Consider the following 56,286-nt stretch of genomic DNA (forward strand, 5'->3'; position numbering starts at 1 on the left):
GATAATACTGCGCCACTGTTCAAGGCTACGTGTTTTTCTCATGGCTATCTCCTCATTGAAATTCGGAAATAGCTTAATCATTTTGACGAGTTACTGGCAGGTGCATTTTGCTAGACGCTTACGAATTACAGGCTTATAATTAAACTTCTAGTCAGCTTTAATATATTAGCCTTGTGGGCCAAAGCGTTCTTTTAAGTAGGTATCTAAAAAGTTTAGATACGCGTTGGAGGCACTGATACGGTTTTCTTTTTTGCTAAAACCATGACCTTCATCGTCAAATAATACATATTCGACCGGTACGCCATTGGCTTTCACTGCGGCAACTAACTCATCACTTTCTATCTGTAATACGCGCGGATCGTTGGCGCCTTGAATAACCATTAATGGTTTGGTGATATTCTTAGCATGGAATAGCGGTGAGATTGCACGATGACGCTCGCCGTCCGTTGCAGGGTCGCCCATTTCATCGTACAACGCTTTTTTAAAGCTTTCCCACCACGGTGGAATTGAGTTGAGCGTTCTTACCCAGTTGGTGACACCAAAAATATTAATGCCCACTTTGAATTCTTCAGGCTCAAAAGCAAGCGCTGCTGCGGTCATGAAGCCACCGTAGCTGCCACCTATGATACCGATTTTTTCTGCATCGACCCAATCTAAACTTTGTAAGTGTTTTTTACCGTAAACAATGTCTTGTAAGTCGTCGGTGCCGTGTTTTTTATCATCTAAATGAAAAAAGGTTTTACCATAGCCTGAACTGCCACGGTTATTAACCGCAAAAATAGCATAGCCATGATTGACTAAATGTTGTTGCATTGCACTGTAACCAGTGCGGCTTTGGCCACCTGGGCCACCGTGCACCCAAATTAGCGCTGGCACTTTATTATTGCTACTGGCTTGCTTGGGTTTATAAAGTACGCCGGGTATCTCTAAACCGTCAAAGCTTTTAAAGCGCACTATGGTACTTTCAACTAAATCATTTTGATCTATCTCTTTGCTTAAAGTATTACTTAATTGCTGTGCCTTATCACTACCCACTTGCCAGACAAACAGGTTACTTGGCGAGGTATCTGAATTTAAGTAAAACGCCATGCTTTTTTCATCTGCAGAAAAGTTAACACCACGTAAGTTACCTGCGGGTAACTGAGGCATCGCAATCTCTTTGTCTGACTGGGTATCAATCACCGTGACTTTAGTGCTGGCATCGGCATTGACACCGCTGACTTGATAACGCCCTGATTTAGAAAAATAAATGAAGCTGACATCCCAATTATATTTTAATACAGGGCTATGCTCCTCTGAGGCCAACTCATAACGCCACACTTGTGAAAACTCGCCTTTAGCATCCGTTGAGTAGTATAAGTATTTACTATCAACAGAGAAGGTTTCAGGCGTGTATTGAGCTGGTGTATTGTGTTTTGAAATTAGCTGTGGTTTGAGGGTCTTTTTATAGGTATCGAGAATAAATGTGTCGCTGTCTTTATTGGTGTTATTTTTAGATAGTGCGATATAGCGGCCATCGGGGCTGATTGCTCCGACATCTAAACCAAGCGTATTTTGATAAACAGGGGTGATTTTATAGGTTTTACTATCAACGCGGTATAAGTCCATAAATTTAGCATCGCGCTGGTTACTAGTAATAAAAAACTCGCTGCTATCTTCTGTAAATCCTGCAAAGCTTGCGCGGGTTTCATCGCCGGGGGTTAAATCTGTTATTGACCCGTCAAGTTCACGGACGTAGACGTGAAAGCGCTCATTGCCGCCAGAATCTTTGGTAAAGAGGACCCTTTCATCATTTGGGAAGTAACGGACAGGGTAGGTGCTATCCTGAAAATTGGTTAAGCGGGTTTTGTTGCCTGTTTTTGCATCTACTTCATACAAGCTGTAAATACCACTTTCATCAGAGCTTACCAGTACTTTATCGCCATTGGGTGAAAAGCTACTGCCCATAATTGCGGTGGTATCAAAGAAGGTTTTAGCATTATAGGTGCTAACTTGCTGAGTTTGCTGCGACTGTACTGTGGTGACGGCTGTTGTTGAGGTTGATTGGCTACAACCGCTCAAGGCAATACTGATTGCACAGGCGAGTGCGGCAAATTGCAATTTTTTGTTCATAGTACATTCCTTGGTTTATTGTTATCTAATCATATTTTTACCGGTTTTAGTGTTGCCCTAACCCTATTTTAACGCAAGTTTTTAGCTGATTTTAACTGCAACAAAGTGTTACAAAGCCTGTATCGTTAAAAATACAGCCTACGTTATAATACTCACTCATATAAAAGGCTCTCTCATATAAAAGGAAAGTGATGATTGAAGTTAGTGGTTTACACAAGCAATTTGCCCAAAACATCCTATATAAAGATTATCGCATCAGCTTTACAGCACCGAGGGTATGTATTGAAGCGCCGAACGGTCAAGGTAAAACCACGCTGCTAATGATGCTTGCTGGACTTGAGCAACCACAAAGTGGACAGATATTATTTGCAGGCAAGGTGTTGTCTGAGCCTTATAAACAGGTAGCAATTGCCAGTGATCGCATCGCGCTGCCTGAGTTTTTAACCGCGAAACAAATTATCAATTTAACGGTTAGCAGTTTAGGCTGCGATTGGCCGACAGCGCTTATCAGCGGCTTTAATTTTTCAGATTTTTTAGCGACTCGTTTTGATGCGTTGTCATCGGGTAATCAAAAAAAGTGCCAATTAATTTTAGCGTTAATGCGCGGTGCGCCGTATTTGTTACTAGATGAGCCCTGTGCGGCACTTGATCAAGCCAGCATTATATATTTACTTGGTTTACTAGATAATTATTTAGCAGATAAAGCGCATGGGCAAATCATTATCACTTGCCATGAGCCGGCGCCGTTTATCGAGCATGGCTTTGAGTGTGTCCTCTTATGAGCAAGCTAGGTATTAAGCTTGAGATTGCACAATATCGCTCATTTATGCAGTATCGTTATCAGGCCTATAAAATTGAGCTGGCACAACTACTACAGCAACTTAAAAACTTCGGCTTATTATTTTTAGTGGTACTTGGCTCAGCCATGCTTGGAATGATTTTGCTGTTATTTTTAGGTCTGGGCAAAATCATCGACAGCATAGATGCGCCGCAATATGGCGCTCAAATGGCGTGGCTGTATCTATTACTGCAAAGCGTGATGCTCAGTGCAATGAAATCAGCCATTCAAAATAGTCAGCAGCGGCTCTTTCAACGCACTATTGTAAGGTCAAACTGGCTTAAGTTAATGGATATAAAACTATTGGTTTTAAGCAATGGCTGGTTGCTAGCAAGTGCTGTAATTGCGCTGGATTTAAACTATTCACAGTGGCTACGAGCACCCCATTTTGTGCTGTTTATGTTACAGCAGTTTAGCCTCGGTGTACTGTGTTTGTACAAGCCAAGAGCATTAATATATGGCTTAGTATTTACTGCTATTTTAGTCTTGCTACCGATTAATATAGCGCCGTTAGCCTATCACTGTGGCTTTATTATATTATTTGCGCTGAGCATGTTGTTGCCAGCATTTTCGCTGAGCGACCGGTTATCGGTCAATGCATTATCTACTTTTTGGCTGAGCTTTTTTATGCAACATAGCAGGGTACTAGTATGGCGAGTGGCTTTATTGTTGTGTGTATTTATGGCAATCACTACTTTGCTCAATGAGCGTGCTGATTTAGAGGCTATATTTAGTGTGATAGCCGCCGCTTTTATGGTGTTGTTTACCAGCTCACTGCAATTTGATTGTGGCAAGCTACATGATAAGTACCAGCTATTTTTTCAAGCAAATAACCAATCGCGGCTGTTTTTTATCAGCCAATTTATGCCAAGTTGCTTGTTCTTTTTGATAACACTTAGCAGCTATCTGTTGTTTGTCGCTCAAATAGAGTGGCTATTACTGAGCCTGAGTGTTGGCTGGGGTACATTACAATTATATATAGCACAAAAAAAACCAGCGCATTATGCGCTGGTTTGGATGATCACAACAGGCGGGCTGTTGGCTGTGTTAACTTAATATGTTAAGCAGCATTCGCCTTTTTTGCCGTGTTATTACGTGCAGCTTTGCCTGCTAATAAATCTGCAGGGTCAAAGTCGTCAACGTTAATAACATCTAAACGTGCTTTTTCAACGCTTGCTAGCTGATCAGCCTCTGCTTGCGTTAAAATACCCGCTTCAAGTCCCATCTGAGCAACTTTATCAAGCTGGAAGAAAGGCAGTTTAACGCCTTTTTCACGACATACCTTATCAAATAAAGGTTCAACAGCTAGCACGTCTTTAAGCGTTTGCTCTTGACGACCAACTAAGTTAAGTGGTTCATTTGTTAAGTATACGTAGCTTGCTAAACGGTTACGTGTTTCGCTAGGTACTTGTAAAATTTGTGCTAATTTATGCTCAAGTTTATCAGTCGGTTTACGAACTGGACGACCGAACGGGAACAACATCAACTTAAGTGCTGCACGAAGCGGAGCTGATGGCATATTGTTAATTAAATCAGCAAGTGCACGTTGACAGTGGTAAAGGTGATCTTGACAGCTCCATTGTACAAGCGGTAAATCTTCTTTTTTACGGCCTTCATCGTTATAACGTTTCAGCGTTGCAGACACTAAATAAAGGTAACTAAGCAAATCACCTAAACGAGCGGAAATACGCTCTTTACGTTTTAGTGAGCCACCAAATACAGCCATGCTAATGTCAGACATCAATGCAAGTGACGCACTAAAGCGTGACGCAGTACGGTAAAACTCAGCTGTTTCGTCTTTAAATGGCGTAGTTGCAAAACGGGCTCCGGTAAAGCTCATCCACTTAGTACGTACAAGGTTAGACATAGTAAAGCCGATGTGGCCCATTAACGCTTTATCAAATACCGCTAGCGCTTCTTCACGATCTTCGATTGCGCAGGCACCCAATTCAGTCAGTACAAATGGATGGCAGCGAATGGCACCTTGACCGTAAATAATCATATTACGGGTCAAGATATTTGCACCTTCAACAGTGATGGCAATTGGTGCACCTTGATAGCCACGACCTAAATAGTTATTTGGCCCAAGCATAATACCTTTACCGCCGTGAACATCCATTGCATGGTTGGTTGAATCACGCATTTGCTCGGTTAAATGGTATTTAATGATTGCCGAAACAACCGATGGCTTTTCGCCTAAATCAACCGCACCAGTTGACATGCTAACAGCCGCATCTGAGCTGTACGCATAACCTGCTAGTTTTGCTAGTGACTCTTCAACACCTTCCATTTGGCCAATAGGTAAACGGAATTGACGACGAATACGGCTGTATGCACCACTTGCAAGTGCAATTGTTTTAATACCACCCGTTGAGTTTGACGGCAATGTAATAGCACGACCAACCGATAAACATTCAACCAGCATGCGCCAGCCTTGGCCGGCCATTTCTGGTCCACCAATAATGTAATCAAGCGGTACGAAAATGTCTTTACCACGAGTAGGACCATTCTGAAATGGTACATTTAGCGGGAAATGACGACGACCAATTTCAACACCTGGCATGTCTGTAGGAATAAGTGCACAAGTAATACCTGGCTCTTTAACATCGCTTAGTAGACCATCTGGGTCTTGTAGTTTAAACGCCAGACCTAATACTGTCGCAACAGGCGCTAGCGTAATATAACGTTTGTTCCATGTTAGGCTAAGACCAATGACTTCTTCGCCTTCCCACATACCTTTACATACCACACCATAATCTGGAATGGCGCTGGCATCAGAGCCTGCTTCTGGTGAAGTTAAGGCAAAGCATGGGATCTCTTGACCACTAGCAAGGCGAGGTAAGTAATGATCTTTTTGTTCTTTAGTACCATAGTGCTGTAACAATTCGCCCGGACCTAATGAATTAGGAACGCCTACAATTGATGAAAGCAGGGTAGATTTACTGGTTAACTTTTGCAGTACACACGATTGTGCAAAGGCAGAAAATTGCAGGCCGCCATATTCTTTTTTAATGATCATGGCAAAGAATTTATTATCTTTTAGGTATTGCCAAACATCTTGTGGTAAATCGGTTAACTCATGAGTTGCTTCCCAGTCGTCCAACATACTACATACCACCTCAACTGGACCATCGATAAAGGCTTGCTCTTCGATTGTCAATTTAGGCATTGGGTATTGGTGTAATTTGTTCCAATCAGGACGGCCGCAAAAAAGATCGGCTTCCCACCATGTTGTACCCGCATCAATGGCTGATTTTTCAGTTTCAGACATAGTTGGAGTAACTTTTTTAAACATGGCAAAAATAGGTTTAATAATATATTGCTGACGAATGCCAGTAACAGACAATGGCACTGCAATGATCAAGAAGATCAACCAGCTAATTGCGCCAAATGCACCTGCAAAGGTACCAATGACAAGTGTTGCGATGGAAACGCCAAGGGCAGTATTCCAGCTCGCTCTGTGGTAACTCGCGATGCTGAGCAGCACGATTAAACCAAGTGTAAATATGAGTGTCATGTATTCAATCCTTAATAGAGGTCAGACCACCTTTAGTTAGAGTAGCGCTAGAGTGAATAATTATCAAGTAGCTTAGTGAAAATATCAGTGACTGTTAATTTGTAATCTGTGCACATCAGCATACGGATAAATGTGTGATTCGTCAGTATGATTTATTTGAGAAAAAATTAAGCTGTTTTCTTGCTTGCCTTGCCCTTGCTTATGTTTAACAATGCCGCTAAGGCCTAAGTTACGGGTTTACGCTTTTTAAAAAGCAGTATTTTAAAAGTATAAAAATTTTTGAAAGGTTAATTTATTTTATGTGTGAGTTGCTTGGCATGTCGGCGAATGTGCCTACAGATATTTGTTTTAGTTTTTCAGGGCTGTTAGAGCGCGGTGGTAACACAGGTCCGCATAAAGATGGCTGGGGCATTACTTTTTATGAAGGGAAGGGGTGTCGTACTTTTAAAGATCCTGAGCCTAGCTGTCAGTCTGAAATTGCCAAGTTAGTAAAGGCCTATCCCATTAAAAGTGTCTCGGTGATTAGCCATATTCGCCAAGGTAATCGTGGCCGTGTCTGTCTTGAAAATACGCATCCTTTTACCCGTGAGTTGTGGGGCAGGGAGCTGACCTACGCGCATAATGGTCAGCTTTCGAATTATCATGATTTAAAACCTGAATATTATCGGCCAGTGGGTAATACCGACAGTGAATTGGCGTTTTGTTGGTTACTCGATCAAATTCGTGAAAAATACCCTAAACGTCCAGCTAATATGGCGTCAGTGTTTCGTTATGCGGCAAAGCTTGCACATACTTTACGTGAAAAAGGTGTGTTTAATATGTTGCTGACTGATGGTGTGTATGTGTTAGCGTATTGTACTAATAATTTGCATTGGATCACCCGCCGTGCGCCGTTCGGTAAGGCTACGTTAATTGATGCAGATATGGTGGTAGATTTTCAACAAGAAACTACGCCAAATGATGTCGTAACGGTGATCGCTACTCGGCCACTGACCAACGATGAGCGCTGGCAAAAAATGGAACCAGGTGAATTTGCGTTGTTTAAAATGGGTGAGTTAATTTAGCCGTCAGTTTTAACGTTTGAACTTAATTAATGTGGTTATAAGCTGAAAAGCCCAAGTTATGATCGTCACACTTGAGCCTTTCGTCTTGCAAGCAATTTATTCCGGTGTTATTTCGTTTTTAACTTCTTCAGGTAATGCAACTGGGCTGGTTACCGTGAACGACTTAAGTTGTACTTCAAATTGTTCTACGCCTTTTTCGCCTTTCCACATCCTAACTAGCATGTAATCCATTTCAGGGGCGAACCATGCAAGCGCTTGGCGTTTATCATTATCATATAAGCGTTTTACTTTGATCGCTTCGATATTACCGATTGGTAGGGAAATAGTCTCTTTACCAACGACCTCAAAGTTATACTCACGGCAGTTGCCTTTTTTATCAACTAACGGATACGAAAAGCTGGTTTTACCCATTTTTAATTCTTCGCGCACTTGTACTTGGTATGAAATTGAGTCTTGAAATTGCTCAGACCACTCACACTCAATGGGGTATTTACTTTCACTGCTGTTTACGAGTTTTTTAGTGTGGTCAAATTGCAGTGTATATTCTTTATCCGGGCCTGTGCCTGTGCGGATCATGCTATAACTTTCAGGCGTGATTTTTTTGTCGCTGAAAGTAAAATTTGATGTTTCTTTGCGTGAATCTGAGAATATCATCCACTCAATGTCACTGTGGTAGCTAACTTGGTAACTGTTATCTGCTAGTTTTTTTAATGTGCGGACGCCTTGACCATGGTTTTCGCCTTTGCGCAAAATATCATAGTTAGCTTCAAATTGAGTAAGTTCACCAGCAATTAAACTAGTAGGAAGTAATAAAGTGCCCGCACAGAATAGCAAGGCACTTAGTTTTTTATTCTGGGTAGTGCGCGCCGTGTGCAGGAAGTTGTTTTTTGTCAAGAACTGCATAATCTGCTTCCATAGTAAGTCGTTGTTCACTGAACCACTTGACCACCAAAGGGTAAATTATATGCTCTTGTGCATGCACGCGTTTTGCTAATGTGTCAGCAGTATCATCTGCCAGCACGGGTACTTTGGCTTGAAGAATGACAGGACCACCGTCTAATTCTTCAGTAACAAAGTGCACACTTACGCCATGAATGTCATCTTTTGCATCAATTGCTCTTTGGTGGGTATTCAGCCCCTGGTACTTAGGCAACAAAGAAGGATGAATGTTCAACATTTTTCCTTTAAATTTTTGCACTAAGTTAGGAGTAAGAATACGCATAAACCCAGCTAATACAACTAGATTTGGTGCAAAAGAATCAATAACGTTCATTAATTGCGCATCGTAGGCTTCGCGCGAGTCAAAATCTTTATGGCTGAGCACTGCTGTTGCAATGCCCGCTTGCTTTGCTCGCTCAAGGCCATAAGCGTCTGCTTTATTACTAATTACAGCCGCTATGTTTGCATTTATCTCGCCGTTATTACAGGCGTCAATGATGGCTTGTAAATTAGAGCCACTACCTGAAATTAAGACTACTAGACGAGCAGGGGCCATTAATCACGGCCGCCTAGGATTTCTACTTGCTCTTCGCCAGCTTTAGCATCATGGATCTCACCAAGGTGCCAAGCATTTTCGCCAAGCTCTTTTAAGATGCTTAAGCTTTGCTCAAGTTTGTCAGCTGGCACAACCAATACCATACCTACACCACAGTTAAATGTGCGGTACATTTCGTGGGTGGTGATGTTACCGTTTTCTTGTAACCAATTGAAAATACCAGGCCACTGCCAGCTATCACCTTTAACTACTGCTTTTGCAGACTCTGGTAATACGCGTGGGATATTTTCCCAAAAACCGCCGCCAGTAATATGCGAAAGAGCATGAACATCTACTTGCTTGAACAGCTCAAGTAATGGTTTAACGTAAATACGTGTTGGTTCAAGCAGAGTTTCGCCTAATGTTTTACCTTCAAATTCAGCACTTGTATCAGCATTTGATACTTCAAGTACTTTACGAATTAATGAGAAGCCATTTGAATGCGGGCCGCTTGATGCAAGCGCGATCAGTTGATCACCAGCAGCTACTTTTGTGCCATCGATGATATTTGCTTTTTCAACTACGCCAGTACAAAAACCAGCCATGTCGTAATCTTCGCCTTCGTACATACCTGGCATTTCAGCAGTTTCGCCACCAATTAATGCACAGCCAGAGATCTCACAGCCTTTACCAATGCCTGTTACTACGTCTGCGGCAGTATCAACATCAAGTTTGCCTGTTGCATAATAATCTAGGAAAAATAATGGCTCAGCACCTTGAACGATAAGGTCATTTACACACATAGCAACTAAATCGATACCTACAGTATCGTGTTTTTTAAGGTCGATAGCTAAGCGTAACTTAGTACCAACACCATCAGTGCCTGCAACAAGTACTGGTTGCTTATAACCAGCTGGGATTTCGCAAAGTGCGCCAAAGCCACCAATTCCGCCCATAACTTCAGGACGACGGGTTTTTTTAACTACGCCTTTAATACGCTCAACAAGTGCGTTACCGGCATCGATATCTACGCCCGCGTCTTTATAACTTAGAGACTGTTTTTGTTCGCTCACAGGATTTCCTCAAAAAAGTTGCATGGTTTTGCATGTGTATGCTTAGAAACGCGCGTATTTTACAACAATTGCAAGGGCGCGGCTAGTTCAAATATGAGTTTACTATTATTGACAAGGACACTTGTCCGTATAATGACACAATAGATTTAGGTAGCAGGTGCTAGGTAGTTCCAAGCACCTAAAACCTAGTTCCTTTAGTATTAAGCCTTTGCAGTCAAAATTGCACGCAACGGCGCTGGGTAACCTTCAATGGTTTTACTAGTATCGTTTGGATCTAAAAAGTCGATCAGGGACTCGTTTTCCATCCAATCTGATTTACGTTGTTCTTCAAGCGTTGTAATAGCGCAGTCTTTCACTTGCACATCTTTAAAACCAACACGTTCCATCCAGAGTTTTAGCGCTGCCGTGCTCGGAATAAACCACACGTTACGCATCTTCGCATAGCGGTCAGTGGGCACGAGTACTGTGTTTTCATCGCCTTCAATGACTAAGGTTTCAAGCACTAATTCACCACCTGGGCGAAGCTGCGCTTTTAATTGTGCTAAAAAGTCGATAGGGGAACGACGATGATAAAGCACACCCATCGAAAACACCGTATCAAAGGCTTTTAACTCAGGCAGGGCTTCAACACCTAGCGGTAATAAATGCACGTTTTCATCTGGGTTAAAGTGTTTGATGGCTTGAAACTGACATAAAAATAAATCAGACGGATCAATGCCAACCACAAACTCAGCGCCTTCACCGCGCATCCGCCATAAGTGATAGCCAGAGCCACAGCCGATGTCTAAAACCGTGCGGCCTTTTAGCGGCTCAATGTGCGGTAATAAACGGTCCCACTTCCAATCGCTGCGCCATTCAGTATCAATTTCAATACCGTGTAGGCTGAAAGGGCCTTTACGCCATGGCATCATTCGTTTTAATAAGTGTGTAACTTGTTTTTGTTCGCCGTCGGTCATTTCGCCAGGGGCACCAATTTCAACTTTGTCGATAATATTGACGTGTTTGGTCGCCACTTCAGGCAAGTTTTTTAACACTTTCTGCCATTTTGGTAAATCACCGTGACTGGCCTCTAATTGCCAGTGTTTTAATTGGCTAGGTAGCGTTTCCAGCCAGTGACTTAGCGGACTTTGTGCGATTGCGGCGTAAAATTGGTTAAACCATTGAGACATTGAATTACTCTTTATATTTGTTACTTGATTGCTACCAGTGAGCAAAAATTAAAACATTGATACCATACTTGGGTTTGGCTAAAGCCAATATCGGTAAGTCGAGAAAGGTGAGCATTTAAAGTATCTGGGCGCATTACATTCTCAATGGCGGTACGTTTTTGGCTAATTTCTAATTCAGAATAACCATTGTGGCGTTTAAAATCGTGGTGCAAGTCAATCAGCAAGTTATCGCATTGCTCGTTCTCGCCTTTGATTTTTTCGCTTAACAGCAATACACCACCGGGTTTTAAATTCGCGTATATTTTTTCAAGCACGGCTTGGCGCTGTGCGGGTGGAATAAACTGCAAAGTAAAGTTCATGGCGACCACTGACGCGTTTTCAATATTTAGCTCATTAATATCACCAAGCGTCACTGTAACAGGCACTTCTGAGCGAAAGCCGTGCAAATGTAATTTACAGCGCTCAACCATGGCTTGTGAATTATCAACGGCAATAATATGGCAATTATCAGTGCGGATATTACGGCGCATGCTTAATGTTACTGCGCCAAGGGAACAGCCCAAATCATAAAGGTTTGAATTGCTTTGCGCATATTCACCGGCCAATTTACCCATCGTACTAACAATGGTTGCATAACCCGGAACTGAGCGCTGGATCATATCTGGGAAAACTTCTACTACATGTTGGTCAAAGCTAAAGTCTTTAACCGCTTGCTCAGTGGCATAAATGCTGTCTTTTATGTTCACACAAACAGTCTCTTGAAAAATAATAGGGCTATTTTAGCATTTTATGCTGGATAGTCAGTGATAATTTCAGTAGCTTGGCTAGAATAATGAATAACAAGTAGAAAAAGAGAAGTTTATGAGCAAAAGTAAAGTGATCAGCACAGATGATATATTGGCAACCCTTTGTCATTCTGTAACGAGTGTATTGTCATCGGCAAGTGGTAATAGTATTAGCTACTCAGCAATGGTACAAAAAATAACCCGCACCTGTATGCGTCCTGATATCGGTTGTTTTGTGTTATTTGATGGCGGATTTACAGGACTGGTAATTACTAATTTCACCTCGCAAGCGGCGATGGAGATTTATCATGATTACATGCGTAATATGGGGATGCCTGAAGAAGAACTCGCTCACAGTCATTTATCGGACGACGTCTCAAATGTACTCGGTGAATTGATGAACCAAATCGTTGGTGATTTTACTTCAAAGGTACGCGAGCAGTTACATACTTCAATTACCCAAAATCAACCGAAGATGATGGCCATCAATAAGCAAGTACAGATTTCGGTCGATACTACGATGGATAGACCGCAAGCACGGCGCGTGACATTTACCACCAGTAAACAAAATATCTTTTATTTAGAATTAGCAATGGATAAAACTGAGTTTATCAAATTGCACGATTTTGATATTGCTGAAGCTATTGACCCAGATGACATCATTGAAAACGAAGCAAAGCATAAAGCAGAAAAACAAAAAGCTGCTGATGATGCTGCTAAAGCAAGTGATTTAGATGACGACTTTATGGCAGAACTTGGTTTATAAAGCTACCAAGCTTTAAGCTTTAAATAACACAATAAAAGCGCGAGTTTACCTTGCGCTTTTTGGTTTGTGGGGAGTTGGTTGCTTTAAGGGATTACTGATAAACCTCGTTGCAATATAAGAAGTAAGCAATGTTAGCGATAATGAGTTAAATGTAACTTTCTTATACCTTCAAGAATTAATGTGACGACCGCAAGCAAAATAGCTATGTACGTAAGCCAATCCTTTTGGTTGATAGTCTCGCCTAAAAGAATCGCCACTATTAATAGCAGCACAGGCTCAACATAAACGAGTAAACCAAAAAGGCTTAAATTTAAATAGGGGGCAGATAGGGATTGAAACGAAAGCGCTAGAGCACTAATCCCCCCAAGGCCTACTACTAAATAAAGCAATGTTAAATTTACGGTTAACTCCGTGACAACTTGTCCATTGGCAAAGATAAAATAACAGGCTATAGGAAGGCTCAAGAGCATATCAACCCATGTGCAACCAATGTTATTAGTGTTGGTTTTTTTTCGTAGCCAAAAATAAATAGGGTAACCTATGCATACAACCCAAACCGGCCACAAAAATGATTGAGAAACAATTAATAGATTTAAAATAGCTATGAGAGCAAATAAACATGCTACTTTTTGATGCGGGGTTAAACGCTCTTGAAAAGCAAGCCGTCCGATAATTACCATAGTAATTGGCATGATAAAGTAGCCTAATGAAACCGCTAAACCATATCCATTTACGGGTGCCCACATGAATAGCCATAATTGTACACCAACTAAAAAAGATGAAAGGAGCCGTGTTAGCCAAAAATACTTTTCATATCGCACCCTCGTATATATGCCCAGTACTAGTGGCCAGTAACCTTTTAGTAGAATAAAAACAGTTAAAAATGGCACCGTAAATAAAACTCGCCAACCATATGTTTCTTGACCTTGAAGTTCATTTAACAGTGAAGTGTAAGCAAACATTAGTGCAAAAAGTGCTGATGAAATTATATTTAAAGTAACTCCCAATGAAGTTTTAGTAGAGTTTTGCATAGTCGGTATATAGAAGAGATTAGGTGTGTATATTTTATTTCAATACCATTGATAAATGGGCTCTAAAAAAGTACTGTTTGCGAGAAAATTTATCACCTTGAGATATTATGAAACTAGATCGCTATGACTATGCGCTTTTAGAATTAGTCCAGAAAGATTGCCAAACTCCACTTCGAAAACTGGCTGAAGCGGTACATCTATCAACCGCCTCGGTGCAGCGCCGTATCCATAAACTCAGGGGAAGTGGTTATATTGTATCAAATGTGGCGATTTTAGACCCAGATAAGCTAAATCAAGTTATCACTATTTTAGTAGAAGTGGAGGTTAACAGGACACATATTTCTGAGCTTGAGCTACTAAAGCAACGTTTTTCAGGTCCTGAAGTGCAGCAATGCTATTATGTTACGGGTGCAGCTGATTTTGTACTGATATTAGTTGTGCCTAATATGCAGCGCTTTCAAGAGATTTGTGATAAGTTTTTTCATGAGAACGATAATATCAAATCATTTAGAACCACCGTTGTACTAGAACGCGTTAAATCGAGTTTAAATGTGCTTTAAATACACTTGTGGTGACAATCAATTATTTTATGATGGAATGATTAATATTTTTGAATAACTGACTCAAAATATTTTTGTTCAGATAGTGGATGAAAATCTGCAATTGCCTAGCGTATAACCCAAGTGGTTTATAAAACCACTTGGGTTATAGCAATTGAGTGTTTAGCGGATAATCATTTGCTCACGCTCAGGGCCTACAGACACCATACTTACAGGTACTCCCATCAGTGCTTCGATGCGTTCTACATAATGCTGCGCTGCAGCAGGCAGACTGTCGAAGGTACGACAACCGGTAATATCTTCATCCCACGCTGGCATGCTTTCATAGATTGGCGTTAAAGCCGCTGTTTGTGGCCAAATAGGGTTTTCGCTGTGATCGCCTGCATAACCAACGCAGATTTTTAAATCTTTCATGCCAGATAGGCAATCAATTTTGGTTAAAGCGATTTCAGTGGCTGCTTGTAATTCAACACCGTTACGGGTGGCAACTGCATCAAAATAACCCATATCACGTGGGCGGCCAGTCACTGCGCCATATTCGTTCGCGCTTTCACGAAAATTGTCTTGCTCTGCCATGGCGGTAACGAGTGTACCTGTACCAACAGATGAGCTAAATGATTTAGCCACAGCGATAACACGCTCAGGGCGCAAAGCTGGCAGCCCGCTGCCAATTCCTGCATAGGCAGCAGTCACGTTTGATGATGTAGTATACGGGTATTCGCCGTAAACTAAATCGCGGCCTGCGCCTAGTTGCGCTTCAAACAATAAGTTGGCATCTTGCTTTTGCAGTGCTTTTAAAGGCTCTGTTACATTACAAATAAATTCACGCCAAGGAGCGCTGACAGCTAATAACCACTCAGTCATTTGTTCAGCTGTTTGTGAAAAATCACAGCTTGGGTAAAGGGCTTTTAGCTGTGGCATTTTCCAATCCAGCATAAATTCAATACGCTCTAATAAAACGTCTGGCTGATTTAACCAGCCAACTAAAATGCCTTTTTTCATTACTCGGTCGCCGTATGCAGGTGCAATTCCTTGACGAGTAGAGCCGTAAGCAGCATCGCCTAAGCGCACTTCTTCGAGGGTATCTTCAAGGGCGTGTAATGGTAAGCATAACGTTGCACGATCAGAAATACATAATTTTACATCAACACCGGCGGCGTTAACTTCGGCTATTTCTTCGCTTAATGCGCCAGGGCTTATCACCATGCCTGGGCCTAGTACTGCAATACAATCAGGATTAAAAATACCGCTTGGTAATTGGTGTAGTTTAAACGTACCAAAGTCATTCACAACGGTATGTCCGGCGTTATTACCACCTTGAAAGCGAATGCTCGCAGATGCGTTCTCAGCTAGAAAATCGACGATACGGCCTTTGCCTTCATCACCCCAGTTTGCACCTACAACAACAATTGACGGCATAATTTAATCTCCAAATTGATTGAACGAATATGGTATGCGCTCTATTAAAATAAGAGAAATTAATTATAATTATTATCTTGATAAGAATTTCATATCGATTTCATACCATTAAGGTCATAAAGATGCTAGATATTCACTGGTTAAAAACTTTTGTCACATTGGCTGAGTTAAAGCACTTTGGTAAAACAGCCAATGCGCTGCATATGACACAGCCAAATGTTAGCTTGCATATTAAGCAGTTAGAAAAAACGACACGGGTTAAACTGATAGAACGTAATCCTTTTAGTTTGACCCAAGCAGGTTTACGGCTATTAGAGTCTGGACAAAAAACCTTATGGGAATTACAGGTTTGCCAATCTGACTTAAATGCGATTAATGATCTCAGCCAAGGCACACTGACAATTGCCGCCAGTGATATAATTTCTCGTTTATTGTTGATTGAGCCTTTTCAGCTTTTTAAGCGCCAGTTTCCTGGGATTGACTTTACTTTGCTCAATACAACGTCTTCGCAAGCGTCAGCATTGGTTAAAAGTGCTGAAGCCGATTTAGGGTTTGTGATTGCCCAAAAAGAAAGTGAGCCGCTGCATTTTACGCAATTACAGCAGATAAAATGGTGTGCATTAGGTAATCATTTAAAGTTATGGCAGCAAGCCAAAAACGATAACAATGTTACATTGACTGAGCCGCCAACATTAATCTTACTCGGCCATGATACGCGAACCCGAGACTTGCTCGATAGTGCCTTGCCATCTTTAAACTTACCAAATTACCGGGTGATGGAAGTGGGCAGTGTCGATGCGCAAATTGATTGGGCTGAAGCGGGGTTTGGCGTTGCCATCGTGCCAGAGTTTTCCCTGCGCAGTAAAGCAAATCTAACTACTACAGTGACCGCATTACCGCAATTTCCAACTACCAGTTTAGGTTATATAGTGAGGCAAAATCAGGTACTTTCAAAAGCGATAAAGCAATTACTACATTGGGTAAATGAAGAAATCTCCCGTACTCATCTTGCATAGTATTTATATGTTAACTGTACGGCTATGTACTTTTTGATTCAGTTATTTTTATGTGTAAGGGTTTTTACCTTCAGCTACTAGTACACAAAAAATCCGTAAATCTAATTCGAGTTGATGGTAGCTTGGCTCCATGTGGCAGCACAGGGCGTAAAAGCTTTTGTTGTGGTCTTTTTCCTTAAAGTGGGCGAGCTCGTGTACTACTAAAGCTTTGAGTAATTCCTCTGGTGCACGCAGTAAATCACTGTTGATGGCTAAATCGTGCTTGCGGGTTTTACCTTGCATACGATACGTATGAGTACCTAGCGCGTTAGTGACCATATCGCCTTGTTTTTTAAACGCGGCGCGGCCAAACGGTGGCGCATTTTTTAAATAGCGCTTTTTAAGCTCAGTGGCGTATGCGTATAACGACTTGTCACTGGTAATATTATGGGAGCTTGGGTATTTTTTAGTTAAATACGCGCCGTGTTTATCATTTTCAATAAGCTGCATTACTTGCGTTACAATTTGCTCTGGATAGCCGCTAAAATAGCGTTTAAAATCACTCATTCAATACTTCTTTGTAGTTAATTAATTTTCAACGCGAGTCAAAAAAGGCTGGCTTGACTGGCTTCTTTTTCACCAGTGAAAGGGTTTAGCACGGGGTGCTGGTAACCTAAATCTTGGCAAAACTCGCGTGCTAATAATGGTGCTTGGCGGTTATCTGCAGTATGAAAAAATACATACGGGTGCTTACCCTCATCAAGCCATTGTTTTACTTTTTTAAGCCACGGTTGGTAATAGCTTTTATAGTCATGATCTAAATCGGCAATCACAAAGCGGGCCATAGGTTGATTGCCTGTTGCAATGGCATGCACGGGTAAATGGGGCTTTTTTTGTTGGGCATCGATGAGTGCTTCAGTGTTCGGCTTAACTGCAAATAATGCGCGGGTGTCCATTGAGATACGGTTGACATTGTTTGCTATTAATAGCTGATTAAAGGCAATTTCGGCTGCGCCTTTCTTAAAAAATTCGGGGTGGCGAACTTCAACGCCGTAGTTTAAACCTGTCGGGAGCTTGGCAATAAACTGTGCTAATAACGGCAGTTGTTTGGGGCTAAAACTACTTGGTAGCTGCAACATGATTTGCCCAACATGAGACAATATTGGCTCGAATAAATTAAACCATGCAGTGAGTTCGTCATCGATATGAGTAAGCTGTAATTCATGACTAAAGCGTCGATGGAATTTAAAAGTAAATTTAAAGTCATTGCCGACAGCATCACGCCAGCGATTTAATGATTCAACACTAGGATCGGCATAAAAGCTGGTATTGCCTTCGACTGAATTAAACACCTGTGCGTATTCGTGCAACATATCGGCATTTTTGCAGTGACTTGATAATAAATTGCCTTTCCACGCGGTACTTGACCACTGCGGACACCCTAAATACAACATAAAACGGTTAACTGATTGTGTGTTTTGGCTAGTATACCAAATCTATAAATTGAAAGCATAGTAGCTGCTGCCGAGCTCGCATTTTCAAGTAACTTGGGTATAATGCTCCCCCTAAAATGATTTATAAATAGTGGCTTATTCTCCCTCAAAAACAGCAATTCTTAGGGGAAGCGGCTATTCGTCTTTACACTGACAGGAAAACTATGCGCTCTATATACTGCGGACAGCTAAATAAAACTCACGTAGATCAAGAAGTTGAACTATGTGGTTGGATCAACAAACGACGTGACCTTGGTGGACTTATCTTTGTCGATTTACGCGATAGAGAAGGTTTAGTACAAGTTGTATTCGATCCTGAAGTTGAAGGCTTAATGGATACCGCGAATACATTACGTCAAGAATTTTGCGTACAATTAAAAGGTGTAGTTCGCGCACGTCCTGACAGCCAAATCAACAAAGATATGGCAACGGGTGAAGTTGAAATTTTAGGCACAGGCCTTACTATCATCAACCGTTCAGAGCCGTTGCCACTTGATTTTAATCAGGTAAACTCTGAAGAGCGTCGCTTAAAATACCGTTACTTAGACCTTCGCCGTTTAGAAATGAGTGACCGTATTAAACTACGCGCTAAAGCTAGCAGCTTTGTGCGTCGTTTCTTAGATGAAAATAATTTCTTAGATATCGAAACGCCAGTACTTACAAAAGCTACCCCAGAAGGAGCGCGCGATTATTTAGTACCTAGCCGTGTTCACAAAGGCAGTTTTTACGCATTACCGCAGTCTCCGCAGTTGTTCAAGCAATTGTTGATGATGTCGGGTTTTGACCGTTACTACCAAATTGTTAAATGTTTCCGTGATGAAGATTTACGTGCTGACCGTCAGCCTGAGTTTACTCAAATCGATATAGAGACCTCGTTCATGAGCTCTGCTCAGGTACGTGGTATCACAGAAAAAATGATCCGCGAAATGTGGCAGCAATTGCTAGACGTGGATTTAGGCGAGTTCCCAATCATGCCTTACGCTGAGGCAATGAGCTTGTATGGTTCTGATAAGCCAGATTTACGTAACCCAATGACATTAATTGACGTTGCCGATTTAGTGAAAGACGTCGAGTTTAAAGTTTTTTCTGGTCCTGCCAATGATGAAAAAGGCCGTGTTGCTGTATTAACAGTACCAGGCGGTGCATCACTTTCGCGTAAGCAACTAGATGACTACACTAAATTCATCGGTATTTATGGCGCGAAAGGGCTTGCGTGGATGAAAGTAAACGACCGCGGTGCAGGCGCTGAAGGCGTGCAATCGCCAATCGCTAAGTTCTTAAATGAAGAGGTGATCAACGAACTTCTTGCACGCACTAACGCACAAACTGGCGACATCATTTTATTCGGTGCTGATAAACGCAACACAGTAAACGAAGCTATGGGCGCGCTACGTATTAAGATTGGCCTTGATTTAGAGATCACTAATCTAAATAGCTGGGCTCCACTTTGGGTTGTTGACTTCCCAATGTTTGAAGAAGACGACGAAGGTACATTGCATGCTGTTCATCACCCATTTACAGCACCAAAAGATGTAAATGCAAGCGAACTTGAAGCAAACCCAGCAGCGGCTATTTCAGATGCATACGATATGGTACTAAATGGCTACGAAGTAGGTGGTGGTTCGGTACGTATTCATAATACAGATATGCAAGAAGCAGCGTTTAGAATCCTAGGTATTGATGCACAAGAGCAGCAAGACAAGTTTGGTTTCTTACTTGAAGCGTTAAAATACGGTACGCCACCACATGCTGGTTTAGCGTTCGGTTTAGACCGTTTAGCAATGCTACTGTGTGGTACTGATAATATTCGTGACGTGATTGCTTTCCCTAAAACAACCCAAGCGTCGTGTTTGTTAACTAACGCACCAAGTAAAGCAAATGCAGATTCGCTTACAGAGCTTGCTATTAGTGTTGTTGAAAAAGCTGAAAAATCAGCAGAATAAGTGATTAATTAGCACTTAATCTTACTATTGATTTAAAACCCTTAAGTGTAGGCTTAAGGGTTTTTTTATGGTGTAATCAAAATGGTTTAATAAAAATATATTAAGGATAGTAAATGAGTATTAGTGCAACTTTGCTTGGTGAGTTCTTGGCTTTGATATTTATAGTATGCATCCCATTTTTTACGTGGATAAGTTATCGCCTTGGTAAAAGAAAAACAACAACACCGGTTATTGTTGCTGTAATTGGTGGGCTATTAGCGATTATTCCTATTTTTGGGTTGATCTATATCGCAGTTCTTGCTTTGAAAAACGATTTAGAGGTTAAGCATTCGAGTGTTTAAAGAGTTCGATTATTTCGATCAGCAATTTTCAAAATGTGTTGCCAGCGCGCAGCGCTTTAGTGACATTGAGTTTGAACAGTGCCAGTTTATTGAATGTGATTTTAGTCATAGTCAATTTAGTAATTGTCGTTTTATTGAGTGTGAATTTATTAACTGTAATTTAAGCGATTTAAATTGGGGTTATAGTTCGTTAGAAGAAGTCAGCTTTGTTGATTGTAAGCTCAACAGTATTCAATGGGCGCAGGTAAATTGGCCACAATTGTCACTTACTTCATCGGTGAGTTTTAAAAATTGCCAACTTAGTCATAGCTCGTTTTATGAGTTACAGTTAAAAGGCTTGATCATGACGGACTGTTTTGCCAAAGATGTTGATTTTAGACAGGCTAATTTAGCTACCAGTGATTTTAGTAACACTGATTTTAGAGATAGCCTGTTTCAGCAAACAAACTTGAGTAAAGTAAACTTTGTCGGTGCGATGCATTTTAATATTGATATTAAAAATAATAATGTCAGTCGGGCTAAGTTTGAGCGCTTTGCAGCGTTAAACTTACTCAGCGGACTAGATATCGAGCTGGTGGATTAGCCGTTATGACACGGCTAATCTAATTGCTTAATTAGCAGGCAGGGCCATTTTTATTTCGTGCGCTGGCAAGTGCGCGGGCAATTTCAAGTAATGCAGGGGAAATATCACTGGCGCCATCTTTGATGAGTTTTGATACATCACCTGATGAATACAAACTATCGCGTGGTGATTTAATGCCTAATTCACGCACAAAATCTTTAGTCTTGCCGGTGCTGCCTGTTTCGATAAATTTGAAAATAATACGCTCGTTATTATTTTTTGGCTCTGTTTCTAGCGTTTCGATTTCATCTTGATACGCTTCAATTCTGCTTTGTAAAATATCGATACGCTGTTCGATGCTGTTGTATGATTTCATGGATAGGTTCTTTTCTAAATAGACGTTAGGACAATACGACTATTATCGCATAAATTTATAATAATTATTTTTTTCTTTAAAACTCTTCTGCTGTTTTAGGTACCTCGTTTTATTGCAATTAATATTCAAAAGCTTAAAGTACTTTATAATTTAAATAAAATAAGTCGAGCAAATTAATGCCACTACCTTTTAAGTACCTTGTGAGCTTCTTCTTTCTCATAGTCAGTGCCGTCGCCAGTTCCGCAACAAACAGCGAAATGATTGTTGATAAAGCGCGTGACCGCGCGATCCCGATAAATATTTCATTACCAGCATATAACGAGCATTGTAGCCAACAAACAAAATGCCCTGTGGTATTTATTAATGCCGGATATGGTATTGCGCATACTGACTATCAGTTTGCGGCTGATATATTTACAGCTAAGGGCTATTTAACCATTGCTGTAGCCCATGAATTAGACAGCGATCCTGCGCTCAACCGCACGCCACCTTATATGGCCACTCGTATGGAAAACTGGCATCGTGGTGTGGTCACTCTTAAATTTTTAGTGACCGAGTTGAGCCCTCGCTACCCAGAGTATGATTTTACGCGGTTAACGTTATTTGGCCATTCTAATGGCGGTGATATAGCCGCGCTTTACGCGGCGATTTATCCTAAGCAAGTGAGTCAAATTATTACGCTTGATCATCGGCGTATGTTGTTACCTCGCAATAAAAACATTCGGGTTTTAACGCTTCGTGGCAGTGATTACCCTGCGGATAATCAGGTATTACTCAATGAAGATGAATTAGCACAGTATCCGGTTACGCAGATTTCGATAGAGAACTCACACCATAATGATATGTATGATGGTGGGCCTGCTGATTTAATAAATGAAGTGAAAAAAAATATAAAAGAGTTTTTATTATATTAAGCATCTAATGAAGAGATAAGTGTTGTTTAAAAGGAGCAAATTAACAATGAAATATTTTTTGCAAGGAAGCATAATTTTTTTACTTTTAATTATGTTGATGCCTTCTTATGCAGAAGCAAGGGAGGCTGATTCAACAGCGGGATTACATGTAACAATTGATGTAAAACCTAATGGCAATCTAATAGTCACTGAGCAGTTTGATATAACGGCCGGTGGTTATATATTCAAGCATGGTATTTATAGACGAATCCCATTATTACTTGAGGGCCGTTATGGTGGTGAATATTTAGCTGGCTTCAAGATGCTAAGTGCTCAGTTAAATAATACATCAATACCTTATCAAGCAACCATTTCAAATGGCAACGCAATCATAAAAGTAGGTGATCCTAAAAAAGAGTTAGATTATGGGCCTGCTAGCTTTATTATTACTTATCAACTATCAGATGAAATTCGGTTTTTTGAAAATTATGATGAGTTATATTTTAATGCCATTCCTCATCAATGGGCAACTTCAATAGAGAAGTCAATGGTTGTAGTTAACCTACCAGAACAAACCAGCGTCCTAAAGTACAAAGCCTATACCGGCTCTTACACAGAGAAAGAAGATAATTATATTGTTGATAATCCAGTACAAAATCAATTTAGGTTTACTGCTACGCAAGACTTAGGTTTAGGGGAGGGGATGACAATTGTTCTCGCGCTTCCTAAAGATATAATAGATCAACCTTCGGTATTTTATTTTATATTTTTACTGGATTTTTTAGAGTGGATTTTGCTTATCACGTTTTCGGGTACGGTGGGTGGTTTTGTTTATTGGTCTTGGCGTAAGGTTGGTATATATCCAGATGAAAATGTCGATACTCCAGATATTACTGATGTGCCCAGTGAAATTAGCCCTGCAATAATTAATTACATATTAAACCACGCAATTTTTTCAAATAGTACAATGAGAGATTTAACTTCTGCCAGCACTCACTTAGCTATTAAAGGCTATCTAGGCATAAAATATGAATACCTCCCCTCTGATAGTGGTATTAAAGAAGGTTCATTTTATACCCATACATTAACATTATCACTTAAGACAAACCTACCAAACACTCCTTTACCAAAAAATGAACAATGTATTCTCGATTGGGTTATTAAACAGGGTGGGAGTTACCAAGTTAGCCGTGAAAATAGAAAGAAAAATCGAGAACTCTTTAAACTTTTTTCTAGTGCGATTAGCAAAGACTTAAAAGCGACAAGTATTTTTACGTGGAATATTAAATACACACTTTTTACTGTTGCTCTGTCGTCGGTATTTGTTAGCTTACAATTGATATTTGGCGTTTCAGATTGGACTGATATTCTGTGGGGGCCGCTTGTTATTCTTATGACTGCTCCCGTGTGCATTATATGGTTGGCTATTTACGAAAGTATTTTTGAGGACACTGATGGGAATGTTGAGCCACAGTGGGAAAAAAAGTGCTTACTTATATGTATTACTTGGCTTCCTTGGATGTGGCTTCTTTGTAGTTTTGTACCCTTGTTGTCGATCTCGATGGCTTTTTTATTGTTACTTAGTATAACTGCATTATCTTTAAATCGCGGCCCCTCCCAATACGGGAAGCCATTACTGGTAAGTTCAATGCAAATACGAAAATATATATCCGCTAAAAAACTGCCTGAAGACGATCTATTGCTCACTGAAACTGAATATGAGAAATTTTTACCGTATGCAATTTCGCTGGATTTGCATGATGAATGGTGTGCTCGATTTGATAATGTTCTTAGGTTTAAAAGAGGACAATTTAGAAAACAAAAAAGACGTAAAAAGAAGAAAATTTCAGAATCTCTCAATCCTTATAGATATACACCGATGTGGTTTTCAGGTGGTTTTTCTGACCAGACAGAATTTCTTAATTGTGTAGATGGAATGAGTTATTCAGCTTTGGGAAACTCAAGTGTTTCATCCTCTATGTCGAGTTCAGGCTTCTCCAGTAGTGGCGGTTTTTCTGGCGGAGGAGGAGGTGGAGGTGGCGGAGGTGGTTGGTAGGCAAATGATAAAAATACCAAATTTCAGGTGTATAAATCAAATGCCTAAGCGGGAAGTTTGTTGTTAATCAACCAGCTCACTTACAATCAGTGGGTTGTTATGCAGGGTTTTATGCACAGGGCATTTGTCGGCAATTTCTAATAGGCGCTGGCGCTGAGCGTCACTTAAATCGCCCACCAGGGTGATTTTACGAGTGATGGCTTCGAGTTTGTCGGTTTGCTCGCAGTTATCACAATCGGCGTGATAATCACGGCTGTGGTCCAGTTCTACCTTTATGTGTTCAAGTGGCAAGTTTTTACGACTTGCATACATACGTAAAGTCATCGCGGTGCATGCACCAAGTCCAGCAAGTAAGTGGTGATAAGGGTCTGGGCCTAAATTATTACCGCCAACACTTAGTGGTTCATCGGCAAGCCAAGTATGATCCTTGGTACTTACATGCTGAGTAAAGACATGATCTTTCTCTTCAACTAATACATTGCCGCTGCTAAGTTTGGCACTGTACTGGTTTTTATCAAAATCCACATAACGTTTTGCCCATGATGCTATAACGTCTGCTGCGTAGTCTGCATCGTCTTTGTTAGTGAGTAAGTGGTCGGCGTTATCTAGGCTAATAAAGCTTTTTGGATGTTTAGCAGCGGCGTAAATCTTTTCAGCTTCGTTAATACTTACCGTGGCATCAATAGGGGAGTGCATTACTAACAATGCTCGCTTTAATTTACTGATATGGCTGCGGTCGTAATTGGCAATGTCGTCCACAAACTGTTTTTTAATGGTAAATTCTCGCCCTGCTAAATTTACCTTGGCTTCGCCCTTGCTATTAATTTCATCAAGATGAGCGGCAAAGTTATGCGCTACATGTTGCGCATCTGATGGTGCGCCAATAGTGGTAATGGCTTGTACTTCAGCAATGTGTTCGGCAGCTGCAAGTACCGCTGCGCCCCCTAAACTATGACCAATTAATAATTGTGGCGCTTTAAAGTGTTCACGTAAGTGATCTGCCGCGGCAATTAAATCTTGGATATTTGATGAGAAATTACTGTTGGCAAAATCACCATCGCTATTACCAAGGCCAGTAAAATCAAAGCGTAATACCGCAATACCTTGTTGAGTGAGTGCTCGGCTAATTCGACTTGCTGCGGCGATATCTTTACCACAGGTAAAACAATGGGCAAACAAGGCATAAAATTTAATATCACTGGCGGGTGTTTCAAGCTGACCGGCGAGTGTTAAATCACCACTTTTGAACGAAATTTTTTGGCGCATAGGTTACCTTTGCTTAATGAAAGAGGTTAGTGAAGAATAGACCATTAAAGTGCGTTTATAATTACAGTTGTTTTGGCGTTTTATCCACAATAGCAACATTTTGATTTGCATCAAGTAATAAACGCTTACCCAGCTAAAGAGGACATAAGTCCTTATGTTTTTTTGCCCGTTTTATTATGCTCGCGAAGCGCTACAATGGAGCAACTGCTATGATTAGCAAAGGCTTTTAACAACTTAATTCATTGGATACGAACATGCAATTACCTACCGTTGATTATAAAGCGAGCGATGCGGCCGCTCAATTTGTTGAGTCTCTTAGAAATACGGGCTTTGGTGTATTAAAAAACCACCCAATTCCACAGTCTCTTGTTGAATCAATTTATAAAAATTGGCAGGATTTTTTTAATTCTGAACAAAAACATGAATTCTTATTCTCTAAAGACACTCAAGATGGCTACTTTCCGCCTTCGGTATCAGAAGTTGCAAAAGGCTTTACAGTTAAAGACATTAAAGAATACTTTCATGTTTATCCAAAAGGCCGTGTACCAGCGCAGTTAGAAGCAGATATTCGCGAATATTATCGTTTAGCCAATGAGTTTGCTGCGACATTGTTAAGCTGGGTGCAAGCTGAAGCACCAGCGGATGTGCGTGCTAAGTTTTCAATCGATTTAAAAGATATGATTGCTGATTCAGAGCAAACATTATTACGTATATTACATTACCCGCCGATGACAGGTGATGAAGAACCTGGCGCTATTCGTGCTGCTGCACATGGTGATATTAATTTATTAACGGTATTACCTGCTTCAAATGAGCCAGGCTTGCAAGTACAAAAAACAGATGGCGGTTGGTTAGATGTGCCATGCGATTTTGGCAGTTTAATTATTAACATTGGCGACATGTTGCAAGAAGCGTCAGGTGGTTATTTTCCGTCGACTATTCACCGTGTTATTAACCCTACTGGCAAAGCGTCATCTAAGTCACGTATTTCGTTGCCGTTATTTTTGCACCCGCGTCCAGATGTGGTGTTATCAGCGCGTTATACTGCTGACAGTTACTTACAAGAGCGTCTGCGTGAGTTAGGTGTTAAATAGCATCACTCAAGTGATGATAGCTTTTCAACAGCGGCCACAGTGCCGCTTTTTTGTTTTTTTAAGGTTGTGTTTTTTTAGTGAGTTATAGTGTGATGTGGCTAGTTAAATTTGGCTGACGCTATTTCAAACGTGAATATACCATGCATTATTGCGTACGATCGGTATAATGCGCCATTGGCCGATTGGGCCTTAAAATTATTGAGAGAAAATATGAGTTTTGATGGGTTAGGTTTATCACAGTCTTTAGTTAATGCGGTTTTAGAAAAGGGCTATGAAACGCCAACACCAATTCAGGCTCAAGCCATTCCTGCGATCATTGAAGGTCGTGATGTTATGGCTGCAGCGCAAACTGGTACAGGTAAAACAGCGGGTTTCACTTTACCGTTAATTGAGCGCTTATCAACAGGCCAAAAAGCCAAGGTTAACCAAGTTCGTGCTTTAATTTTAACCCCAACCCGTGAGCTGGCATTACAAGTAAGCGAGAACGTTGAAGAGTATGCTAAGCATTCTAATATCAGTTCTTTTGTTGTGTACGGTGGTGTTAAAATTAATCCGCAAATGATGCGTTTACGCAAAGGCGTAGATATTTTAGTTGCTACTCCGGGTCGTTTAATGGATTTGCATAACCAAAATGCCTTGAAGTTCGATAACCTCGAAGTGTTGGTGCTTGATGAAGCTGACCGTATGCTTGATATGGGCTTTATTCATGACATTAAACGTATCATCAGCAAGTTACCGGCTAAACGTCAAAACTTGATGTTCTCAGCGACGTTCTCAGACGATATTAGAGCGCTTGCGAAAGGGCTTATTAATGATCCGGTCGAAATTTCAGTCGCTGCAAAAAATACCACGGCAAAAAGTGTTACCCAATGCGTTTATGCGGTAGATAAAGCACGTAAAACCGCCTTGTTAAGTCATTTAATTCGTACTAATGATTGGCAACAAGTGTTGGTATTTAGCCGCACTAAACATGGTGCAAACCGTTTAGTAAAGCAGTTAGAGCGCGATGATATTGTTGGCGCTGCAATTCATGGTAATAAATCTCAAGGCGCGCGTGTTAAAGCGCTTGAAGGCTTTAAAAGTGGCGAAGTACGCGTACTTGTGGCAACGGATATTGTTGCCCGTGGTTTAGACATTGTTGAACTGCCACATGTAGTTAACTATGATTTGCCTAATGTGTATGAAGATTATGTGCATCGTATTGGTCGTACCGGCCGTGCGGGTGCATCTGGCGACGCAATTTCATTTGTAACACCGGAAGATGCTGATGACTTATACGGTATTGAACGTTTTATCGGTGAATTGATCCCACGTGCAAAAGAAGCTGGTTTTGAGCCAACAAAAGGAGTGCCTGAAAGAGAGCTTGATGCACGACCTATCAAACCTAAAAAGCCTAAAAAAGCGGGTCAGCCTTTTTCTAAACCTAAGTCTGATAGCAAAAAGCCAAATAATAACGGCGGTAATGGCACCGGCCCACGCCGTGGTGGCTCAGGTAAAAAACCTGCTGCTAAAGCCGCTGGTGAGCAAACACAAAACCCATGGGCTAAGCGTCAATCTGTTGGTGGCAGTGGTCAACGTCGTCGCTCTGGTAATGATGGCGTGAGTAACACGTAATAATATTTTGATAAAAAACGCGCCTAAGCTGGCGCGTTTTTTTATGCTTTTTATTTCTATAATGCTTTAAGATAATTAACTGCTAAGCCAATAAATAAGGTGACGGTGACACTTAAAAGTGTACCGAGCATAACATATTCGGTGAGTTTTTTATCTTTACTGGCACGTAAGTCGCCAAAGCGAAATACCGATTTTGCTGCTAATAAAAAGCCAACGCCAGCCAACTGATCTAGCAAAATAAATGTAAGCATTAATACTCGCTCAAGCATGCCAATACTTTGCCCCGCTGCTGGTAAACTTCCTGTGGAGCTAAACCCGGTAGTGAGACGCTCTAACATCATACGAATGAACACTGCACTGGGACTCAATACCAGTAAATAGCCACATAGCACCCATAATGTAGTGGGGGTTATCAGCCATTGCCAAATGCTGGTAATAAATTCACTGTTGTCGCTCAACCACACAGTCAGTAGTAGTATCACGACAAGATGAGCAAGTTGATCAATGATAAATGGCACAACTCCTTTGTTTGAATATGATTTTGCTAAATCAATTAAGTAGTGGGTCACGATAACAATAGCTGTGGCAATACCGATACGCGAGAGCTCTTGCCAGCCAAAACTAAACTCCCACCAGCTGACAATTGCTGCTGTAGTTAGACCGTGCACTAGCACATGCAAGTACAGTTTTTTAGCACGAAAGTGACGTGTATTACGGTTATTAACCCAACTCATTGGCTGCCAATAAAAATCAGCTAAAATATGACCGATAAATAATGCAACTAATAACAACATAAAACTCATTTTTTTACTCCTATCACGGCATTAGCAATGGCCTGCTCTGCATAGTCTAAAAAACGCTCGATCAACTGATAATGTGCAAGATTAAGTAACTTGGTCACATTCTCACGACTGGTTTTTAATTGTTTAGCAAGTTCACTATGTTGATTGTTTTCTGCGGTTAAATAGACATATAAGGCATTCGCTTGTTTGTGTGTCATTTTGCTCAGGAGCACGTCAATAAAAGCTAGATTAAGGGTTAAGCCATCATTTTTGAGTTCATCAATACTGCTAAGAGTAAAGCGTTGGTTATGGATTTCGTCAAGACCGCGCCCCGATAATGTAAATGCAGAGCCTGTTGCTGTTTTAATATCGGCTCTAGCATTATCTATTTTACCAATGGCAAGGCTTTGGCGAATTTCATAGCCGGTGGCTTTAAGATGTAAGTAAAGCAGCACTGCGACACGGCATACTTGGGCTGGTTGATTTATTTGCACCTGAAACGCATCGCCTCGATAAATAATACTTTGTCCCAGATGGCGTTGAGTAATTGCTCGCAAACTTTGGTCGAGCTGGTAGAGCATCGCATCGTAGTCGTGCTTTGGAATATGTTGTGATTTGATCACATCACCGCTGATCACCGCAATCATAAATGTCCTTGATTTAAGTTACATAAAGAAAAGTAACCAATTTTGGTTACATGCTTCAATGTAACTAATTTAGGTTACTTGAAAGCTAAATGCAAGGGCTTGAAATTAATCAGGGTATGCTACAGTAGCGTGATTAATTTAAAAGGGATAACGCATGAGTCAAGAGATACATAGTACAACGGCGAAAAAGCCGAGAGTGGGGATTTTTGTCGATGTCCAAAATATTTATTACACCTGTCGAGAGAGCTACCGAAAAAACTTTGATTACAATGCCTTTTGGGCAAAAATCAGTGATGACTATGATATAGACTGCGCGATTGCATATGCAATTTATCGCGGGGACGAAAAGCAATCTCAATTTCAAAATATTCTTCGTGCGATTGGTTTTGAGGTAAAGCTAAAACCATTTATTCAGCGTAAAGATGGCAGCGCAAAAGGCGATTGGGACGTCGGCATCACCATCGACATGCTAGAACAAGGTAAAAACCTCGACAAAGTTATTTTACTCTCCGGCGACGGGGATTTTGCCTTATTACTGGGTCATTTACAGCATCATTATAATGTACCGTGTGACGTCTATGGCGCTGATAGACTGACGGCTGATGCATTAAAACAAAGTGCGGCACAGTTTTTTTGCATTGATGATTCCCTGTTACTTTGAAACTAATGTATTAAAAACATAACATCATGTTAAAAATATTTGACATGATGTGAGCCCACTCTTATAGTCATTAATGTTAAGTATACTTAACATCAAATTTATTATTATAAGGGGGTGATATGAGTTATACACAAAAATCGCGGTTACTTGAGATGTGCATAACCATGGTTGTGTTGTTTAATTACTTGCAGTCAGTATTATCAATGACGCCAGAAGCTCAGATGGATCCGTTATTAGCAAGTGGCTTGTTGATATCACTTACGATACAAACCGTTGTAATGCTTATTGTGATGCACATTATCTTAGCGATATTTAATACTAAATATGCGGATCAAGCGAAAGATGAACGTGAACAGGCTATTGCCTTAAAAGCAAAAAGTGTTGCACTACTTATTTTACAATTAGGCGTTGTGAACGCGGTGTTTGCAATGCTGATTGACCCACATTTTGGGTTTGCAATTAGTCCGGTTCACCAGTTAGTAATCGCAGCGTTGGTGAGCGAGATAATCGGCACTGGGGCCGAAGCTTGGCTATTATATAGAGGTTAGAATGGCAAAGTTAGCGATTACTAATACGATCCGTGCATTACGGTTTCAGCATAATGAAATGACGCAGCAGCAATTAGCTGAAGTCGTAGGGGTGACGCGTCAAACAATTGCCGCAATTGAAGCGGCAAGGTATTCACCGTCGCTGGAGGTCGCTTTTAAGATCGCGATTGTTTTTAATCTACCACTAGAAAAAATATTCCAATATCGACAGTGAATCTTTACTAAATTATTATTTTTGGTAAACTGAATGCATATTCTGCATTTTTATTTATGTTTTTTGGCCATTTAAGTTATGAAAATAGTGTTATAAATCACTATTTTTGTTGTTTTTTTAGGTAATAATGTCATTTTTAAACCTTATTATTACGTTAAAAGATAGTCGACACTAATTTAATTGATATTAATTATTTATTTAATTCAGTTAATTAGAGATAAATGTGGGATATGTGAGATTTTTTATAAAAAACTTAATGACAACGCTGTCATTTGTTGTGTAACATTAATTCAACATGGGTTGATGGTGAATCGCATTAAGATAATAAAAAAACATGCGATTAATACAAATATAAAACGAAGGTTAGAGGTCGTTAAATGATGGCTAAGAGTGCGAATGAGGACCAATTGTATATTGGTATCGACGGTGGCGGAACTAAGTGCCGTGCAACTATATACTCTGTGCAAAACGGGGTATTAGGAACAGGTTTAGGTGGCCCTGCGAATCCATTACATGGGTTGGAGCGCACATTAGAGTCAATAATGGTATCTACACAATTGGCGATGCGCGATGCAGGTTTGCCATTAGAGTCTATTCATCAAGTGTATGCCGGTTTAGGATTGGCGGGTGTTAATTTACCGAACTTATATGAAAAAATAACAGAGTGGGAGCACCCATTTAAACAAATGTTTTTAACTACTGACTTACATACGGCGTGTATCGGGGCTCATGAAGGCGGTGATGGTGCTGTGATAATCACGGGTACTGGTTCATGTGGTTTTTCATATGTAAAAGGGCAGTCGGTGAATTACGGCGGTCATGGTTTTGCACTTGGCGATAAAGGCAGTGGCGCATGGATGGGCTTAGAGGCAATTAAAGCGGTGTTAATGGAGCTAGATGGTTTAGGTCCTCACACGATAATGACGCCAGTGGTTAAAGAGCATTTTAATGTCACCACAGCAATGGGCATTGCAGAGCAAATGGCCGGACAACCGTCAAGTAGCTATGCAAAACTTGCTCGCTATGTATTTGATGCAGCACACCAAGGCGATCAAATCGCTTTAGCCATTGTAAAAGACGGAGCGCAATACGTGAGTCAGTTAGCGCATCGTTTATTAGAGAACAATCCTCCGCGTTTATCTATGATCGGTGGTCTTGCAGAGCCTTTAAATCAATGGCTTGACCCAGCAATTGCAAAACTCGTTGAAGTACCAAAGCAACCGCCTGAAATGGGCGCAATTTATTTTGCACAGCAATCAGTATTAGAGCAAGACCAAAAGGTAGCACTGTAATGAAAACCTTCTATCGCGCGACACGTTTATTCACGGCTGAAAAATTTCTAGATAATGCATTATTCAGCGTTGAAAATGGCGTTTTTCATCTTGAAACTTCCACCACAGGCAGTGTTATTGAGCTAGATGGTTTAGTTGCGCCAGGCTTTATCGATGTACAAGTTAATGGCGGTGGCGGGGCATTTTTTAATGCTGAGCAAAGCACACAATGCTTAGATCGTATTGCAAAAGCGCATGGTCAATTTGGTACAACGGCACTGATGCCAACACTTATCACCGATAAAGTTGAAACCATGCAAGCAGCTGCTGATGCAACAGCAAAAGCAATATGCGAAGGGGTCGCGGGTGTATTAGGTATTCACTTTGAAGGTCCGCATTTGTCTTTTCCAAAAAAAGGCACACACAGTGAGCAGTTTATTCGCCCAATTAGCGAACAAGAATTTGCCATTTATGCGCGTCAAGATTTAGGTATCAAAATGGTTACCTTAGCGCCAGAAAATGTCAGCATTGCTGATATTGAGCGCTTAGTGGCGTGTGGTGTAAAAGTATCACTAGGTCACACTAATGCTGACTATACAACGACAATGGCGGCACTCAATGCTGGCGCCGATGGGTTTACACATTTATATAACGCGATGTCGCCGTTTACATCGCGTGAACCAGGCGTGGTTGGCGCTGCGCTTTGGCATGATAACAGCTGGTGTGGCTTAATTGTTGATGGGCATCATGTACATCCATTGTCTGCACAATTAGCTATTCGCACCAAACAGCGCGGCAAAATTATGTTAGTCACTGACGCAATGCCACCAGTGGGTACCGATGATATGGAATTTGATTTTTTTGACGGGCGCAAAGTAATTCGTACTGGGGATAGATTAAACTCAAGTACGGGCGAATTAGCAGGCAGTGTATTAGACATGGCCAGTGCAGTGCGTAATACCATTAATACATTGGATGTAAGCCTCAGTGAAAGTTTACGCATGGCTGCACTGTATCCAGCAGAATATTTAAACCTCAAGAAAAAGGGACGTTTACTTGATGGCTTTGATGCAGACTTTGTGGTGCTCGATGAACATCAGTTTGTAAAAGCAACTTATATTGCAGGTAATGCAGTGTAATGTTTCCCTGTAAAAACCCCGCAGTTGTATCGCGGGCTTTTTATTTAAGAGTAAAAATAATGACAACAGCACATACAGACACAAAGCCGAGTAAAAAGCGCTTAGCATCTCTTGATGCTTTACGTGGCATGGATATGTTTTGGATTTTAGGTGGGCAATCTATTTTTGCCGCTTTATTTGTTTTAACCGGTTGGACCGGTTGGCAGGTATTTGAAGCGCATACGCTACACAGTGCATGGCATGGATTTACATTTTACGATTTGATTTTTCCGTTATTTATCTTTTTATCAGGTGTGGCGATGGGCTTAGCACCAAAACGCATCGATCATCTGCCATGGCAAGAGCGAAAAGTTTTTTATGCTAAAGCGTTAAAGCGGTTATTGCTATTGTGCGGGTTAGGGGTGATGTATAACCATGGTTGGGGCACAGGTATTCCGCTTGCCTTCGATGAAATACGCTATGCGAGTGTACTTGGTCGAATAGCGATTGCATGGTTTTTCTGTGCAATGCTAGTGTGGCATACCAGTATTCGCACACAGCTCTTTACAGCAATCGCTCTCCTGCTAGGGTATTGGATCTTGATGTGTTTTATTCCTGTACCAGGAGGTAACGCTGGTGATTTAAGTGCACAGGGGAGTTGGAATACATGGTTTGATTCGCATTTTTTACCCGGTATTAGTTATCAAAATAGAGCCGTCGACCCCGAGGGCGTGTTATCGAGTCTACCAGCTATTGTGAATGCCATGTTTGGGGTATTTGCAGGACAACTAATCGCCAGAGCAAGTAAGATTGGCGAATGGCAAACAGCAGGCATATTATTTGTTGCAGGTGTTGTGAGTGTTTGCTTAGGTTGGCTTTGGGATTTACAGTTTCCAGTTAATAAAGAATTATGGACCAGTTCATTTGTTTTAGTCACAGTCGGATGGAGCGCAATATTACTGGCTGTGTTTTATGCGGTGATTGATATTCTCAATGGCCAAAAATTAGCTTATCCGTTTGTGATTATTGGCGCTAACTCAATCATTATTTATTTGGCATCAAGCTTAGTGAATTGGGAGTTTATAAGCCATAGCGTGTTTGGTGGCTTTATTACAGCTGCAGCTACCGATTGGCAGCCACTGATTGGCGTGGTTGCGCTTTTGCTGGTGCAAATGCATTTATTACATTGGATGTATAAGCGCAAAATATTTGTCAGTGTTTAGCTGGCTAATGTACAGCACAGTAAAAAAGGTAAATTTTTATTCACTTTTACTTTACAAACTAAAATTGAATGGCAATAATGACAGCGTTGTCATAATGGTGTTGACCAAATAGTGTATCCCTGTTTGGTTTGATCTAAGGCCCAATCCGATTGCACATGGGGTTGGGACTTAGGTCCCATTTTTTCATCAACTAATTTAATAACTGAGCAAATTAATATGCAAATAGTAATTTTAAATGATGCAGCAGCCGTAGCAGCATATGGCGCAAATATTTTCGCAACACAATTACAAAAAAAACCAACGTCAGTGCTCGGTTTAGCAACGGGCTCTACGCCAGTTGCGTTATATCAAGAATTAATCGCTAAAAATAAAGCGGGTGAGATTTCATTTTCACAAGCAACAACGTTTAATTTAGATGAATACTTAGGTTTAACGGGCGATCATCCACAAAGTTACCGCCACTTCATGAATGAGCAATTGTTTAGCCATATTGATATAAACAAAGATAATACCTTTGTACCGCCAGGGGATGCCCTAAACCCAATTACAGCATGCAAAGAATACGAAGACAAAATAGTTGCAGCAGGCGGTGTTGATGTACAGTTATTAGGCATCGGACGTAATGGTCACATCGGCTTTAATGAGCCTTCATCAGGTCTGCGTTCACGTACTCGTGTAAAAACCCTGACTAAAGCAACCGTTGATGATAATGCCCGTTTTTTTGCTGCTGATGAATATCAGCCACAGTTATCAATTACGATGGGAATTGGTACGATCTTGGAGGCGAAAAAAGTTGTTTTACTTGCTACGGGTGAAAATAAGGCTGATGCAGTGCATGCTATGATTGAAGGCCCGTTAATGGCTAAATGTCCAGCCTCTGCGCTTCAGTTACATAAAGATGCTGTGATTGTTATTGATAAAGCAGCAGCAAGCAAACTTGAAGATTTAGAGTTTTATCAGCATATCGAAGCTGAAAATCAAAAATTACAGGCTCATTTAGCTACATTGTAATTACGACAGAATTTATTGTGTGTTTAAAAAGCCCTTCAGGGCTTTTTTTTTGGCTGTTTCAACGTCAGTAATAAATTGGGTTTCGTGTAAGCTTATGGTAGTTTTAGCCATCTAAATAGTAACAAGGATAAGCATGCTAAATTACAGCCAGATGCCTTTAAACCGCGCATCAAACCTACGTAAAGAGCAACAATGGGTGGCAGCACAAATAAATGAGCAAAGCCGTTGGTTATTGGTGAATAACAATCACACTTTATTTGATATAAATAATATTGCTGTGACTTTTTTAAGCTTTAGTGATGTGAGTCACTTAGCACTAAACGAAGCGATATTTTTAGGTTTAGATGAGCAGCAAACCAGTCATTTCGCACTTGATGTAAGCAAGCTAGACGAAGCCGCCTTAAGCCAGCTGATAGGTGACGCTGAGTTTGTCGATATTCGCCGCTTTGGGGTGCAAGTGGAAATCGCGCAAGGCTCAATGGCTGCACTGGCACGAGGTTTGTGTTACTGGCATGCAACTCATCGTTTTTGTGGACGTTGTGGCAGCGAAAATGAGCTTGTTGAAGCGGGTCATTCACGTTTATGTAGTAATGATGGGTGTAAACACCAAACGTTTCCGCGAACTGATCCGGCCGTGATCATGGTGGTAACGCGTACATTTGCTGATGGTGTTGAACGCTGTTTACTTGGTCGCCAAGCTGTGTGGGCAGCAGGTATGTATTCGTCTTTAGCTGGTTTTGTTGATCCGGGCGAAAGCTTAGAGCAAGCGGTGGCGCGTGAAGTGATGGAAGAAGCGGGCATTGTGGTTGAAAATGTTCAGTATATTGCCTCGCAGCCGTGGCCATTTCCATCATCGATTATGCTGGGCTTTATCGCTGAAGCTGTTACGGAAGATATCCAGGTTGATAAAGACGAACTAGACGATGCGCAGTGGTTTAGCCGTGAAGAGCTTGCTCAATTTGGCAATTGGCACGAAGAGGGGGAGCATTTAAAGCTACCAAGAGCTGATTCTATCTCGCGCTATTTAATCGACTATTGGTGTAATTTGCAAGATTAAGCATAGTGCAGAGTATGTTCGAACGAAATATTTTAAGGATTAATGATGACGACAAAAAGCAATAAAAATACGCTGTTAGTAAGTACCGGACGTAAAAAAGCATATACTCATGGGGTGGTTAACCCCGTAGTGCAACGTGCATCGACAGTTGTTTTTGATTCAGTGGCAGAGCTTAAAAAAGCGGCAAAAAAACGTGGCGATAAAACACTTTTTTATGGTCGTCGTGGTACTACTACACATTTTGCATTACAAGAAGCGATCACTGAGCTTGAAGGTGGTGAGGGATGTGCGCTTTATCCATGTGGTGCAGCGGCGATTAGCAGCACACTATTGGCTTTTTTGAAAGCGGGCGATCATATCTTAATGGTAGATAATGCCTATGAACCAACTCGTGATTTTTGCGATAAAATTTTAGCTGGCTTTGGCGTTGAGACGACTTATTATCCACCAACAATTGGGGCAGATATTAAAGCGCTGATCAAAGACAACACCAAAGTGCTGTTTTTAGAGTCGCCTGGTTCTATCACTATGGAAATTCAAGATGTACCAGCCATGGTTGCAGTTGCCAATGAGCATGGGGTAATGACCATGCTTGATAACACCTATGGTAATGGCTTGCATTATCGCCCACTTGAACACGGGGTGGATATTAGTATTCAAGCGGCAACTAAATACATTGTGGGTCATTCGGACGTGATGATGGGTGTGGCAGTGGCCAATAAAAAATACTGGCCGACACTACGAGAAAATTCATATTTACTTGGTCAATGTACGTCGGCTGATGACGCCTATTTAGCGTTAAGAGGCCTGCGCACTATGGCGGTACGTTTAAATCAGCATGAAAAAGCCGCGATTGAAGTTGCGAAGTGGTTAGAGCAGCATCCATTGGTTGACCATATTCGTCATCCAGCATTTGCAACGTGTCCGGGTCATGAGTTTTTTAAGCGTGATTTTGATGGTAGTAATGGCTTATTTTCTTTTGTTATGAAACAAGGGAACCAAAGCGCGATTGATGCCTTTTTAGATAGTTTAGAGCATTTTAAAATGGGCTTCTCGTGGGGAGGCTTTGAGAGTTTAGTGACTGCCAACTTAACTATGAAAGGTTTACGCTCAGTAACTGGTTGGACGCAAGGGCCAGTGATCCGCTTACATATAGGCCTTGAAGATGTGGACGATTTGATCGCTGATTTAAGCCAAGCACTCGACATATATCAACAGAATTTGTAGCCTGCGGATCAGTAAGACTACATTATTTGTTACAAAGCTCGTATTAATACGGGCTTTTTTTTGCTAGTAATTCAACACGTTTGCCCTTAGTGTAAGCTGTATATAGATTAATAAGGAATATCTGTGACGCAACTCCACCCTCAGCGATTATTAAAGATTGCCCAGTTTGAACTAGTGAGATTATTTTTAACCAAGCGCGGCTTACTTGCTGTTGCCGCATTTTCGATTTGTTGGTTATTGATTTTACGCTATCCGATAGGTCAAGCGGTCAGCTTAATTAGTTCGCCCCAAATAGCCGATTTAGCACAACAAGTATTTGGTGCTATTGGACTGAGTAAATTACTCGATTGGCCTGAAGCTGAATTAGCAATGTATTGGTTAATTGCATTGTATAGCTTTCCTAGTTTCTGCTTGTTTTTATGTAGCGACCAACTTGTTGGTGATAAACAACGAGGAACACTACGCTTTTTATCTCTTAGAGCTACCCGAAATGAAATGTTATTTGGCCGCTTTTTAGGACAGGTATTTATTTTAGCAGCATTAATACTTGTTACCTTGGTAGCTTCAGTTGCAGTTATGGTCTTTAGAGATCCAGCATTATTAGTCAGTGGCATAAGTCGCAGCTTTGTTTTGTTCTGTTATTTATTAATTGCTGTTTTGCCCTTTATAGCACTAATGACGTTGTTAAATACTTTTGCACGCTCAGCGCGTTTAACTGTGGTGCTTGCCGTATTATTTTTTGCTGGCGGGAATATTGTGGTCAGTATTTTAAGCTGGCAAATACCCGTTTTGGCAATGCTTGATTATGTTTTCCCTGGCGTACAACTTGATCAAATGGCAGGACAAAACGCAGGAATATTTAATAGCATTGGCATTGCGTTAATACAAACTACCGTGATGCTAGCGATTGCTCAGCGTATTTTTGCAAGGAGTTCTCTATGAGCACACTAATACACGCAACAGGTTTAACTAAGCAGTATGGTAATAAATTGGCCCTTGATCAGGTAAGTTTTGAGATCCAGCAAGGCGCGCCAGTAGCATTGGTTGGGCCAAATGGTGCTGGTAAAACCACCTTGTTTAGTTTGTTATGCGGTTATATTTTACCAACAAAAGGCACGCTCAATATTATTGGGCATAACCCCGGCAGTAGTGAATTGTTTGGCAAGCTCAGTGCGTTACCACAAGATGCTCAACTTGATCCGCGCTTTAGTATCGCTCACCAACTGGCGTTTTATGGCCAGCTACAAGGGCTGTCAAATAAGCAAAGCCAAGCAGAAGCGATCCGCGTACTTGAGTTAGTCGGACTAGCTGACGTTGCTAAACAGCGTTCTGATGATTTATCACATGGAATGCGTAAACGTGTCACCATAGGTCAAGCGTTGATCGGGAAACCACAAATAGTCATGTTGGATGAAGCAACCGCTGGGCTTGATCCTATTCATGCTCGCGAAGTACGCGAAGTGGTTGCGAATCTTAGCAGTGAGGCTACCTTTATTTTAAGCTCGCATGATTTAACTGAACTAGAACGCTTATGTTCACATGTACTTCACCTTGATAAAGGCAAGCTCACAGAGCATCCAACACACAGTGATAATAGCGAACTAGAGTCTGGATTTATTACATTGTTACTGAGCGAGCATTACCCAGATGTTGAAGCCAAAATACAAGCCTTAGCAGATGTGTCTAAAGTATATATGAGTCAAGCTAAAGAATATGTTATTGAGTACCAAAAAACGGCGACACCATTTGATATCACCATACTGCAACATTGTTATCAGCAAGGTTGGCGTTATCGCCAATTGGTAAACGGGCATACATTAGAAAATCAAATATTTAAACAGGAGCAAATATAATGGGTTTATTAAGTGGTTTAATGGGTAATGCCAGTGAAGTTGATGACGATGATTTAGAAAAAGTATTGGCAAATACCCTGATTGAAGGTGAACAAGTCGAAAAAGCCTATAAAGTGGTACGTGATATGTTTATTTTTACTAACAAACGTTTAATTTTGTTAGATAAGCAGGGGGTCACTGGCTCAAAAATAGAGATGATCAGTATCGCTTATTCAAAAATTACCAAGTTTAGTAAAGAAAGTGCCGGTCATTTTGATTTAGATGCTGAATTAAAAATTTGGGTTGGCTCTGATCCAACACCGATCAGTAAAGACTTTAAATCGGGTGATAATATCAATGATGTGTACCGGATAATCAGCCAGTACGCGCTTTAATCATAATTGAGCTCTTAAAATGGTAGCGATTAACATTCCTGTTCGCTACTTTTTTTTTACATTTTCCTACATTCACTTACATTTTTATAATCAAATACAAGCACTTAGTTAAGTTTCGATTCAGTTTACTCGCGTTAGGATGTGCCCCGTCTTAACCAACCGGTTAAACGTTAAACCTTGTAGCAATAAAACAATGTAAAATAGGGAAATCTTTTTATGAAAAAATTAGCAGTTATTATTTCGAGTATTCTTCTTTCTAGTGCCGCGACTGCTGCGGATAACTATCAGTCAATTAGCCATTTAGGATATAAGGATACCGATGGCAACGACACAGTGAGCGTTGATTCAACGTATTACTTCTCTCCAAAAGCGACTTTAGGTCCTTACGATCAATTTGAGTACATCAATAAGCAAACCAACGTATATGGTTCATACATTGATAATGACTCTAGTGATGTAGCGACTATTGGTGGTGAGTATTTCGTTGAGAATTTCGTTGTGGGTGCTAAATACAGCAACCATGACAGCGATTTCGGTTCAAGCACAGATGAAATTAATGTATCAGCAGGTTACTTTTTTAATCCAAATTTATTATTAAAAGCAACGTTTATTGATGTTGAAGATGCTGATAATGTGTTTATGTTCGATTTAGCATATAACCACCAATTAAACAGCACAGATTACATCGGCTTCACTTTAACATCAGACGATGAGTTTGATTACCGTGCAGTGAATGCAAAATATTTCATGGACCTTAAGCAAGGTAACTACCTAACAGTTGAAGGTACTATTTCAGATACTGACGACAGTGGTAGTTCATGGGAATTAGGTTCTAATTACTACTTCACTAAAGCGACATCAGCGTTTGTTACATTTAATAAAAACGATGATTACACTTTTGGTGCTCAACATTTCTTCAACAAAAATGTTGGCTTAAAAGCGGGTTACGGTAATAACTGGGATGATTCTGGTTATGACGCTTACTTTGCAAATGTAAGCTTACAGTTCTAATCAAACTGTAAATTTAGTACTGCAATACTAAAAAAGCCCGCTCAATTGAGCGGGCTTTTGCATTTTGCTATTTAACTAGTTAACTTACCAACCACATTGACGGCCTTTATTTTGCTCATCAAGATATTTTTGCAGTGGCGCAAAGTAATCAAGTAGGGCTGTTGCATCCATTTCAGGTTTACCTGTTACGGTGGCTAATGCTTCTTGCCAAGGGCGGCTTGAACCCATTTCTAGCATAGCATTGAGTTTTTCACCTGCTTCTTTAGAGTTGTATACTGAGCAGCGATGAATGGCTTCTTTGTTACCTGCTATTTCACATAAACTACGGTGGAAATCAAACTGTAAAATATGCGCTAAGAAGTAACGTGTATAAGGTGTATTACCTGGCACATGATATTTTGCACCTGGATCAAAGTCAGCTTCGCTTCGTGCGATAGGTGCTTTTACACCTTGGTACTTTTCACGTAATTCCCACCATGCCTTATTGTAGTTTTCAGGGGTTACTGCACCTGAAAATACTTGCCAACGCCATTGGTCCACAAGTAAACCAAATGGAATAAAGGCAACTTTATCCAGCGCCATCTTCATTAATAAGCCAATGTCTTTCGATTCATCAGGCACTTGCTCTAATAAACCAATTTCTTTTAAGTAACCAGGTGTTACCGAAAGCGCAATGGTATCGCCAATGGCTTCGTGGAAACCGTCGTTAGCACTTTCTTGATAATAAAGCGGTTGGGTATTGTAAGCGCGTTGGTAGAAGTTGTGACCTAACTCATGGTGAATAACTGAGAATTCTTCACCAGTACGCTGAATACACATTTTAATGCGTAAGTCGTCTTTACTATCTATATTCCACGCTGAAGCATGGCACTGTACATCACGATCGGCAGGTTTAGTGAATAACGAACGTTGGTAAAAGGTGTCAGGTAAAGGTGCAAATCCCATTGAGGTGAAAAATTTTTCAGCGCCGCGTACCATTTTAAGTTCATCGTAGTTATGCTCGGCTAATAATGCGGTTACATCATAACCAGGATCGGCATTTTCAGGTGCGACTACATCGTAAATGTTGCCCCACGATTGCGCCCACATATTACCTAATAAATGCGCTGGGATAGGTTGGTCTTGAGGTACTTTGTCTTCACCGTATTTTTCACCTAACTTGGCACGAACATGACAATGCAGCGAATCATATAATGGTTTTACTTGCCCCCAAATACGATCAAGTTCTTTGGCAAAATCATCTGCTGGCATATCATACTTACTACGCCACATTGCACCAGTGTCTGCATAACCAAGCTCTTTAGCGCCTTCATTGGTTAATACAACTTGTTGTTCATACAGTGGACGCATTGGTTTTGATACCTGGCGCCAACCTTGCCATAAATCAAGCAGTTCGTTGTAATCACGGCTGGTGGCCATTGTTGCAGTCATATCACCTAGGCTTAAACAGCTGCCATCGTCTTTACAATATTTACCTTTACCATATATACCGCCAAGTTCAGCCACAAGCTGTGATAGTTTTGCTGTTTTTTCTGCATCTTGTGGGGCAGGTAAAGTCAGTGCCAATTTTAATTTGTCGAGTTTACGACGTGCGTCATAATCAAGTTCGAGAGAGTCAAACTGTGCAGCTTCGTTAGCAAGGCGAACCACCGCTTCGGTCATTTTACGATTTACTTCAGCTGATAGGGCTGATGTATCATGCGTTATAAAGTTAGCGTATATCCATTCCGCGCGACTTGATTCTAGATATAAAGCACTGAGCTCTTGCTCTGTCGTATCTAAAAAGGCTTGCGCGTCTTTTGCAGTTACCGGCGCAGGGCTTGCAGCTTGAGTTACTGTGTTAGTGGCTTCTTGGTTACAGCCGCTTAATGCTAATGTGCTGGCAACCATTATTGCGCTCAAACTGAGCTTAAAATGTGGAGTAGTCATGTTAACCCTTATATTTGTTATTTATCGGGTAGGATGATAGCAGCGTCTATGTGTTAGGCAAAGTTTATCAATAACCGACTCTTTAGCTCAGGCAATGCGAGTTTACAGTGGCATTGTATTTATTAAAGGATCGGTCATAATTAAGTCAATCTGTTTTATTAATTAATAAGGATAGTTTCCATGTCAGTGTTTATTTTGTTACTGGTGTTGGTGATAGTTATTTTTGCGGTTAAAGATATCCGCTTAAATCTCGTCAGTCGCCCGACATTTAAAATGTTTAAAAAGGTATTACCGCCGCTTTCGCAAACTGAGCGTGAAGCGATGGAAGCGGGCGACGTGTGGTGGGATGGAGAACTATTTAGTGGCAATCCTGATTGGCAACTACTTCACAGCTACCCAAAGCCAGAGTTGAGCGAAAAAGAGCGAATATTTTTAGACAATGAAGTGGACACACTGTTGGCAATGCTTGATGACTATCATATTGTGCAAAAAGATAAAGACTTGCCAAAAGAAGTATGGGATTACCTAAAGACCCAAGGTTTCTTTGCGCTGATCATTCCCGAGAAATTTGGCGGACGCCAGTTTTCAGCAATTGCAAACTCAACCATCGTAGCTAAAATCGCCACTAAAAGCTTAACAGCTGCAGTCACCGTGATGGTGCCCAACAGTTTAGGCCCTGGTGAATTACTATTACATTATGGTACAAAAGAGCAGCAAGAGCGCTGGTTACCTTCACTTGCGAAAGGGGATGATGTGCCGTGTTTTGCTCTAACAGGCCCTGAAGCAGGCTCTGATGCTGGCAGTATTCCTGACTCTGGCGTAGTGTGTAAGGGTGAGTTTGAAGGCCAAGAAGTTGTAGGCTTACGATTAAATTGGTCAAAACGCTACATTACGCTTGCACCCGTAGCAACGGTTCTTGGACTTGCTTTTAAAATGTATGATCCCGATGGATTACTTGGTAAACATAAAGAGCTAGGTATAACCTGTGCGCTGATCCCAACAGATCACCCTGGTGTGGAAACGGGTGAGCGCCATTATCCATTGAATATGGCGTTTATGAATGGCACAACCTACGGTAAAGATGTATTTATTCCTCTTGATTGGATCATTGGCGGTCAAAAAGGGGCTGGACGAGGTTGGCGGATGTTGGTTGAGTGCTTAAGTGCCGGGCGCGGTATTTCATTACCAGCATTGAGCAGTGCAACAGGGCATTTATGTGCCCGTATGACATCGGCCTATGCAATGGTACGTCAACAATTTGGTGTTTCTATCGGGCAGTTTGAAGGCGTGCAAGAGGCGCTGGCTCGCATTGGTGGACTAACCTATAGTCTTGAATCATGCCGCTTAATGACTGCCGGAGCCATTGATTTAAAATTAAGCCCATCAGTGGTGACTGCGATTGCCAAATATCATATGACAGAGATGGGCCGTACGGTAATGAATGATGCTATGGACATTCATTCGGGTAAGGGGATCCAAGTGGGGCCAAATAACTATTTAGCGCACGGTTATATGGGCATTCCAGTATCAATTACTGTTGAAGGGGCGAATATTTTAACCCGTAATCTGATGATCTTCGGTCAAGGTGCAACTCGTTGCCACCCATTTGTACTCAAAGAAATGGAAGCCGCAGCAATGGAAGATGACGATCTTGCGTTAAAAGAATTTGATTCATTATTACTGCAGCATATTTTATTTGCCGCTACTAATGCGAGTATGGCTTTTATACATGGATTAACGCGAAGCTATTTTGCAAAATCGCCCGTTTGCGGTGAGGCTGCTTCATATTATAAGCAGTTAGGGCGTATGAGCCGAGGACTTGCCTTTAGCACTGATGTGGCAATGTTAGTACTTGGTGGTGAGCTTAAACGTAAAGAGATGATTTCAGCGCGTTTAGGGGATGTCTTAAGCCACTTATACTTAGCATCTTGTGTATTAAAACGTTTTGAAGACGAGGGGCGTCAACAAGCTGATCTTCCGTTCGTAAAATATGCGGTTGAATTGTCACTGTTTGAAATTGGCCAAGCATTTGACGGTTTTTTCAAAAACTTTTCAAACCCAGTTATTAACTTCATTTTAAAACGTATTGTATTTCCGCTTGGTAATCATTATCAGCGCCCAAGTGATGAACTTGCACAAACAATTTGTGAGCATATGACCCAACCTGGGGTATTTAGAAACCGCTTAACTCATTTATGTTATGTGGATGATAAAGCGGGTACTGGTGTGATGGAGAATGCGTTTATGGCGATGCATGATACCAGCTCCGCCTTCAAACGATTGAAGAAATGGCAACGTGACGGCACACTTAACCGTAATGCTGATATAGCAACTGCAATCGACAGTGCGCTTGAAAAACAGTTAATAACTGATGAGCAAGGCGAAAAGCTACATGCTGCAAATAACCTACGCAAACAGGCTATTGCGGTAGATAATTATCAGCCAGGTGAACTGTAATAGCGAAAACTAACAAGCCTTGCTGCGAGCAAGGCTTGTTAAGCTATTTAAATATTTAATATAAAGCGTTAGCGTGCAAAAGGATCGGCATTGATTTTATCAACATACCAATTGCCTTTTTTACGCACCATTTTTACGCTGCGCATATCATCAACTTTATTACCATTGAAGTGGCCTGTGAAAATAAGGTTGATATTGGCTGTATCGCCATACTGTTCTCTTAAACTCATATTAGTCATATCAACTTCAATTACTACATCATCGTATTGCATGTTGACTAAATTGCGGGCAAATTGTTTTGAGGTGCCATAAGAGTTCATGATCCGCGCCATTTTAGGTGTGGCCATGGTAGTGGCTTTGCTCAGATCCTGTTCGTTATAAAGTGTATCAAAAAATAGTGCTGCGCTATTTCCTGGGGTATTTTTTTCACCTTTTGGTGAATCTTCATTTCCACAGCCGCTTAACAGCAGTAAAAATGTAGCAGTGCAAAGAGTTATAAATGATTTCATTAGATAAATAGATTTATTAGTGATGATTTAGTGTGTGACGAAATACGACAGATGTAAAGTTTACGGTAAGAATTAGTGATGTGAATGCAATAAATAATAAAAAAGGATGCAGTTTGCATCCTTTTTCAAAAGCTATTTAAACTTATTGAACCAGCTCTTGCTGTGAAAACTCTTCAGCAAAAAGTGGGCTTGATAAATAACGTTCAGTTGCACTAGGTAAAATTACTACGACATTTTTACCTGCATTTTCAGGTAACTCAGCAATGCGTTTTGCCGCAACAACCGCAGCGCCAGATGAAATACCAACTAATATACCTTCTTTTTTCATCAGCTCATGAGCCATTGCTATACATTCTTCATTAGACACTTGCTCTACACCATCGATCATTGATAGATCTAAATTACCAGGAATAAAGCCTGCGCCAATACCTTGAATTTTATGTGGCCCAGGTTTAATTTCTTCACCCGCGAGTGTTTGGCTGATCACTGGCGAATTAGTTGGTTCAACAGCGATTGATTTTACATTAAGGCCTTTTTCAAGTTTCAAATAACGGCTGACACCAGTAATTGTACCTCCAGTACCCACACCAGCCACAAAGAAATCAACTTTACCATCTAATGCATTAAAGATTTCTGGGCCTGTTGTTTCAAAGTGAATTTTAGGGTTTGCAGGGTTTTCGAATTGTTGCAATAAAATAAACTTTTCAGGGGCTGATGCTTGAATTTCCTTTGCCTTAGCGATCGCACCGTTCATACCTTTAGCGCCATCTGTAAGTACAAGGTTTGCACCAAGTGCTTTTAATAGTTTACGACGTTCTAAGCTCATAGTGTTTGGCATCGTAAGCGTTAACTTGTAACCACGAGAGGCTGCAACAAATGCCAGTGCAATACCTGTGTTACCTGAAGTAGGCTCGATGAGCTCTTTGTCTTTGGTAAGTTGACCTGATTTTTCAGCCTCCCAAATCATCGATGCACCAATGCGGCATTTAATACTAAAGCTTGGGTTACGCGACTCAACTTTAGCGTATACATTCCCACCTGTAACACTATTAAGTTTTACCAACGGTGTGTTACCGATGCTTAGTGAGTTATCTTCAAAAAAAGTAGACATAATGTTCCCTTAGGTGCAATTTATTCAATCGTGACCGATTTTTATGTAATCGATCTGTAATAGTGACACTTTACTGCTGAATTAAAAAAACTAAAGTAAAGTTTGGCTATAAGATATATCTATTCGGCTTATAACTGAATGAAATAAAAACAGCGACTGCTTGTAAGTATAGTTATTAAGACCAAAATACTATCAGTTATGCTGACATAGGATTATTAGGGATACAAATACTGACCAAAATTTATATGCGCTAGATCATAATGAATTGCCTAGTTGATATTATAATGAACAAATTAGACGGGCGTTTAACGCTAAAAGTGATTGTATTTTGTGCAAACAGGCTGTTGTTGAGCGGTTTTATGATACATATAATTAAAAACATGCTAAAACCTCACCCATCAAAATTTATGAAGTGATGACAATGACGTTAATCTTAAAATTAATTGCCGGTATATTGGCCGGTATTTTAGTGGGCTTATATGTTCCACTAACAGGTGTTGAACTCCTTTACACGGTAAAAGAAATAATTGGTCAGCTGATCACTTTTACTATTCCACTAATTATTTTATTTTTTATAGCATCAGGAATTGCAGGTTTACCAAAAGGTTCAGGCCATTTGTTAGGTAAAACCGTTGGTTTCGCCTACGGTTCGACCATTATTGCAGGCACATTAGCTGTGATGGTTGTTAGTGCAATTATTCCGTTATTTGATGGCGGTTTAACCTTTGAAGCTGAAATAGCAACCGAAGTGGCAAGTTTTATTGATTTAGAGATCCCACCATTGATGGGTGTTATGACCGCGCTTGCCACAGCGTTTGTGTTTGGCATCGGTATGAGCCAATTAGAGCTAGAGACCTTGAAAAAAGTATCGGATCAGGGCCGCGATGTGATTGATGGTTTGCTAGCAAAAGTTATTATTCCAGCATTACCGTTTTATATTGCAGGTGTGTTTGCTGAGATGACAGTTGCAGGCACTGTTGTTGATACCTTACAAACGTTTGGTGTGGTGTTGATTGCTGCATTAATAATGCATTGGGTATGGTTAAGTATTCTTTATATCGGTACGGGTATTTTATTAAAACGCAACCCAATTGAATTAATTAAAAATATGCTCCCAGCTTACTTTACAGCCTTAGGCACTATGTCAAGCGCTGCGACTATTCCAGTGTCTTTACGCTCAAGCAAAGCAAATAATGTAAAAGAAGATGTTGCTAACTTTACTGTACCTTTGTGTGCGACTATTCATCTATCTGGCTCAACGATCACTATCGTAACTTGCGCGATGGCGGTGATGTTTTTATCACCAAATATGGATGTACCATCATTATTTGGGATGTTGCCGTTTATTATGATGCTAGGTGTGGTAATGATTGCCGCGCCGGGTGCTCCGGGCGGGGCAGTCATGTCTGCGCTGGGTTTATTAACCAGCATGCTCGGTTTCAATGAAGGTGCTGTGGCACTCATGATAGCGCTTTATCTGGCTCAGGATAGTTTTGGCACAGCCTGTAATGTTACCGGTGATGGGGTAATTGCCTTGTGGGTTGACCGCTTCAGTGAAAAAACGCCATCTTAAATTAGTTATCTGAAACGATAATTGGGTTATCGTTTCAGATTTTCTGTGTTAGTGTGACGAATTAAATTGTCATACTGACATGCTGTTAGGTTATATGAGGGTGTCCCATTGATTAATGTACTTTTAGTTGATGACCATGAACTCGTACGAACGGGTATCAAACGTATTTTAGATGATGTTCGTGGGTTTAAAGTAATTGGTGAAGCTAAAACAGGTGAAGAAGCGGTACAGTTTTGCCGTCAGCATTCTCCTGATATTGTGCTAATGGACATGAATATGCCAGGTATTGGCGGATTAGAAGCGACCAAGAAAATTTGTCGCTATTGCCCTGATGTGAAAATTATTGTGTTAACTGTACATTGTGAAGACCCATTCCCAAGTAAAGTGATGCAAATTGGCGCTCATGGTTACTTAACCAAAGGGGCGGGCTCTGATGAAATGGTCAATGCAATTCGCGCAGTAAATGCAGGACAACGCTATATTGCACCAGAAATAGCTCAACAAATTGCCCTTGCGCAAGTGACGGGTCGTACTGATGAAAGTCCATTTCAGAGTTTATCTGAACGTGAATTACAGATCATGTTAATGATCACTAAAGGTGAAAAGGTGCAAGACATTGCCGAACGCCTTAATTTAAGTTCTAAAACAGTGAACAGTTATCGCTATAGAATGTTTGAAAAGCTGAATGTGGGTGGTGATGTTGAACTAACTCATTTGGCTATTCGTCATAAGATGATCGACATCGACAGCGCCCACTAGTGTTGCCCCATGGCAGAATTTGATCACGCCCATTTCTTAAAAACACTATCAAGCGAACCCGGCGTTTATCGGATGCTTGATAGTGATGATAAAGTTATTTATGTTGGTAAAGCTAAAAACCTTAAAAAACGTGTTAGTAGCTATTTTCGTAGCAATGTCACGGATGGCAAGACTCGCGCTTTAGTCAGTAACATTAGTGATATTGACATCACTTTAACCAATACTGAAACCGAAGCCTTACTGCTTGAAAATAACTTAATAAAAAAATATCAGCCACGTTACAATATTTTACTGCGTGATGATAAATCCTATCCGTATATTTTATTAACTGCTCACAAACATCCAAGACTTGCATTTCATCGCGGTAGCCGCAAAGTGAAAGGCGAGTATTTTGGGCCATTTCCAAGCGCTGGCGCTGTCTCTGAAAGTTTGCGGTTAATGCAGAAAATATTTCCTGTTCGTCAATGTGAAGATGCGTATTATCGCGTTCGCAGTCGACCTTGTTTGCAATTTCAGCTAAAACGTTGTTCTGCACCTTGCGTGAATGAAGTGAGTGACGATGAATACAATCAGCAAGTTGATTTTGTACGTAAATTTTTGACTGGCAAATCTCATGAAGTCATCGCAGCGTTGATCTCTAAAATGGAAGCTGCGAGCCACGCTTTGCAATTTGAATTGGCAGCTAAAGTACGCGATCAAATAATGCTACTGCGTAAAATGCAAGAGCAACAATCAATATCAGGTAATTATGCCGAAATGGATGTTGTGGGTTTTGCTCATTTAAATGGCCTTAATGGCATTCATTTGTTGATGATCCGCGATCATAAAGTACTCGGTAGCAAAACGTACTTTCCAAAAGTACCGAAAGATTCACAGCCACAAGAAATACTGGCTTCATTTCTTGGGCAATATTATTTAGCGCCAGGTGCAACAGGGCGAATTGCTAAAGAAGTTATTTTGCCATTTGCACTTGATGAAGTTGATGTACTCAGTGAAGCATTAAGCCAAGTGAGTGAACGCAAAGTAACTTTAAAAACAGTTACACGCGGTGAGCGTGCGCAATACTTACAGCTCGCTAATAAGAATGCGCTTAATAGTATTACCGTGAAGCAAAGCACTCAGGATTCGATTAATAAGCGTTACGCACAACTTAAAGCGACGTTAGGGCTTGATGATATTAATCGTATGGAATGTTTTGATATCAGCCATACAATGGGAGAAAACACAGTTGCCAGTTGTGTGGTGTTTGATTCGCAAGGACCGAATAATAAAGAATATCGACGCTTTAATGTCACAGGGATCACTGGAGGTGATGATTATGCTGCAATGGAGTTTGCGTTAAACAAGCGTTACAACAAGTTGGTTGACGAAGATAAAATTCCTGATGTGATTTTTATCGACGGTGGTAAAGGACAACTTTCTCGTGCCGAGCAGTACTTTGCTAATTGGCCACATGCAAAAATGCCGCTGTTAGTCGGTGTGGCAAAAGGCACCAGTCGTAGGCCAGGCCTTGAAACACTATTAATTGATGGTGGCCGGAAAACAATCCCAATGGATTCAGACGCACCAGCGCTACATTTGATCCAACATATTCGCGATGAATCACATCGCTTTGCTATTGCAGGGCACCGTAACAAGCGGCAAAAACAACGCACTCAATCACTATTAGAAGAGATAGGTGGTATCGGCTCGGTACGACGCCAAACATTATTAAAATTTTTAGGGGGTATGCAGGGAGTAAAAGCTGCTAATATAGATCAATTAAAGCAAGTACCCGGGATCAGCTCTGACATGGCTGAGAAGATATTTAACCATTTGCATGACAAGGGCTAGCCCTTCGTGCGAATATAGAAAAAAAGACATCCCCAAGTAGTTATGTGGAATATTCCAAACACACTCACAACATTTAGACTTTTTCTTATCCCCATTTTTTTGGTGGTATTTTATCTGCCTTATTCATGGGCTTTCTTTGCTGCAGCTTTTATTTTCTGGCTTGCATCGATCACTGATATTCTTGATGGCTATCTAGCGCGCAAGCTTGAGCAGTCTACGCCATTTGGTGCATTCTTAGATCCTGTTGCTGACAAAGTGATGGTGTGTACAGCATTGGTTGCTTTAGCTAGTTATTATCAATCAATGTATATGACTATTCCTGCTTTAATCATAATAAGCAGAGAAATTGTTATCTCAGCACTTCGAGAATGGATGGCAGAGCAAGGCAAGCGTGGTAATGTAGCTGTATCAAATATGGGTAAGTTTAAAACTGCTGCGCAAATGTTAGCTATTATTGGACTCATTTGGCAATACGATAGTTGGATGATGTACTTAAGTTATGGCTTACTTTACATTGCGACCTTCTTAACGGTTACTTCTATGCTGCAATATTTGATAGCAGCGTGGTCTGAATTGACTAAAAATTGACTCTAAACGTATAATAACGCACCGTTTTAGATAAAAAATAATCAAACAGTTCAAAACTAGCATTTTTTGTATTGACGCGTTTAATAATCTCTGTAGAATGCGTCCGTGTTGAGAGGGCATAGCCCCCTAGATAAACAAAGTGACACTGGTTAAGTTGCTAGAATGTTTTACCGCGACAAGGTTGCGATGAAACATATTAATACTTACATGCGTTATGCGGCACTAGCTCAGTTGGTAGAGCGCGACCTTGCCAAGGTCGAGGTCACGAGTTCGAGCCTCGTGTGCCGCTCCAGTTTATCAAAGGTTACCCAGTATTGAGGCGGAATGGCAGAGTGGCCATGCACCGGATTGCAAATCCGTTTACCCCGGTTCGACTCCGGGTTCCGCCTCCAATCAACACTCCACACGCTTTAATTAGCAAACTCGATGCCCGAGTGGTGGAATTGGTAGACACAAGGGATTTAAAATCCCTCGACTAACAAGTCGTGCCGGTTCAAGTCCGGCCTCGGGCACCACTTTGTGGTTTAGTTACATATACCAAATGTAACTTTTAAAAATGTAGTAATTAGAATTAATATGATGCGGCACTAGCTCAGTTGGTAGAGCGCGACCTTGCCAAGGTCGAGGTCACGAGTTCGAGCCTCGTGTGCCGCTCCATATTAGTTTTATCCACTTGCTTTAAATAGCAAACTCGATGCCCGAGTGGTGGAATTGGTAGACACAAGGGATTTAAAATCCCTCGACTAACAAGTCGTGCCGGTTCAAGTCCGGCCTCGGGCACCACTTTAAATTACTCAACCAAGGTAATTTAAGGGCGATAAAAAATATTTCTTACAAAGAATTATATCTAATTATACGGCACTAGCTCAGTTGCCAGAACGTTTACCGCGACATAGTCGCGCACCAACGTACAAATTACTGACAAAGTTTTATGCGGCACTAGCTCAGTTGGTAGAGCGCGACCTTGCCAAGGTCGAGGTCACGAGTTCGAGCCTCGTGTGCCGCTCCAAATTATTTGTTACATTTAGGCGGAATGGCAGAGTGGCCATGCACCGGATTGCAAATCCGTTTACCCCGGTTCGACTCCGGGTTCCGCCTCCAAATAATTACTCCACACGCTTTAATTAGCAAACTCGATGCCCGAGTGGTGGAATTGGTAGACACAAGGGATTTAAAATCCCTCGACTAACAAGTCGTGCCGGTTCAAGTCCGGCCTCGGGCACCACTTTATATTCACTATTACTTCATTTATACCTACAGCGTAAAAAAACACACCCCAAATTGCTTATCTATCTATTAAATTAAACTTTCACCTTATAGCTTTTGTATGCGTTTAACTTTTATCCATAGCGCGTACGGACAATCTTAATACCAAAATATACGCAAATCACTTTGTTGATTGATGCCAGAGAAATTAGCTTAACTAACACTAATACCAATCTGCATAAAGATTAAGTAAATTTGATCCAATCTCTAGAGCATATAATTTTAACCGTATCAGGGACGGAGATGAATTTATTCCACGCTTGCGAAACCTGTTCGACTATTTCTTCATAACCACTAAATACACGATTAGATAGACAGTGTTGTCGTATCCAACTCAATTGTTAAGGTAGTTTGAAATCCATTTTTGACACTGCAGCGTGCTGTATTTGGCCGCTTAGCAATATTCGTTCTGTTTCCCCCCTCAAAGAATAATGAAACAGCAAGCAGGCGTATGCGTTTTCTTGCATTAGGCTCTTTACGTGATAAAACTAAAAGTTGTTTGGATTCTTTTAAGTTCAATTCAGTAAAAGTAGATAAGTATCTGTGCGCTAATTAGATCACATAATTTGGCAGATTGGTATAAAAAGCAGCAGGCTTTACTTTTGTGGTGACGCTTGATAAATGGCCAATGCTGAGAACAGTAAAGCGTCACTATGCCAATTGCAGCCGCATGCATACCCAATAGATTCAGAGCAACACTCCTGTGTGGCGCTTCGCTGAAGCATTGTTGAAGCATTGTTGAAGCTGTAGCCAGATTTATAAAGCACTCAATAAGGGCCGTGCTTTAGCGATGAATATATTAGACGCTTGTGATAGCAAATCTGAATAACTACTAAGGCATTATTATTTTGATCAAAAAAGGGAGCACATAGACTCCCTCTTTGATTGTAAATAAGCTTATTTACTTTTTATGCCAAATCCCTTTCGGGATGGTTTGATCAAGCTGAGTATTTTTGGTTGGATCAAATGTTGGTAATTTGCCAGCTTTGCGCTGTGTGGTGTAGTCGTTCGCAAGCCAGATCACCACGCCTGATAACATAAACAGTGCAATAACATTCACGATTGCCATGAGGCCCATCGAAATATCAGCTAAGGTCCAGATCAACCCCAGTTCACTCACAGAGCCAAACATCACCATACCTAATACTATAAGTCTAAAGATCAACATACCATGCTCATGATTATGCTCTAAGAATAATAGATTAGTTTCTGCGTATGAATAGTTAGCAACAATTGAGGTAAAAGCAAAGAATAATATAGCAATCGCAACAAAGATTGTGCCCCAGCTTCCAACATGTTCTTCAAGAGCAGCCTGAGTTAATGCAATACCAGTTACACCTGAGTCAGCTACTAATTGATCAGAGAGCAAAATCAGCGCGGCTGTTGCACTACATATAACAACCGTATCAATAAATACACCAAGCATTTGCACATAACCTTGTGAGGCAGGGTGGGGCGGATTTGGCGTCGCAGTCGCTGCCGCATTTGCTGCGCTACCCATACCTGCTTCATTTGAGAATAAGCCGCGCTTTATTCCTTGGATCATTGCTTGCATAACGCCATAACCAATCGCACCGGCACCCGCTTGCTCAATTCCAAATGCACTATTAATAATACGCATAAATACAGTCGGTAATTGCTCTGCATTAATAGCGCACACATATAAAGCTACAAGTAAGTAAGCTAATGCCATAAATGGTACAACCAACTCTGCAAAGCGAGAAATAGTTTTCAGGCCACCAAATATAATAATGCCAGAGCCAACGACTAGTACTAAACCAACAACATAGTTTGGAATGTCAAAAGCGACTTTAAATGCAGCGGCTATAGAGTTAGATTGCACTGCATTGAATACTAGGCCAAATGCCAATATCAAACAGAGTGAGAAAATCACCCCCATCCAACGTTTGCCCAAACCATATTCCATATAATAAGCAGGGCCTCCTCTGAAGTTACCATGTTCATCACGAATCTTATAAGCTTGAGCCAAAGTACTTTCTGCAAAACTCGTTGCCATACCTATTAAGGCAATTAGCCACATCCAGAAAATAGCCCCAGCACCACCTAAATACAGTGCAACAGCAACACCAGCCATATTTCCGGTACCAACACGTGCGGCTAAGGAAGTACAAAAAGCTTGGAAAGATGAAATACCGTTTTTATCACACTGACGAGAATTGAACATGACTTTAATCATGTGGGGGAATTGAACAAATTGAATGAACTTGAGTTTAATAGTAAAAAAGAGTCCTGCCGCTATTAATAGGTAGACGAGAATATGACCCCAAAGCAGCCCACTAATACTATTTATTATATCTATCATGTTATATGCCTAATGAACGAGTTTAAAAAACAGCGGGCAACTTACCATAAGCAAAGCAGATAGTTTAGTGAAACGATGAAAAAAACGAGGTTATCCACAGGCTTCTGTGGGTAAGGTGTCAGTTTCTTTTGGGTATCTTGAGGGTATAAAATAAATGCGAATTTAATGATAAAAACGCTTGCGTAAAATTCGCCGCGCCCTATAATGCGACCCCACTGAGACGGCAGACAGCAACGCTTAAGCTGCAAGAGTTAATCAGTTAGTCGAGTAAAACTTGAGTTTAGACTTTTGATAAAGTTTAAAATTAAGTGTTGACAAAAAAATAGGAAAGCGTAATATGCGCAGCCCTAGCGAGATAAAGTTAAACGCTTTAATCGCAACGTTCTTTAACAATATAAAGCAATCATCTGTGTGGGCACTCGTACAGATTGAGTTCTAACAGCCAAGCTACTTAGGTAGTGAGGCAAACAAATTTAGAGTCTCAATTTAAACTGAGTGAC

The 56,286-nt window shown here is 40.9% G+C and carries 50 protein-coding genes and 8 tRNA genes; 39 read left to right on the forward strand and 19 right to left on the reverse strand.

Annotated features, from left to right (window positions below; all coding sequences use genetic code 11):
• Positions 1–165: 165 nt before the first annotated feature.
• A complete protein-coding gene (locus H5187_RS15105) occupies positions 166–2,112 on the reverse strand; it encodes a S9 family peptidase (RefSeq protein WP_182784928.1) in 1,947 nt (648 codons plus the stop codon).
• Positions 2,113–2,303: 191 nt separating this feature from the next.
• Here H5187_RS15105 and H5187_RS15110 point away from each other — a divergent pair, with 191 nt between their 5' ends.
• Both H5187_RS15110 and H5187_RS15115 read left to right on the forward strand, forming a co-directional pair.
• Positions 2,304–2,894: an ATP-binding cassette domain-containing protein gene (locus H5187_RS15110; protein ID WP_182794491.1), complete on the forward strand. Its 591-nt coding sequence runs from the start codon at positions 2,304–2,306 to the stop codon at positions 2,892–2,894.
• Positions 2,891–4,006 carry a DUF6136 family protein gene (locus H5187_RS15115; protein ID WP_182794490.1) on the forward strand — a complete coding sequence of 372 codons (1,116 nt, stop codon included), beginning with the start codon at positions 2,891–2,893 and terminating at the stop codon, positions 4,004–4,006. Before H5187_RS15110 ends, H5187_RS15115 begins: the two co-directional genes overlap by 4 nt.
• A 4-nt stretch (positions 4,007–4,010) precedes the next feature.
• Here the strand turns inward: H5187_RS15115 and fadE are convergent, their stop codons facing one another.
• Positions 4,011–6,467, reverse strand: coding sequence for an acyl-CoA dehydrogenase FadE (gene fadE / locus H5187_RS15120; protein WP_149982939.1), 2,457 nt, complete (start codon positions 6,465–6,467; stop codon positions 4,011–4,013).
• A 299-nt stretch (positions 6,468–6,766) separates the two neighbouring features.
• Here fadE and H5187_RS15125 point away from each other — a divergent pair, with 299 nt between their 5' ends.
• Positions 6,767–7,531 (forward strand): class II glutamine amidotransferase, encoded by a 765-nt coding sequence (locus tag H5187_RS15125; RefSeq protein WP_149982940.1) that lies wholly within the window; start codon positions 6,767–6,769, stop codon positions 7,529–7,531.
• A 96-nt stretch (positions 7,532–7,627) separates the two neighbouring features.
• Here H5187_RS15125 and H5187_RS15130 read toward each other — a convergent pair whose 3' ends face one another.
• The 5 genes from H5187_RS15130 to cmoA form a co-directional block, all read right to left on the reverse strand.
• Positions 7,628–8,425 carry a DUF3108 domain-containing protein gene (locus H5187_RS15130; RefSeq protein ID WP_409072548.1) on the reverse strand — a complete coding sequence of 266 codons (798 nt, stop codon included), beginning with the start codon at positions 8,423–8,425 and terminating at the stop codon, positions 7,628–7,630.
• On the reverse strand, positions 8,379–9,026 hold the full coding sequence (purN, locus tag H5187_RS15135) for a phosphoribosylglycinamide formyltransferase (protein ID WP_145242362.1): 648 nt from the start codon (positions 9,024–9,026) through the stop codon (positions 8,379–8,381). The genes H5187_RS15130 and purN overlap by 47 nt, the downstream gene beginning before the upstream one ends.
• The gene (purM, locus tag H5187_RS15140; RefSeq protein ID WP_145242360.1) at positions 9,026–10,078 is read right to left on the reverse strand and encodes a phosphoribosylformylglycinamidine cyclo-ligase; all 1,053 of its coding nucleotides are present in this window, start codon (positions 10,076–10,078) and stop codon (positions 9,026–9,028) included. The genes purN and purM overlap by 1 nt, the downstream gene beginning before the upstream one ends.
• A gap of 200 nt (positions 10,079–10,278) precedes the next feature.
• Positions 10,279–11,247, reverse strand: a complete 969-nt coding sequence (gene cmoB, locus H5187_RS15145; protein ID WP_182717957.1) for a tRNA 5-methoxyuridine(34)/uridine 5-oxyacetic acid(34) synthase CmoB — start codon at positions 11,245–11,247, stop codon at positions 10,279–10,281.
• Between the two features lie 20 nt (positions 11,248–11,267).
• Complete coding sequence (cmoA, locus tag H5187_RS15150) at positions 11,268–11,993, reverse strand: carboxy-S-adenosyl-L-methionine synthase CmoA (RefSeq protein WP_145242356.1); 726 nt, start codon at positions 11,991–11,993, stop codon at positions 11,268–11,270.
• Between the two features lie 115 nt (positions 11,994–12,108).
• Here cmoA and H5187_RS15155 point away from each other — a divergent pair, with 115 nt between their 5' ends.
• Positions 12,109–12,798: a DUF3334 family protein gene (locus H5187_RS15155; protein ID WP_145242354.1), complete on the forward strand. Its 690-nt coding sequence runs from the start codon at positions 12,109–12,111 to the stop codon at positions 12,796–12,798.
• Positions 12,799–12,929: 131 nt separating this feature from the next.
• On the opposite strand, the gene rarD is transcribed toward H5187_RS15155, so the two are convergent.
• Positions 12,930–13,829, reverse strand: coding sequence for an EamA family transporter RarD (rarD, locus tag H5187_RS15160; protein WP_182717959.1), 900 nt, complete (start codon positions 13,827–13,829; stop codon positions 12,930–12,932).
• 107 nt (positions 13,830–13,936) lie between these two features.
• Here rarD and H5187_RS15165 point away from each other — a divergent pair, with 107 nt between their 5' ends.
• Complete coding sequence (locus H5187_RS15165; RefSeq protein ID WP_182740037.1) at positions 13,937–14,389, forward strand: Lrp/AsnC family transcriptional regulator; 453 nt, start codon at positions 13,937–13,939, stop codon at positions 14,387–14,389.
• 162 nt (positions 14,390–14,551) lie between these two features.
• Here the strand turns inward: H5187_RS15165 and H5187_RS15170 are convergent, their stop codons facing one another.
• Positions 14,552–15,808 carry an adenylosuccinate synthase gene (locus H5187_RS15170; protein ID WP_182798009.1) on the reverse strand — a complete coding sequence of 419 codons (1,257 nt, stop codon included), beginning with the start codon at positions 15,806–15,808 and terminating at the stop codon, positions 14,552–14,554.
• Between the two features lie 122 nt (positions 15,809–15,930).
• Here H5187_RS15170 and H5187_RS15175 point away from each other — a divergent pair, with 122 nt between their 5' ends.
• Positions 15,931–16,824 (forward strand): LysR family transcriptional regulator, encoded by an 894-nt coding sequence (locus tag H5187_RS15175; protein ID WP_145242350.1) that lies wholly within the window; start codon positions 15,931–15,933, stop codon positions 16,822–16,824.
• Between the two features lie 48 nt (positions 16,825–16,872).
• On the opposite strand, the gene H5187_RS15180 is transcribed toward H5187_RS15175, so the two are convergent.
• On the reverse strand, positions 16,873–17,370 hold the full coding sequence (locus tag H5187_RS15180) for a M48 family metallopeptidase (protein ID WP_149982946.1): 498 nt from the start codon (positions 17,368–17,370) through the stop codon (positions 16,873–16,875).
• Between the two features lie 38 nt (positions 17,371–17,408).
• A complete protein-coding gene (locus H5187_RS15185; protein WP_149982947.1) occupies positions 17,409–18,257 on the reverse strand; it encodes a DUF72 domain-containing protein in 849 nt (282 codons plus the stop codon).
• Between the two features lie 203 nt (positions 18,258–18,460).
• Between H5187_RS15185 and aspS the strand changes: the two genes are divergently transcribed.
• The 3 genes from aspS (at position 18,461) to H5187_RS15200 (ending at position 21,163) form a co-directional block, all read left to right on the forward strand.
• A complete protein-coding gene (gene aspS, locus H5187_RS15190) occupies positions 18,461–20,239 on the forward strand; it encodes an aspartate--tRNA ligase (RefSeq protein ID WP_145242380.1) in 1,779 nt (592 codons plus the stop codon).
• 113 nt (positions 20,240–20,352) lie between these two features.
• The gene (locus tag H5187_RS15195; RefSeq protein ID WP_149982948.1) at positions 20,353–20,580 is read left to right on the forward strand and encodes a hypothetical protein; all 228 of its coding nucleotides are present in this window, start codon (positions 20,353–20,355) and stop codon (positions 20,578–20,580) included.
• Positions 20,573–21,163, forward strand: coding sequence for a pentapeptide repeat-containing protein (locus H5187_RS15200; RefSeq protein WP_149982949.1), 591 nt, complete (start codon positions 20,573–20,575; stop codon positions 21,161–21,163). The genes H5187_RS15195 and H5187_RS15200 overlap by 8 nt, the downstream gene beginning before the upstream one ends.
• Before the next feature lie 31 nt (positions 21,164–21,194).
• Here H5187_RS15200 and H5187_RS15205 read toward each other — a convergent pair whose 3' ends face one another.
• Positions 21,195–21,518 (reverse strand): hypothetical protein, encoded by a 324-nt coding sequence (locus H5187_RS15205; RefSeq protein ID WP_145242342.1) that lies wholly within the window; start codon positions 21,516–21,518, stop codon positions 21,195–21,197.
• Between the two features lie 176 nt (positions 21,519–21,694).
• On the opposite strand from H5187_RS15205, the gene H5187_RS15210 reads away from it, so the two are divergent.
• Positions 21,695–22,432 (forward strand): alpha/beta hydrolase, encoded by a 738-nt coding sequence (locus H5187_RS15210; RefSeq protein ID WP_182798010.1) that lies wholly within the window; start codon positions 21,695–21,697, stop codon positions 22,430–22,432.
• A gap of 46 nt (positions 22,433–22,478) precedes the next feature.
• Entirely contained in the window at positions 22,479–24,467 is a 1,989-nt protein-coding gene (locus H5187_RS15215) for a DUF2207 domain-containing protein (protein ID WP_182798011.1), read from the forward strand.
• A 63-nt stretch (positions 24,468–24,530) separates the two neighbouring features.
• On the opposite strand, the gene H5187_RS15220 is transcribed toward H5187_RS15215, so the two are convergent.
• Complete coding sequence (locus H5187_RS15220) at positions 24,531–25,733, reverse strand: bifunctional alpha/beta hydrolase/OsmC family protein (RefSeq protein WP_182761635.1); 1,203 nt, start codon at positions 25,731–25,733, stop codon at positions 24,531–24,533.
• Positions 25,734–25,987: 254 nt separating this feature from the next.
• On the opposite strand from H5187_RS15220, the gene H5187_RS15225 reads away from it, so the two are divergent.
• Together H5187_RS15225 and H5187_RS15230 are read left to right on the forward strand one after the other, a co-directional pair.
• Positions 25,988–26,827 (forward strand): isopenicillin N synthase family oxygenase, encoded by an 840-nt coding sequence (locus tag H5187_RS15225; RefSeq protein ID WP_145242335.1) that lies wholly within the window; start codon positions 25,988–25,990, stop codon positions 26,825–26,827.
• A gap of 210 nt (positions 26,828–27,037) precedes the next feature.
• A complete protein-coding gene (locus H5187_RS15230; RefSeq protein ID WP_182732235.1) occupies positions 27,038–28,441 on the forward strand; it encodes a DEAD/DEAH box helicase in 1,404 nt (467 codons plus the stop codon).
• Positions 28,442–28,497: 56 nt separating this feature from the next.
• On the opposite strand, the gene H5187_RS15235 is transcribed toward H5187_RS15230, so the two are convergent.
• Together H5187_RS15235 and H5187_RS15240 are read right to left on the reverse strand one after the other, a co-directional pair.
• Positions 28,498–29,244 carry a DUF3307 domain-containing protein gene (locus tag H5187_RS15235; RefSeq protein ID WP_149982955.1) on the reverse strand — a complete coding sequence of 249 codons (747 nt, stop codon included), beginning with the start codon at positions 29,242–29,244 and terminating at the stop codon, positions 28,498–28,500.
• Entirely contained in the window at positions 29,241–29,870 is a 630-nt protein-coding gene (locus H5187_RS15240) for a hypothetical protein (protein WP_182794487.1), read from the reverse strand. Before H5187_RS15240 ends, H5187_RS15235 begins: the two co-directional genes overlap by 4 nt.
• A 154-nt stretch (positions 29,871–30,024) precedes the next feature.
• Between H5187_RS15240 and H5187_RS15245 the strand changes: the two genes are divergently transcribed.
• From H5187_RS15245 to H5187_RS15305, 13 genes are all read left to right on the forward strand, one after another.
• Entirely contained in the window at positions 30,025–30,531 is a 507-nt protein-coding gene (locus H5187_RS15245; protein ID WP_179959226.1) for an NYN domain-containing protein, read from the forward strand.
• Between the two features lie 119 nt (positions 30,532–30,650).
• Complete coding sequence (locus H5187_RS15250; protein ID WP_182794486.1) at positions 30,651–31,079, forward strand: hypothetical protein; 429 nt, start codon at positions 30,651–30,653, stop codon at positions 31,077–31,079.
• A gap of 1 nt (position 31,080) precedes the next feature.
• The gene (locus tag H5187_RS15255) at positions 31,081–31,293 is read left to right on the forward strand and encodes a helix-turn-helix transcriptional regulator (protein ID WP_149982957.1); all 213 of its coding nucleotides are present in this window, start codon (positions 31,081–31,083) and stop codon (positions 31,291–31,293) included.
• A 377-nt stretch (positions 31,294–31,670) separates the two neighbouring features.
• On the forward strand, positions 31,671–32,585 hold the full coding sequence (nagK, locus tag H5187_RS15260) for an N-acetylglucosamine kinase (protein ID WP_149982958.1): 915 nt from the start codon (positions 31,671–31,673) through the stop codon (positions 32,583–32,585).
• Positions 32,585–33,703 (forward strand): N-acetylglucosamine-6-phosphate deacetylase, encoded by a 1,119-nt coding sequence (gene nagA, locus H5187_RS15265; protein WP_145242321.1) that lies wholly within the window; start codon positions 32,585–32,587, stop codon positions 33,701–33,703. Before nagK ends, nagA begins: the two co-directional genes overlap by 1 nt.
• 59 nt (positions 33,704–33,762) lie before the next feature.
• Complete coding sequence (gene nagX / locus H5187_RS15270; protein ID WP_182798012.1) at positions 33,763–34,905, forward strand: transmembrane glucosamine N-acetyltransferase NagX; 1,143 nt, start codon at positions 33,763–33,765, stop codon at positions 34,903–34,905.
• Between the two features lie 216 nt (positions 34,906–35,121).
• On the forward strand, positions 35,122–35,916 hold the full coding sequence (gene nagB, locus H5187_RS15275) for a glucosamine-6-phosphate deaminase (RefSeq protein ID WP_149982959.1): 795 nt from the start codon (positions 35,122–35,124) through the stop codon (positions 35,914–35,916).
• Positions 35,917–36,049: 133 nt separating this feature from the next.
• On the forward strand, positions 36,050–36,973 hold the full coding sequence (gene nudC, locus H5187_RS15280; RefSeq protein ID WP_182784943.1) for an NAD(+) diphosphatase: 924 nt from the start codon (positions 36,050–36,052) through the stop codon (positions 36,971–36,973).
• A 45-nt stretch (positions 36,974–37,018) separates the two neighbouring features.
• A complete protein-coding gene (locus H5187_RS15285; RefSeq protein WP_182794519.1) occupies positions 37,019–38,200 on the forward strand; it encodes a cystathionine beta-lyase in 1,182 nt (393 codons plus the stop codon).
• A gap of 123 nt (positions 38,201–38,323) precedes the next feature.
• Positions 38,324–39,142 carry an ABC transporter permease subunit gene (locus tag H5187_RS15290; protein WP_182717973.1) on the forward strand — a complete coding sequence of 273 codons (819 nt, stop codon included), beginning with the start codon at positions 38,324–38,326 and terminating at the stop codon, positions 39,140–39,142.
• Positions 39,139–40,053, forward strand: a complete 915-nt coding sequence (locus tag H5187_RS15295; protein ID WP_182784945.1) for an ABC transporter ATP-binding protein — start codon at positions 39,139–39,141, stop codon at positions 40,051–40,053. The genes H5187_RS15290 and H5187_RS15295 overlap by 4 nt, the downstream gene beginning before the upstream one ends.
• Positions 40,053–40,427 (forward strand): PH domain-containing protein, encoded by a 375-nt coding sequence (locus H5187_RS15300; protein WP_182784947.1) that lies wholly within the window; start codon positions 40,053–40,055, stop codon positions 40,425–40,427. The genes H5187_RS15295 and H5187_RS15300 overlap by 1 nt, the downstream gene beginning before the upstream one ends.
• A 216-nt stretch (positions 40,428–40,643) precedes the next feature.
• Positions 40,644–41,438 (forward strand): putative porin, encoded by a 795-nt coding sequence (locus tag H5187_RS15305; RefSeq protein ID WP_149982964.1) that lies wholly within the window; start codon positions 40,644–40,646, stop codon positions 41,436–41,438.
• Positions 41,439–41,522: 84 nt separating this feature from the next.
• On the opposite strand, the gene H5187_RS15310 is transcribed toward H5187_RS15305, so the two are convergent.
• Positions 41,523–43,367: a M2 family metallopeptidase gene (locus H5187_RS15310; protein ID WP_149982965.1), complete on the reverse strand. Its 1,845-nt coding sequence runs from the start codon at positions 43,365–43,367 to the stop codon at positions 41,523–41,525.
• Between the two features lie 180 nt (positions 43,368–43,547).
• Between H5187_RS15310 and H5187_RS15315 the strand changes: the two genes are divergently transcribed.
• The gene (locus H5187_RS15315; RefSeq protein ID WP_182798013.1) at positions 43,548–45,824 is read left to right on the forward strand and encodes an acyl-CoA dehydrogenase; all 2,277 of its coding nucleotides are present in this window, start codon (positions 43,548–43,550) and stop codon (positions 45,822–45,824) included.
• A 68-nt stretch (positions 45,825–45,892) separates the two neighbouring features.
• On the opposite strand, the gene H5187_RS15320 is transcribed toward H5187_RS15315, so the two are convergent.
• Both H5187_RS15320 and cysK read right to left on the reverse strand, forming a co-directional pair.
• On the reverse strand, positions 45,893–46,333 hold the full coding sequence (locus H5187_RS15320; RefSeq protein WP_182717977.1) for a hypothetical protein: 441 nt from the start codon (positions 46,331–46,333) through the stop codon (positions 45,893–45,895).
• A gap of 142 nt (positions 46,334–46,475) precedes the next feature.
• On the reverse strand, positions 46,476–47,444 hold the full coding sequence (gene cysK, locus H5187_RS15325; protein WP_182798014.1) for a cysteine synthase A: 969 nt from the start codon (positions 47,442–47,444) through the stop codon (positions 46,476–46,478).
• Positions 47,445–47,865: 421 nt separating this feature from the next.
• Between cysK and H5187_RS15330 the strand changes: the two genes are divergently transcribed.
• The 12 genes from H5187_RS15330 to H5187_RS15385 all read left to right on the forward strand — a co-directional run bounded on the left by H5187_RS15330 (position 47,866) and on the right by H5187_RS15385 (position 53,422).
• Positions 47,866–49,017, forward strand: coding sequence for a dicarboxylate/amino acid:cation symporter (locus tag H5187_RS15330; RefSeq protein WP_145242298.1), 1,152 nt, complete (start codon positions 47,866–47,868; stop codon positions 49,015–49,017).
• 108 nt (positions 49,018–49,125) lie between these two features.
• Positions 49,126–49,776, forward strand: coding sequence for a UvrY/SirA/GacA family response regulator transcription factor (gene uvrY, locus H5187_RS15335; protein WP_016707677.1), 651 nt, complete (start codon positions 49,126–49,128; stop codon positions 49,774–49,776).
• A 9-nt stretch (positions 49,777–49,785) separates the two neighbouring features.
• Positions 49,786–51,609 carry an excinuclease ABC subunit UvrC gene (uvrC, locus tag H5187_RS15340; RefSeq protein ID WP_145242296.1) on the forward strand — a complete coding sequence of 608 codons (1,824 nt, stop codon included), beginning with the start codon at positions 49,786–49,788 and terminating at the stop codon, positions 51,607–51,609.
• Positions 51,610–51,651: 42 nt separating this feature from the next.
• Positions 51,652–52,197, forward strand: coding sequence for a CDP-diacylglycerol--glycerol-3-phosphate 3-phosphatidyltransferase (gene pgsA, locus H5187_RS15345; RefSeq protein WP_145242294.1), 546 nt, complete (start codon positions 51,652–51,654; stop codon positions 52,195–52,197).
• 216 nt (positions 52,198–52,413) lie between these two features.
• Positions 52,414–52,489: transfer RNA gene (locus H5187_RS15350), tRNA-Gly, on the forward strand.
• A 26-nt stretch (positions 52,490–52,515) separates the two neighbouring features.
• A tRNA-Cys gene (locus H5187_RS15355) sits at positions 52,516–52,589 on the forward strand.
• A 36-nt stretch (positions 52,590–52,625) separates the two neighbouring features.
• A tRNA-Leu gene (locus H5187_RS15360) sits at positions 52,626–52,712 on the forward strand.
• A 66-nt stretch (positions 52,713–52,778) separates the two neighbouring features.
• Positions 52,779–52,854 (forward strand) — tRNA-Gly (locus tag H5187_RS15365).
• Positions 52,855–52,893: 39 nt separating this feature from the next.
• Positions 52,894–52,980 (forward strand) — tRNA-Leu (locus tag H5187_RS15370).
• Positions 52,981–53,130: 150 nt separating this feature from the next.
• Positions 53,131–53,206 (forward strand) — tRNA-Gly (locus H5187_RS15375).
• An 18-nt stretch (positions 53,207–53,224) separates the two neighbouring features.
• Positions 53,225–53,298: transfer RNA gene (locus H5187_RS15380), tRNA-Cys, on the forward strand.
• A gap of 37 nt (positions 53,299–53,335) precedes the next feature.
• Positions 53,336–53,422, forward strand: a tRNA-Leu gene (locus tag H5187_RS15385).
• Between the two features lie 942 nt (positions 53,423–54,364).
• On the opposite strand, the gene H5187_RS15390 is transcribed toward H5187_RS15385, so the two are convergent.
• Positions 54,365–55,786 carry a sodium:alanine symporter family protein gene (locus H5187_RS15390; RefSeq protein ID WP_182740048.1) on the reverse strand — a complete coding sequence of 474 codons (1,422 nt, stop codon included), beginning with the start codon at positions 55,784–55,786 and terminating at the stop codon, positions 54,365–54,367.
• Positions 55,787–56,286: the final 500 nt, after the last annotated feature.

Source organism: Pseudoalteromonas sp. SG44-1 (assembly GCF_014164315.1).
Classification (GTDB): Bacteria; Pseudomonadota; Gammaproteobacteria; order Enterobacterales; family Alteromonadaceae; genus Pseudoalteromonas; species Pseudoalteromonas rhizosphaerae.

What these genes read in the sequence shown, in the direction of transcription:
- H5187_RS15105 (WP_182784928.1), bottom strand. Translation starts at nt 2,112, where the DNA reads ATGAACAAAAAATTGCAATTTGCCGCACTCGCCTGTGCAATCAGTATT.
- nagB (WP_149982959.1), top strand. Translation starts at nt 35,122, where the DNA reads ATGCAAATAGTAATTTTAAATGATGCAGCAGCCGTAGCAGCATATGGC.
- H5187_RS15155 (WP_145242354.1), top strand. Translation starts at nt 12,109, where the DNA reads ATGAGCAAAAGTAAAGTGATCAGCACAGATGATATATTGGCAACCCTT.
- aspS (WP_145242380.1), top strand. Translation starts at nt 18,461, where the DNA reads ATGCGCTCTATATACTGCGGACAGCTAAATAAAACTCACGTAGATCAA.
- nagK (WP_149982958.1), top strand. Translation starts at nt 31,671, where the DNA reads ATGATGGCTAAGAGTGCGAATGAGGACCAATTGTATATTGGTATCGAC.
- H5187_RS15125 (WP_149982940.1), top strand. Translation starts at nt 6,767, where the DNA reads ATGTGTGAGTTGCTTGGCATGTCGGCGAATGTGCCTACAGATATTTGT.
- H5187_RS15220 (WP_182761635.1), bottom strand. Translation starts at nt 25,733, where the DNA reads ATGCGCCAAAAAATTTCGTTCAAAAGTGGTGATTTAACACTCGCCGGT.
- cmoB (WP_182717957.1), bottom strand. Translation starts at nt 11,247, where the DNA reads ATGTCTCAATGGTTTAACCAATTTTACGCCGCAATCGCACAAAGTCCG.
- H5187_RS15185 (WP_149982947.1), bottom strand. Translation starts at nt 18,257, where the DNA reads ATGTTGTATTTAGGGTGTCCGCAGTGGTCAAGTACCGCGTGGAAAGGC.
- H5187_RS15255 (WP_149982957.1), top strand. Translation starts at nt 31,081, where the DNA reads ATGGCAAAGTTAGCGATTACTAATACGATCCGTGCATTACGGTTTCAG.
- purN (WP_145242362.1), bottom strand. Translation starts at nt 9,026, where the DNA reads ATGGCCCCTGCTCGTCTAGTAGTCTTAATTTCAGGTAGTGGCTCTAAT.
- H5187_RS15230 (WP_182732235.1), top strand. Translation starts at nt 27,038, where the DNA reads ATGAGTTTTGATGGGTTAGGTTTATCACAGTCTTTAGTTAATGCGGTT.
- H5187_RS15305 (WP_149982964.1), top strand. Translation starts at nt 40,644, where the DNA reads ATGAAAAAATTAGCAGTTATTATTTCGAGTATTCTTCTTTCTAGTGCC.
- cysK (WP_182798014.1), bottom strand. Translation starts at nt 47,444, where the DNA reads ATGTCTACTTTTTTTGAAGATAACTCACTAAGCATCGGTAACACACCG.
- H5187_RS15180 (WP_149982946.1), bottom strand. Translation starts at nt 17,370, where the DNA reads ATGAGTGATTTTAAACGCTATTTTAGCGGCTATCCAGAGCAAATTGTA.
- H5187_RS15320 (WP_182717977.1), bottom strand. Translation starts at nt 46,333, where the DNA reads ATGAAATCATTTATAACTCTTTGCACTGCTACATTTTTACTGCTGTTA.
- H5187_RS15215 (WP_182798011.1), top strand. Translation starts at nt 22,479, where the DNA reads ATGAAATATTTTTTGCAAGGAAGCATAATTTTTTTACTTTTAATTATG.
- H5187_RS15245 (WP_179959226.1), top strand. Translation starts at nt 30,025, where the DNA reads ATGAGTCAAGAGATACATAGTACAACGGCGAAAAAGCCGAGAGTGGGG.
- H5187_RS15165 (WP_182740037.1), top strand. Translation starts at nt 13,937, where the DNA reads ATGAAACTAGATCGCTATGACTATGCGCTTTTAGAATTAGTCCAGAAA.
- H5187_RS15390 (WP_182740048.1), bottom strand. Translation starts at nt 55,786, where the DNA reads ATGATAGATATAATAAATAGTATTAGTGGGCTGCTTTGGGGTCATATT.
- uvrC (WP_145242296.1), top strand. Translation starts at nt 49,786, where the DNA reads ATGGCAGAATTTGATCACGCCCATTTCTTAAAAACACTATCAAGCGAA.
- H5187_RS15210 (WP_182798010.1), top strand. Translation starts at nt 21,695, where the DNA reads ATGCCACTACCTTTTAAGTACCTTGTGAGCTTCTTCTTTCTCATAGTC.
- H5187_RS15205 (WP_145242342.1), bottom strand. Translation starts at nt 21,518, where the DNA reads ATGAAATCATACAACAGCATCGAACAGCGTATCGATATTTTACAAAGC.
- H5187_RS15315 (WP_182798013.1), top strand. Translation starts at nt 43,548, where the DNA reads ATGTCAGTGTTTATTTTGTTACTGGTGTTGGTGATAGTTATTTTTGCG.
- nudC (WP_182784943.1), top strand. Translation starts at nt 36,050, where the DNA reads ATGCTAAATTACAGCCAGATGCCTTTAAACCGCGCATCAAACCTACGT.
- H5187_RS15225 (WP_145242335.1), top strand. Translation starts at nt 25,988, where the DNA reads ATGCAATTACCTACCGTTGATTATAAAGCGAGCGATGCGGCCGCTCAA.
- fadE (WP_149982939.1), bottom strand. Translation starts at nt 6,467, where the DNA reads ATGACACTCATATTTACACTTGGTTTAATCGTGCTGCTCAGCATCGCG.
- H5187_RS15285 (WP_182794519.1), top strand. Translation starts at nt 37,019, where the DNA reads ATGACGACAAAAAGCAATAAAAATACGCTGTTAGTAAGTACCGGACGT.
- H5187_RS15240 (WP_182794487.1), bottom strand. Translation starts at nt 29,870, where the DNA reads ATGATTGCGGTGATCAGCGGTGATGTGATCAAATCACAACATATTCCA.
- nagX (WP_182798012.1), top strand. Translation starts at nt 33,763, where the DNA reads ATGACAACAGCACATACAGACACAAAGCCGAGTAAAAAGCGCTTAGCA.
- H5187_RS15330 (WP_145242298.1), top strand. Translation starts at nt 47,866, where the DNA reads ATGACGTTAATCTTAAAATTAATTGCCGGTATATTGGCCGGTATTTTA.
- H5187_RS15115 (WP_182794490.1), top strand. Translation starts at nt 2,891, where the DNA reads ATGAGCAAGCTAGGTATTAAGCTTGAGATTGCACAATATCGCTCATTT.
- H5187_RS15175 (WP_145242350.1), top strand. Translation starts at nt 15,931, where the DNA reads ATGCTAGATATTCACTGGTTAAAAACTTTTGTCACATTGGCTGAGTTA.
- H5187_RS15295 (WP_182784945.1), top strand. Translation starts at nt 39,139, where the DNA reads ATGAGCACACTAATACACGCAACAGGTTTAACTAAGCAGTATGGTAAT.
- H5187_RS15310 (WP_149982965.1), bottom strand. Translation starts at nt 43,367, where the DNA reads ATGACTACTCCACATTTTAAGCTCAGTTTGAGCGCAATAATGGTTGCC.
- H5187_RS15170 (WP_182798009.1), bottom strand. Translation starts at nt 15,808, where the DNA reads ATGCCGTCAATTGTTGTTGTAGGTGCAAACTGGGGTGATGAAGGCAAA.
- H5187_RS15195 (WP_149982948.1), top strand. Translation starts at nt 20,353, where the DNA reads ATGAGTATTAGTGCAACTTTGCTTGGTGAGTTCTTGGCTTTGATATTT.
- H5187_RS15235 (WP_149982955.1), bottom strand. Translation starts at nt 29,244, where the DNA reads ATGAGTTTTATGTTGTTATTAGTTGCATTATTTATCGGTCATATTTTA.
- rarD (WP_182717959.1), bottom strand. Translation starts at nt 13,829, where the DNA reads ATGCAAAACTCTACTAAAACTTCATTGGGAGTTACTTTAAATATAATT.
- pgsA (WP_145242294.1), top strand. Translation starts at nt 51,652, where the DNA reads ATGTGGAATATTCCAAACACACTCACAACATTTAGACTTTTTCTTATC.
- H5187_RS15110 (WP_182794491.1), top strand. Translation starts at nt 2,304, where the DNA reads ATGATTGAAGTTAGTGGTTTACACAAGCAATTTGCCCAAAACATCCTA.
- nagA (WP_145242321.1), top strand. Translation starts at nt 32,585, where the DNA reads ATGAAAACCTTCTATCGCGCGACACGTTTATTCACGGCTGAAAAATTT.
- H5187_RS15250 (WP_182794486.1), top strand. Translation starts at nt 30,651, where the DNA reads ATGAGTTATACACAAAAATCGCGGTTACTTGAGATGTGCATAACCATG.
- H5187_RS15300 (WP_182784947.1), top strand. Translation starts at nt 40,053, where the DNA reads ATGGGTTTATTAAGTGGTTTAATGGGTAATGCCAGTGAAGTTGATGAC.